At 65.2% G+C, this 57310-nt stretch carries 52 protein-coding genes and 1 pseudogene (1 of these 53 cut by a window edge); 8 read left to right on the forward strand and 45 right to left on the reverse strand.

Translation table 11 applies throughout. The features are described from left to right. Positions 1–170, reverse strand: a pseudogene (locus CFB24_RS22640) (IS256 family transposase); the annotation flags it as partial. A gap of 165 nt (positions 171–335) precedes the next feature. On the opposite strand from CFB24_RS22640, the gene CFB24_RS16090 reads away from it, so the two are divergent. The 4 genes from CFB24_RS16090 (at position 336) to CFB24_RS16105 (ending at position 3352) form a co-directional block, all read left to right on the forward strand. Beyond that, positions 336–920: an acyloxyacyl hydrolase gene (locus CFB24_RS16090; protein WP_158255231.1), complete on the forward strand. Its 585-nt coding sequence runs from the start codon at positions 336–338 to the stop codon at positions 918–920. Between the two features lie 111 nt (positions 921–1031). Then, on the forward strand, positions 1032–2051 hold the full coding sequence (gene ilvC / locus CFB24_RS16095; RefSeq protein WP_088521665.1) for a ketol-acid reductoisomerase: 1020 nt from the start codon (positions 1032–1034) through the stop codon (positions 2049–2051). 54 nt (positions 2052–2105) lie between these two features. Further along, complete coding sequence (locus CFB24_RS16100; RefSeq protein ID WP_088521666.1) at positions 2106–2540, forward strand: nuclear transport factor 2 family protein; 435 nt, start codon at positions 2106–2108, stop codon at positions 2538–2540. Positions 2541–2911: 371 nt separating this feature from the next. Further along, the gene (locus CFB24_RS16105; protein WP_158255230.1) at positions 2912–3352 is read left to right on the forward strand and encodes a nuclear transport factor 2 family protein; all 441 of its coding nucleotides are present in this window, start codon (positions 2912–2914) and stop codon (positions 3350–3352) included. Between the two features lie 18 nt (positions 3353–3370). Here CFB24_RS16105 and CFB24_RS16110 read toward each other — a convergent pair whose 3' ends face one another. The 5 genes from CFB24_RS16110 to CFB24_RS16130 all read right to left on the reverse strand — a co-directional run bounded on the left by CFB24_RS16110 (position 3371) and on the right by CFB24_RS16130 (position 9974). Next, the gene (locus CFB24_RS16110; protein WP_088521762.1) at positions 3371–5155 is read right to left on the reverse strand and encodes a tetratricopeptide repeat protein; all 1785 of its coding nucleotides are present in this window, start codon (positions 5153–5155) and stop codon (positions 3371–3373) included. 105 nt (positions 5156–5260) lie between these two features. Continuing rightward, positions 5261–6118, reverse strand: a complete 858-nt coding sequence (gene nadC, locus CFB24_RS16115; protein WP_088521668.1) for a carboxylating nicotinate-nucleotide diphosphorylase — start codon at positions 6116–6118, stop codon at positions 5261–5263. Further along, positions 6099–7661, reverse strand: coding sequence for an L-aspartate oxidase (locus CFB24_RS16120; protein ID WP_088521669.1), 1563 nt, complete (start codon positions 7659–7661; stop codon positions 6099–6101). The genes nadC and CFB24_RS16120 overlap by 20 nt, the downstream gene beginning before the upstream one ends. A gap of 25 nt (positions 7662–7686) precedes the next feature. Then, entirely contained in the window at positions 7687–8772 is a 1086-nt protein-coding gene (nadA, locus tag CFB24_RS16125; RefSeq protein ID WP_088521670.1) for a quinolinate synthase NadA, read from the reverse strand. A gap of 215 nt (positions 8773–8987) precedes the next feature. Continuing rightward, the gene (locus CFB24_RS16130) at positions 8988–9974 is read right to left on the reverse strand and encodes a lipase family alpha/beta hydrolase (RefSeq protein ID WP_158255229.1); all 987 of its coding nucleotides are present in this window, start codon (positions 9972–9974) and stop codon (positions 8988–8990) included. 119 nt (positions 9975–10093) lie between these two features. Here CFB24_RS16130 and CFB24_RS16135 point away from each other — a divergent pair, with 119 nt between their 5' ends. Continuing rightward, positions 10094–11749 carry an AMP-binding protein gene (locus CFB24_RS16135; RefSeq protein ID WP_088521672.1) on the forward strand — a complete coding sequence of 552 codons (1656 nt, stop codon included), beginning with the start codon at positions 10094–10096 and terminating at the stop codon, positions 11747–11749. Positions 11750–11757: 8 nt separating this feature from the next. Here the strand turns inward: CFB24_RS16135 and pdeM are convergent, their stop codons facing one another. Next, on the reverse strand, positions 11758–12417 hold the full coding sequence (gene pdeM, locus CFB24_RS16140) for a ligase-associated DNA damage response endonuclease PdeM (protein ID WP_088521673.1): 660 nt from the start codon (positions 12415–12417) through the stop codon (positions 11758–11760). Beyond that, positions 12414–14882, reverse strand: coding sequence for a ligase-associated DNA damage response DEXH box helicase (locus tag CFB24_RS16145; protein ID WP_088521674.1), 2469 nt, complete (start codon positions 14880–14882; stop codon positions 12414–12416). The genes pdeM and CFB24_RS16145 overlap by 4 nt, the downstream gene beginning before the upstream one ends. Before the next feature lie 54 nt (positions 14883–14936). Between CFB24_RS16145 and CFB24_RS16150 the strand changes: the two genes are divergently transcribed. Together CFB24_RS16150 and CFB24_RS16155 are read left to right on the forward strand one after the other, a co-directional pair. Next, positions 14937–15950 (forward strand): ligase-associated DNA damage response exonuclease, encoded by a 1014-nt coding sequence (locus tag CFB24_RS16150; protein ID WP_088521675.1) that lies wholly within the window; start codon positions 14937–14939, stop codon positions 15948–15950. Beyond that, positions 15947–17560, forward strand: a complete 1614-nt coding sequence (locus CFB24_RS16155) for a cisplatin damage response ATP-dependent DNA ligase (RefSeq protein ID WP_088521676.1) — start codon at positions 15947–15949, stop codon at positions 17558–17560. Before CFB24_RS16150 ends, CFB24_RS16155 begins: the two co-directional genes overlap by 4 nt. On the opposite strand, the gene CFB24_RS16160 is transcribed toward CFB24_RS16155, so the two are convergent. From CFB24_RS16160 to CFB24_RS16250, 19 genes are all read right to left on the reverse strand, one after another. Beyond that, complete coding sequence (locus CFB24_RS16160; RefSeq protein ID WP_088521677.1) at positions 17557–18945, reverse strand: UdgX family uracil-DNA binding protein; 1389 nt, start codon at positions 18943–18945, stop codon at positions 17557–17559. The genes CFB24_RS16155 and CFB24_RS16160 overlap by 4 nt on opposite strands. Then, positions 18936–20168: a putative DNA modification/repair radical SAM protein gene (locus CFB24_RS16165; RefSeq protein WP_088521678.1), complete on the reverse strand. Its 1233-nt coding sequence runs from the start codon at positions 20166–20168 to the stop codon at positions 18936–18938. The genes CFB24_RS16160 and CFB24_RS16165 overlap by 10 nt, the downstream gene beginning before the upstream one ends. A gap of 42 nt (positions 20169–20210) precedes the next feature. Beyond that, positions 20211–20831: a hypothetical protein gene (locus tag CFB24_RS16170; protein ID WP_088521679.1), complete on the reverse strand. Its 621-nt coding sequence runs from the start codon at positions 20829–20831 to the stop codon at positions 20211–20213. Between the two features lie 65 nt (positions 20832–20896). Then, complete coding sequence (locus CFB24_RS16175; RefSeq protein WP_088521680.1) at positions 20897–22213, reverse strand: NAD(P)/FAD-dependent oxidoreductase; 1317 nt, start codon at positions 22211–22213, stop codon at positions 20897–20899. Beyond that, the gene (locus tag CFB24_RS16180; protein WP_338066174.1) at positions 22210–23289 is read right to left on the reverse strand and encodes a lysylphosphatidylglycerol synthase transmembrane domain-containing protein; all 1080 of its coding nucleotides are present in this window, start codon (positions 23287–23289) and stop codon (positions 22210–22212) included. Before CFB24_RS16180 ends, CFB24_RS16175 begins: the two co-directional genes overlap by 4 nt. Then, on the reverse strand, positions 23210–24169 hold the full coding sequence (locus CFB24_RS16185; protein WP_088521681.1) for a glycosyltransferase family 2 protein: 960 nt from the start codon (positions 24167–24169) through the stop codon (positions 23210–23212). The genes CFB24_RS16180 and CFB24_RS16185 overlap by 80 nt, the downstream gene beginning before the upstream one ends. A 179-nt stretch (positions 24170–24348) precedes the next feature. After that, the gene (gene rquA / locus CFB24_RS16190; RefSeq protein WP_244593213.1) at positions 24349–25191 is read right to left on the reverse strand and encodes a rhodoquinone biosynthesis methyltransferase RquA; all 843 of its coding nucleotides are present in this window, start codon (positions 25189–25191) and stop codon (positions 24349–24351) included. Between the two features lie 107 nt (positions 25192–25298). Next, a complete protein-coding gene (pufC, locus tag CFB24_RS16195) occupies positions 25299–26321 on the reverse strand; it encodes a photosynthetic reaction center cytochrome PufC (protein ID WP_088521683.1) in 1023 nt (340 codons plus the stop codon). Continuing rightward, on the reverse strand, positions 26318–27298 hold the full coding sequence (pufM, locus tag CFB24_RS16200) for a photosynthetic reaction center subunit M (RefSeq protein WP_088521684.1): 981 nt from the start codon (positions 27296–27298) through the stop codon (positions 26318–26320). The genes pufC and pufM overlap by 4 nt, the downstream gene beginning before the upstream one ends. Before the next feature lie 16 nt (positions 27299–27314). Next, positions 27315–28139 carry a photosynthetic reaction center subunit L gene (pufL, locus tag CFB24_RS16205; protein WP_088521685.1) on the reverse strand — a complete coding sequence of 275 codons (825 nt, stop codon included), beginning with the start codon at positions 28137–28139 and terminating at the stop codon, positions 27315–27317. A 94-nt stretch (positions 28140–28233) separates the two neighbouring features. After that, positions 28234–28413, reverse strand: coding sequence for a light-harvesting antenna LH1, alpha subunit (gene pufA, locus CFB24_RS16210; RefSeq protein ID WP_088521686.1), 180 nt, complete (start codon positions 28411–28413; stop codon positions 28234–28236). 12 nt (positions 28414–28425) lie between these two features. Further along, entirely contained in the window at positions 28426–28635 is a 210-nt protein-coding gene (gene pufB / locus CFB24_RS16215; RefSeq protein WP_088521687.1) for a light-harvesting antenna LH1, beta subunit, read from the reverse strand. Positions 28636–28696: 61 nt separating this feature from the next. Next, complete coding sequence (locus CFB24_RS16220; RefSeq protein ID WP_141098472.1) at positions 28697–28981, reverse strand: hypothetical protein; 285 nt, start codon at positions 28979–28981, stop codon at positions 28697–28699. 38 nt (positions 28982–29019) lie between these two features. Next, positions 29020–30462: a chlorophyllide a reductase subunit Z gene (gene bchZ / locus CFB24_RS16225; RefSeq protein WP_088521689.1), complete on the reverse strand. Its 1443-nt coding sequence runs from the start codon at positions 30460–30462 to the stop codon at positions 29020–29022. After that, positions 30456–31976 carry a chlorophyllide a reductase subunit Y gene (bchY, locus tag CFB24_RS16230; protein ID WP_425332107.1) on the reverse strand — a complete coding sequence of 507 codons (1521 nt, stop codon included), beginning with the start codon at positions 31974–31976 and terminating at the stop codon, positions 30456–30458. The genes bchZ and bchY overlap by 7 nt, the downstream gene beginning before the upstream one ends. Further along, positions 31966–32958, reverse strand: coding sequence for a chlorophyllide a reductase iron protein subunit X (locus CFB24_RS16235; protein WP_088521691.1), 993 nt, complete (start codon positions 32956–32958; stop codon positions 31966–31968). The genes bchY and CFB24_RS16235 overlap by 11 nt, the downstream gene beginning before the upstream one ends. Next, positions 32955–33887, reverse strand: a complete 933-nt coding sequence (bchC, locus tag CFB24_RS16240) for a chlorophyll synthesis pathway protein BchC (protein WP_088521692.1) — start codon at positions 33885–33887, stop codon at positions 32955–32957. Before bchC ends, CFB24_RS16235 begins: the two co-directional genes overlap by 4 nt. 75 nt (positions 33888–33962) lie before the next feature. Further along, positions 33963–35114, reverse strand: a complete 1152-nt coding sequence (locus CFB24_RS16245; RefSeq protein ID WP_245407806.1) for an acetylserotonin O-methyltransferase — start codon at positions 35112–35114, stop codon at positions 33963–33965. A 1-nt stretch (position 35115) separates the two neighbouring features. Continuing rightward, the gene (locus CFB24_RS16250) at positions 35116–35982 is read right to left on the reverse strand and encodes a polyprenyl synthetase family protein (RefSeq protein WP_425332108.1); all 867 of its coding nucleotides are present in this window, start codon (positions 35980–35982) and stop codon (positions 35116–35118) included. Between the two features lie 128 nt (positions 35983–36110). Between CFB24_RS16250 and crtD the strand changes: the two genes are divergently transcribed. Continuing rightward, entirely contained in the window at positions 36111–37643 is a 1533-nt protein-coding gene (gene crtD, locus CFB24_RS16255; RefSeq protein ID WP_338064180.1) for a 1-hydroxycarotenoid 3,4-desaturase CrtD, read from the forward strand. A 133-nt stretch (positions 37644–37776) separates the two neighbouring features. On the opposite strand, the gene CFB24_RS16260 is transcribed toward crtD, so the two are convergent. From CFB24_RS16260 to CFB24_RS16345, 18 genes are all read right to left on the reverse strand, one after another. After that, positions 37777–37983 carry a hypothetical protein gene (locus tag CFB24_RS16260; RefSeq protein WP_088521694.1) on the reverse strand — a complete coding sequence of 69 codons (207 nt, stop codon included), beginning with the start codon at positions 37981–37983 and terminating at the stop codon, positions 37777–37779. Next, on the reverse strand, positions 37983–39029 hold the full coding sequence (locus tag CFB24_RS16265; protein WP_088521695.1) for a phytoene/squalene synthase family protein: 1047 nt from the start codon (positions 39027–39029) through the stop codon (positions 37983–37985). The genes CFB24_RS16260 and CFB24_RS16265 overlap by 1 nt, the downstream gene beginning before the upstream one ends. Next, on the reverse strand, positions 39010–40539 hold the full coding sequence (locus CFB24_RS16270; RefSeq protein ID WP_088521696.1) for a phytoene desaturase: 1530 nt from the start codon (positions 40537–40539) through the stop codon (positions 39010–39012). The genes CFB24_RS16265 and CFB24_RS16270 overlap by 20 nt, the downstream gene beginning before the upstream one ends. A 37-nt stretch (positions 40540–40576) precedes the next feature. Next, the gene (gene bchO / locus CFB24_RS16275) at positions 40577–41470 is read right to left on the reverse strand and encodes an alpha/beta fold hydrolase BchO (protein ID WP_088521697.1); all 894 of its coding nucleotides are present in this window, start codon (positions 41468–41470) and stop codon (positions 40577–40579) included. Further along, a complete protein-coding gene (locus tag CFB24_RS16280) occupies positions 41467–43245 on the reverse strand; it encodes a magnesium chelatase subunit D (protein WP_088521698.1) in 1779 nt (592 codons plus the stop codon). The genes bchO and CFB24_RS16280 overlap by 4 nt, the downstream gene beginning before the upstream one ends. Then, positions 43242–44258, reverse strand: a complete 1017-nt coding sequence (bchI, locus tag CFB24_RS16285) for a magnesium chelatase ATPase subunit I (protein WP_088521699.1) — start codon at positions 44256–44258, stop codon at positions 43242–43244. The genes CFB24_RS16280 and bchI overlap by 4 nt, the downstream gene beginning before the upstream one ends. A 122-nt stretch (positions 44259–44380) precedes the next feature. Further along, complete coding sequence (gene puhE / locus CFB24_RS16290) at positions 44381–45469, reverse strand: putative photosynthetic complex assembly protein PuhE (RefSeq protein WP_088521700.1); 1089 nt, start codon at positions 45467–45469, stop codon at positions 44381–44383. Positions 45470–45480: 11 nt separating this feature from the next. After that, positions 45481–46542: a magnesium-protoporphyrin IX monomethyl ester (oxidative) cyclase gene (acsF, locus tag CFB24_RS16295; RefSeq protein WP_088521701.1), complete on the reverse strand. Its 1062-nt coding sequence runs from the start codon at positions 46540–46542 to the stop codon at positions 45481–45483. Continuing rightward, the gene (locus CFB24_RS16300; protein ID WP_244593211.1) at positions 46539–46844 is read right to left on the reverse strand and encodes a hypothetical protein; all 306 of its coding nucleotides are present in this window, start codon (positions 46842–46844) and stop codon (positions 46539–46541) included. Before CFB24_RS16300 ends, acsF begins: the two co-directional genes overlap by 4 nt. Next, the gene (puhC, locus tag CFB24_RS16305) at positions 46841–47317 is read right to left on the reverse strand and encodes a photosynthetic complex assembly protein PuhC (RefSeq protein ID WP_088521702.1); all 477 of its coding nucleotides are present in this window, start codon (positions 47315–47317) and stop codon (positions 46841–46843) included. The genes CFB24_RS16300 and puhC overlap by 4 nt, the downstream gene beginning before the upstream one ends. 20 nt (positions 47318–47337) lie before the next feature. Beyond that, a complete protein-coding gene (gene puhB / locus CFB24_RS16310; protein ID WP_088521703.1) occupies positions 47338–47982 on the reverse strand; it encodes a photosynthetic complex putative assembly protein PuhB in 645 nt (214 codons plus the stop codon). Next, the gene (gene puhA, locus CFB24_RS16315; RefSeq protein ID WP_088521704.1) at positions 47979–48746 is read right to left on the reverse strand and encodes a photosynthetic reaction center subunit H; all 768 of its coding nucleotides are present in this window, start codon (positions 48744–48746) and stop codon (positions 47979–47981) included. The genes puhB and puhA overlap by 4 nt, the downstream gene beginning before the upstream one ends. A 15-nt stretch (positions 48747–48761) precedes the next feature. Then, complete coding sequence (locus CFB24_RS16320; RefSeq protein ID WP_088521705.1) at positions 48762–50174, reverse strand: MFS transporter; 1413 nt, start codon at positions 50172–50174, stop codon at positions 48762–48764. Beyond that, entirely contained in the window at positions 50171–50890 is a 720-nt protein-coding gene (bchM, locus tag CFB24_RS16325) for a magnesium protoporphyrin IX methyltransferase (RefSeq protein WP_088521706.1), read from the reverse strand. Before bchM ends, CFB24_RS16320 begins: the two co-directional genes overlap by 4 nt. Further along, a complete protein-coding gene (bchL, locus tag CFB24_RS16330) occupies positions 50890–51771 on the reverse strand; it encodes a ferredoxin:protochlorophyllide reductase (ATP-dependent) iron-sulfur ATP-binding protein (protein ID WP_088521707.1) in 882 nt (293 codons plus the stop codon). The genes bchM and bchL overlap by 1 nt, the downstream gene beginning before the upstream one ends. Further along, positions 51768–55496: a magnesium chelatase subunit H gene (locus CFB24_RS16335; protein WP_088521767.1), complete on the reverse strand. Its 3729-nt coding sequence runs from the start codon at positions 55494–55496 to the stop codon at positions 51768–51770. Before CFB24_RS16335 ends, bchL begins: the two co-directional genes overlap by 4 nt. Next, positions 55471–57027, reverse strand: coding sequence for a ferredoxin:protochlorophyllide reductase (ATP-dependent) subunit B (bchB, locus tag CFB24_RS16340; protein WP_088521708.1), 1557 nt, complete (start codon positions 57025–57027; stop codon positions 55471–55473). Before bchB ends, CFB24_RS16335 begins: the two co-directional genes overlap by 26 nt. A 2-nt stretch (positions 57028–57029) precedes the next feature. Beyond that, positions 57030–57310 carry the 3' end of a ferredoxin:protochlorophyllide reductase (ATP-dependent) subunit N gene (locus CFB24_RS16345; protein ID WP_088521709.1) on the reverse strand. Its footprint extends 988 nt past the window's final position, so 281 of the gene's 1269 nt are visible here — the last part of the coding sequence; its start codon lies beyond the right edge, outside the window — the gene reads right to left on this strand; the stop codon is at positions 57030–57032.

The raw sequence follows: 57310 nt of genomic DNA on the forward strand, positions 1-57310 counted from the left end.
TCGCCTTGGTCAAGGTGGTGGTCGACCTCCGCGTTCAGCGCCCGTTCGGCGAGCGCCTTCTTCAGTTCGTCGAGAAGACCATCTTTCGCAAAGGCAGTCTTGGGATCCGCGCCGCCCAGAAGCTGGTCAAGCAGTTGATCGGGAATAAGCGGGGCTTTCCGTCTTGCCATGTGATGCCTCCATTTGCTTCCAAATGGCCATCACACGGAAATTCCGACACTCTCAAACGGCGGCCCCCAAAGCTTCCGATTTGGTCCGCCTGTGGCCGCAAAACCATAGCCGTCCCCGGACGCTTCGCCTATCGTGGCGCAGCTTTGTCGAAGGTGGCCGCCTCTATGAAAAGACATGTTTGCCTGATTGTCCTTTCCAGCCTGTGCGGCGCCCCCGCGATGGCCGGCGACACGTCGCCATTCGGAGAGCTGCTGCCGCCGGAAGCCACCTATCGCCTCCATGCGCCGTTCGAGGCCCGCATCGGCGGCTTCGCCCATGAACCCGGCGGCGCCGAGTCCGGCTCCACCGACGTCAGCGCCGAAATCGTGTTCGGCGACATCATCAAGACGACCAATCCCTGGTGGAGCTTCGTCGCCATGCGCGCCGACATCGGCGGCACCTTCAACACCGCGAACAAGACCAACGGCATCTATTTCGGCCCGCTGTGGACCGTCGCGCTCACCGACCGGATCTTCATCGAAGGCTCGGTGGGCGGCGCCTGGAACGACGGCGTGACCAACGGGGTCCGGCCGCCGCAGCGCGCCGGGGTCGGCTGCCATTGGGGTTTCCACGAATCCGCCTCGCTCGGCTATAACCTGACTGAGCATTGGAGCGTGATGGCGACCGTCGAGCACTATTCCAACCTCAATCTCTGCCACGCCAACCACGGCGTCACCAATTACGGCGCGCGCATCGGCTACAGCTTCTGAGGCTTTTTCGCGCCCCGCCCTTTGACGCGCGGGCGCTCTGCGCTTATAGGCGTGCGGGACAATAACCGGCGGTTTCGGATCCGCCCGCCCCTCACGCAGAAAGCAATAACAATGCGCGTTTATTACGATAGCGATGCCGATCTCAATCTGATCAAGGGCAAGAAGGTGGCCGTGGTCGGCTATGGCTCGCAGGGCCACGCCCATGTGCTGAACCTGCGCGATTCCGGCGTCAAGGAGATCGCCGTCGCTCTGCGCGCCGGCTCCGCCACCGCCAAGAAGGCCGAAGGCGAAGGCGTGAAGGTGATGACCGTCGCCGAAGCCGCCAAATGGGCCGACGTGCTGATGATGCTCACCCCGGACGAACTGCAGGGCGACATCTACAAGAAAGACATCGCCGACAACATCCGCCCCGGCTCCGCGCTGCTGTTCGCCCACGGCCTCAACGTGCATTTCGGCCTGATCGAGGCGCGCAAGGACATCGACGTGGTGATGGTCGCCCCCAAGGGCCCCGGCCACACCGTGCGCGGCGAATATCTCAAGGGTGGCGGCGTGCCCTGCCTGATCGCCGTCGATCAGGACGCGTCCGGCAACGCCCATGACATCGGCCTGTCCTACGCCTCCGCCATCGGCGGCGGCCGCTCCGGCATCATCGAAACCACGTTCCGCGAGGAATGTGAAACCGACCTGTTCGGCGAGCAGGCCGTGCTGTGCGGCGGCCTGGTCGAGCTGATCCGCGCCGGCTTCGAGACGCTGGTGGAAGCCGGCTACGCCCCGGAAATGGCCTATTTCGAGTGCCTGCACGAAGTGAAGCTGATCGTGGACCTGATCTACGAGGGCGGCATCGCCAACATGAACTACTCGATCTCGAACACCGCCGAATGGGGCGAGTATGTCACGGGGCCGCGCGTCATCACCGCCGAGACCAAGGCGGAGATGAAGCGCGTCCTCAACGACATCCAGACCGGCAAGTTCACCTCGGAATGGATGCAGGAATACAAGGCCGGCGCCGCCCGCTTCAAGGGCATCCGCCGCGTCAACGATTCGCACCAGATCGAGGAAGTCGGCGCCAAGCTCCGCGGCATGATGCCCTGGATCGGCAAGAACAAGCTGGTCGACAAGACCAAGAACTGATGTTTCAGGCGCGCCCGGTCTCTTCGGGCGCGCCGCCCTGCCTTTACGCATATCATGAATGACAGCGACAGCGGCGCGCCCCTCGTCGGGCCGGCCAGGACGAAGCAGATCGTCTCGCGCCTGATGGCGCTGCGGCCCAGGCCGAAACAGGCGATCGAGCTGTTCGCCGCCGACGCGCAATGGAGCCTGAACGGCGATCCCGCCAAATGGGCTTTCGCCGGCCATCGCGCCAACCGCGATTCGATCCTGGCCTTCCTCCAGGCTTTCACCGTCGAATTTGAACAGCTCGACCTGCGCGTGCTCTCCCTCGTGATCGACGACGATCAGGCCTGCGTCCAATATGAGCTGCGCGTGCGTCATCGCGGCACACGCCGCGAGGATGTGATCCCCGGCCTGTGTTTCGTTCGCCTGCAGGGCGAACGGATCGCCGAAGTCAACGAGTTGATCGACAGCGAGCGACTGTTCAGCCTGCGCGAAAGCCGCTGCTGAACGATCGGATGTCCTGAAAGCGGACTTGACGAGCGTTTTCAGGGACCGAATCTCTCCCGACGCGCGTCGCGCAACCCCCATATTTTTCAACATGCTGGCCAAGACGCAGCGCATTGAGCGCCGCGTTACGGTCAAGTTTGCGGTTAATCCGTTGTACTATTTTCCCAATTTGGCAGGTAATTGGCGCTAGAGCGTTTTCACGCCAAGCGGACGCCGCTTGGCGTGAATACAATGCGCCCCAACAATCACTTGGAGCCTGTCGGGCGGTCGAACGCCGCCCAACAGGGGCTGGACGCCGCCGTGATTTTGGCGATCGACCGCCAGCGCCACACCAAGGATTCCGCTGAGCGACGGCGCGCGAAGGAATGGAAATGGACTATTTTTGGATGGGCCGCGACGATTACATGGCGATATGCCGCGATATCTACGCTCAACGCGCGCGCGGCGATCTCGAGACCGGACTCGCCCTGTTTCACGAAAACGCCACTTACCGGCTGCTGGGCTCGCGCGCGATCATTCCCGCCGCCGGCCTGCGCGTCGGCAAGCAGGAAATCCGCGAAGCCTGGAAGGCGTTCGACGTGGATTTCGAGATCGTCGCGTTCGAAGTGGACGATTTCGCCGCCGACGTCCCGCGCATCTCCTACATGTCCTGGCACATGACGCTTCGCAATCGCGGCACCGGCGCGCTGGCGGACATCGAAGGCGTCGACAGCATCAAATGGGAAGATCGCAAGATCGTCGAATGGACGCGCTACTTCGACACGGCGCTGGTCGCCGCGCTCGGCCAATCGGACGGCCATAGCGAGCCGTAACGGCTCGCCCCGGGGCCGCTACCCGCCGTTTTTCGACTGGGCGGGCGCCTCGGGCCGCTGCTCGGCCGTCGGTTGCTTCGGCTCGGTCAGGCCATTGGCGATCTTGCCTAGAATCTTCGGCAGATCATCCGGTTCGGGATTGAGATCGCGCGCGTGATTCCACTGGAAATGCGCGTCGAGCTGGCGCCCGACCTGCCAATAGGCGTCGCCCAGATGGTCGTTGATGGTCGGGTCGCCCGGCTTGAGTTCGATCGCCCGTTCCAGGAACTTGACGGCCTCGTCGTAATGGCCGAGCCGGTAGTGCGCCCAGCCCAGCGAATCCACGATATAGCCGTCTTCCGGCTGCAACTCGACCGCGCGGCGCAGCATCTTGAACGCCTCGTCGAGATGGACGCCCTGGTCCACCCAGGAATAGCCGAGATAATTGAGAACCAGCGGCTGCTCGGGATAAAGGTCGAGCGCTTTCTTGAAATCGGGCTCGGCCTTGTTCCAGACCTTGGCGCGCTCATAGGAGATGCCGCGGAAATAATACAGCACCCACTGGCCCTTTTCGCCGGCCGGGCTGGCGGCCAGCACGCGGCCATAGGCGTCGGCGGCTTCCAGATATCTCTTCTTGCTGCGCAGAAGATCGGCCAGCGCCGACAGAGCATCGGGATTGTCGGGATGGGCGTCGCTGAGCTTGCGCAGCCGGTCGAGCGCCTCGTCCGTCTTGCCGACGGCGTCGAGCAGCATGGCGATGCGAATGTCGGCGCTGGTCCGCATCGGGCTGGCGTCAGGCGTCTCGTTATAGACGTCGATGGCGATCCCATATTGCTTCATGCGGCTATAGGCTTCGCCCAGCGTGTCGAGCGCCAGCTCGTGGTCCGGTTCAAGCGCCAGCGCCAGCCGCAGGAAAACCGTGGCGGCGATTTCGTCGCCCTGCCGGCCGCCGGACGAACCGAGACCATAGGCGCCGAGGCCATACAGAACTTCGGCGGCGCCGCCGCCGACGCTCTTGACCAGCGGTTCAAGCTTGCGGCCGGCGTCGAGGTCGCGCAGCGCCGCCTGCGCCAGCGGCTGGCGCGGCTGCAGCTTGGCATAGGCCTGATAGGCCGCCTTGGCCTCGTCGTTACGGCCCTGGCGGGAAAGATTGCGGGCGTAGGCGTCGACCAGCCGCAGCGTGTTCTGATCGGTGGCGTAGGCCGCGGCGAGCCGCTTGCCGGCCTCCTCGGTGCGTCCGGCGGCCTCCAGCATCAGTCCGGCGTGGAAGTCGCGGAACACCGCCAGATTGGACTCGGTCAGGCTGTCGACCAGCGCCAAAGCGCGCTTGACGTCGCCGGCGCCGACATAGGTCCAGGCGGTGAGCAGCACGGCGGTGAGGTCGCGCTGCCGCAGATTGCCGCTGCCGTCGAGGTTTTTCCGCGCGCCGGCGAAATTGCGGGCCTTGATGTCGCGCACGGCCAGGGCCAGCCGCGCCGTGCCGTTCCGGGCGTCGCGCGCCACCAGCTTCTGCGCCAGCGCGAAACATTCGCTCGTGTCGCCATTCAGCAAGGTGGCGACGAAGGCGCGCTCGATCAGTTCGATATTGCCGGGATCGGCGCGCAGGATTTCACGCGCGAAGGTCGAGGCCGCCAGCGAATCGTGCTCGGCCTCGGCGACGCGCGCGGCGAGATAATTGCCGGCCGGACTGTCGCTGACCTCGAACGGGTCCGACAGGGCGACGGCTTCGCGCGCTTGCGTCAGGGCGGGCAGGAAAACGAGTGTGGCGGCCAGCAGGGCGAGCCTGCGGCCACGCGAGGGCGCGAAAAGGTTTGTCTTGGGCACGAAAGAACTTTCTGGCGGCTTGGCGCACGCGACGGCGCGCCATCGCGGGTGGGAACAATCGCACTGCAAGATGGCGTTTTTGCGCCGCCAACACAAGGGTTGAGGCTAGCTCATTTCAATGTCGAGCCCGAGATCGAGCACCGGGGCCGAATGGGTGAGCGCGCCGACCGAGATCAAATCGACGCCGCTTTCGGCGATCGCTTTGACGCTGTCGAGCGCGACGCCGCCCGAGGCCTCGGCCAGCATGCGCCCGCCGATCATCGCCACGGCCGCGCGCAATTGCTCGGGCGACATATTGTCGAGCAGCACCACATCGGCGCCCTCGGCCAACACCTCGCGCAACTGGTCGAGCGTATCGACTTCGATCTCGATCTTGACCAGATGCCCGGCGAAGCCTTTCGCCGCACGCAAGGCGGGGATCACGCCGCCGGCCACCGCGATATGATTGTCCTTGATCAGCACGGCGTCGTCGAGACCGAAGCGATGATTCATGCCGCCGCCGCAGCGCACGGCGTATTTCTCGAAGGCGCGCAGGCCCGGCGTCGTCTTGCGGGTGCAGCAGATCTTCGCCTTGGTGTGGGCGACGGCCTGAGCGTAATGCGAGGTCAGCGTGGCGACGCCGCACATCCGCCCCAGAAAATTCAGCGCGACGCGCTCGGCCGACAAAATGCCGCGCGCGGACCCTTCGATGCGCGCGACGATGGCGCCGGGAGAAAAACGGTCGCCATCGGCGGCCAGCGCTTCGAAACAAAGCGAGGGATCGACCAGTTCAAACGCCTTTTTCGCCAGCTCCAGCCCGGCCAGCGCGCCGGGCTTCTTGCGCGCCGCGATCACGGCTTTCGCCCGCGCCTCGGCGGGAATGGTGGCCTGCGAGGTGATGTCGCCGGCGCGGCCGAAATCCTCGTCGAGCGCGGCGCGAACCGCCTGTTCGACCAGCAGGGAATTAAGCACGGGCAAAGGCATTGGACTTCTCGTCGGCGAGGTCGCGCGAAAGAGACAGCGCCTCCTCCAGCGAAATGAAAGAGCGTTGCGCCTGGGCCGGATCGGCCTGGGGGAAATCGGTGCGGAAATGGCCGCCCCGGCTTTCGCGACGGTTGTAGGCGGCGGCGGCGATCAGCAGCGCCGCCTCGGCGCGGTTGCGCAGGTCGAGATTATCGGCGGCCACAGCCTTGTCGCGCAGGGCGAGCAGGCGAATCAGCGCGGCGCGCAGCCCCGAGGCTTCGCGTAAAACACCGACATGGCGCTGCATGATCTGGCGGATTTCGCGCGCCCCGGCGGCGTCGGGCGCAAACGCGGGCGGCGCGGCCGGCGCGGCGCCCGGGTCGGGAATCGACGGCAGGGCGGCGCTCACGTCGGCGGCGGCGCGGGCGGCGTAAACCACCGCTTCCAGCAGGCTGTTGGACGCGAGACGATTGGCGCCGTGCAGACCGGTGGAGCCGCTTTCGCCCGCCGCCCACAGGCCGGGCAGCGAGGTGCGGCCATGCGAATCGGTCCACAGCCCGCCCATGTGATAATGCTCCGCCGGCGCCACCGGGATCGGCTGTTTGGCCGGATCGACGCCCGCTTCCAGACAGGCGGCGGCGACATTGGGGAATTTTTCGGCGAAAGCCGCGCCCACCGCCTGGGTGGCGTCGAGAAAGGCGCCGCGTCCGCCAGCGACTTCGGCGAAAACGCCGCGCGCGACAATGTCGCGCGGCGCCAGCTCCGCATCCTTGTGCAGCGGCGGCATGAAACGCTTTCCGGCGCGATTGACCAGAATGGCGCCCTCCCCGCGCAAAGCCTCGGTGGCGAGCGGCGCGGGATCGCGGCCGATGTCGATGGCGGTCGGATGAAACTGCACGAATTCGGCGTCGGCGATGCGCGCGCCGGCGCGGGCGCCCATGGCGAGCGCAGATCCCGCCGCCTGCGGCGGATTGGTGGTCAAAGCGTAGAGCGCGCCGACGCCGCCGGTGGCGAGAATGGCAGCGCGGGCCATGAAGGCGTGCAGGCGATTGTGCGGGTCGCGCGCGAACACGCCGGCGACGCGGCCCTCGCGCACGATCAGGTCGTCGGCGACATAACCTTCGACGATCTCGATGCTCGGCGCGGCGCGCACGCGGGCGATCAGCGCGGCCATGATCGCCGCGCCGGCGCCGTCGCCCTTCACGCGCACGATGCGCCGCGCGGAATGGGCGGCCTCCTGCGAGGGAACCAGCGCGCCCGCCGCGTCGCGGTCGAACGGCGCCCCGAACGCCAGCAGATCGTCGATGCGGGACCGGGCCTCGCGCGCGACCGACAGCGCCACGTCCTTGTCGACAATGCCGGCGCCGGCGATGGCGGTGTCCCTGGCGTGCAGGTCCGGGCTGTCCGTCGGCAAGACGGCGGCGGCGACGCCGCCTTGCGCCCAGGCGGAGGAGGCGCCCTCCCCCAGCGGCGCGGCGACCAGCAGGGTCACCGGCCGCGGCGCGAGTTTCAGCGCGCAGAACAGGCCCGCAAGCCCGCCGCCAACAATGAGAATGTCAGGCATAACGCCCCCTTCGCCCCACCGGGGCCTATTTCACCGCGATCATGCGCTCGACGGAACGGCGGGCGCGGGCGGCGAGGGTCGGATCAATCACGACTTCGTCGCGCATATGGACAAGGCTGTCGAGAATTTTCGGCAGGGTGATTCGCTTCATGTGCGGGCAAAGATTGCACGGGCGGATGAAATTCACCCCCGGCGTCTCGGCCGCGACATTGTCGGCCATCGAACATTCGGTGACCAGCAGCACTTTTTGCGGCCGGCGCGTCTTCACATAGTCGATCATGGCCGCCGTCGAGCCGGAGAAGTCGCAGACATCGACCACTTCCGGCGGACATTCGGGATGCGCGATCAGTTCGAGGCCCGGCTCGGCCTCGCGATAGGCCAGCAGCTCTTCCGGCGTGAACCGCTCATGCACCTCGCAGGCGCCATGCCAGGCGATAATCTTCACCTTGGTCTGGCGCGCGACATTGGCAGCCAGAAAACGATCGGGAACCATGATGACCGTATCGACCCCGAGGCTCTCGACAATCTTCACGGCGTTGGACGAGGTGCAGCAAATATCCACCTCCGCCTTCACTTCGGCCGAAGTATTGACATAGGCGACCACGGGCACGCCGGGATATTTACGCTTGAGCGCGCGCACGTCTTCCCCGGTGATCGAGGCGGCGAGCGAGCAGCCGGCCTCGCGGTCGGGGATCAGCACGGTCTTGTCCGGGCTGAGAATCTTCGACGTTTCGGCCATGAAATGCACGCCGCCCTGCACGATCACGTCGGCTTCGGACTGCTCGGCGACGCGGGCGAGTTGCAGCGAATCGCCGACCACGTCGGCGACGCAATTGTAGATTTCCGGCGTCTGATAGTTGTGCGCCAGGATCACCGCATTGCGCTGTTTCTTCAGCTCGTTGATCGCCTTCACATAAGGCGCGTGAAACGGCCATTCGATCGGCGGAATGATCGCCTTGACCTTTTCATAGAGGTGGGCGGTCTCGCGGGCGACCTCCGGCGTCCACGCGAGATCGGGCAGCGCGACAGGCGGGAATCGCGTGCGCTCCTGATGTTCGCGGCGATGAGCGGGCGAACCCGAGGTTGCGGCTTTGGCGGAAGTGGCCTGCATCACGCTTACCCCCCTTATGCTCATTTTGAGCATAATACGAACCCAAAAAAGCGCCGTCTCACCGGCGGTCATACAAACTACATATACTCAGTCTGAGCATAATGCAAGCGCGGCGGCGCCTTCCCCTGGGGCGGCCAAGCGGCGCGCACGGCGCGCCCTTCGCAACGCCCCGCCTCGGGCGAAAAACGCCCGAGGCGATTGACGCCCGCACAGCGTCAGGCGGGCTGCGTCTCCTGAGCCGGCGGCTCTTGAACCGGGGTATCCTGCGAGGGGGCCTCCTGAATTTGAGCGTCCTGAACCGGCGCCGCCAGAACCGGCGCGGGCGCGGCGGAGGCGCTCAACAGTTTTTGCAGCACGTCGGGATGCCGCAGCAGGCTGTAATGGCCGTAAAGCGGCGCGCAGGTTTCGGCCGCGCCCGACAGGCGGGCCGATTCGGGCGGGGAGATGAATTCGTCGCGGCCGGACCAGAAGGCGTGCGCCGGAACGGGCGGCTCCTGCGCGTTCAGCGCCGCCAGCCACGGCGACGCCGGCTCCATCTGGCGGCCGTTGGGGCCGGGCGCGAATTTGGCCAGTCGCGCGCCATGATGCGGCGTGGCCAGCGTGATCAGGCCGGCGACGCCGGCGCCGCCATGGCGCGCCAGCCAGGCGCGCGCCACCAGGCCGCCCATGCTGTGCCCAACCAGCAGGATTTCCGCCGCCCCCGTCTGCTCCCGCACGCGAGCGATGTGCTGGTCCAACTGCCGCGCCAGCAGGTCGATGTCGGCGAACGGCCAGGCGAAGGTCACGGCGGCGACCTGACGGCCCGCCTCCTCCAGATCGCGCTTCAGATCGAACCACAGCGCGCGATTGCAGGCGTAGCCGGGCACGAGCACGATCGGAAGGTCGCCCTTGCCCGGCGCCAGCGGCTTGTCCTCGCTCATCCAGAACGATTCGAACGGCATCAGCACGACGAAGGCGCGCCAGAACTCGAACACTTCGCGCGCGCTGGCCAGCCAGCGGCGCTCGAACGGCGCGACATTGAGAAAGCCGCGCGCGCTCAGGCCAAGCGCGCCAAGGGGAACGGCGGTCTGCAGGCCCAGCAGGACGCCGATCAGGACGAGAAGCCCGGCGTCGAAGCCGAACAAAAGCTTGGCCAAATGACCGAGGATCGCCGCAACGATCAGGGTCGCGACAAGAGCGACCCGCAAAAGAATGGTCAGCATCAGATATCTCCACGCCGCCCGCATTTTGATCGGCGTCATTGTTTTTCCCTGCGGCGACCGAATTATGAACGCGAGGAAAGCGCAATGACAAAGATCAACAATAATCCGGAGGGCGCATAGTGGAGCCTATCTGGCAGGACCGCTACCCCCCCGGGGTGGATTCCGAAATCGACGTTCGCGCCTTTCCCTCACTGCGACATATGTTCGAGGACAGCGTCGCCCGCTTTCCCGACCAGACCGCCTTCATCAGCATGGGCGCGTCGCTGACTTACGCCCAATTGCGCGATCTCGCGTGGAATTTCGGCTCCTACCTGCAGAATGTCGTCAAACTGCCGCGCGGCGCTCGGGTGGCGCTGATGGCGCCCAATCTGCTGTCCTATCCGGTGGCGCTGCTGGGCGCGCTGTCGGCCGGCTATGTGGTGGTCAACTGCAACCCGCTGTACACGCCGTGCGAGCTGGAGCGCCAATTGAACGATGCGGGCGCCGAGGCGCTGGTCGTATTGGAAAATTTCGCCGCGACGGCGGCGGCGGTCGCGCCCCGCACGTCCTTGCGCGTCATTGTGGTGGCGCGGATGGGCGACCTGCTGGGCTTCGCCCGGGGCGCCCTGACCAATTTCGTCGTGCGGCGCGTCAAGCGGCTGGTTCCCGCCTGGAACATTCCCGGCGCGGTCCCGTTCGCGCAGGCCCTGAAGCTGGGAGCGCGCGAAAACTTGCGCCCGCCGGCGCTCGGTCCCGACGATCTCGCCTTCCTGCAATATACCGGCGGCACCACCGGCACGCCCAAGGGCGCCGAACTGACGCACGGAAGCGTAGTCGCCAATGTGCAGCAGGGCTTCGCTTGGTGCCGGCCGTTTGTCGAGGATGGGCGCGAAACCATCGTCACCCCCCTGCCCCTCTACCATATCTTCGCCCTGACAGTGAGCTGCCTGCTGTTCATGCGGTTCGGCGCGGCCAATCTGCTGATCGTCAACCCGCGCGACATCAAAGGGCTGGTGCGCGAGCTGGCGCGCCATAAGTTCACGGCCATTTCCGGCGTCAACACGCTGTTCAACGCGCTGCTCGCCAATGAGGCGTTCCGCCGGCTCGACTTCAGCCGGATGAAGCTCTCGGTCTCCGGCGGCATGTCGCTGCACCAGTCGGTGGCGGAGCGATGGCGGGCGCTGACCGGTCGCACGCTGATCGAGGGCTACGGGCTGACCGAATGTTCGCCCGCCGCGCTGATCAATCCGCTCGACCTTGAAGGCTTCAACGGCGCCGCCGGCCTGCCCATGCCGCGAACCGAGATTACCATTCGCGACGAATCCGGCGCCGAGGTCGCGCTCGGCCAACAGGGCGAATTGTGCATCCGCGGCCCGCAATTGATGCGCGGCTATTTTAGGCGCCCCGAGGAGACCGCGGAAGCTTTCACCCCCGACGGGTTTCTGCGCACCGGCGACATCGTGACCTGCGACGCGCAAGGATTTGTGCGCGTGGTCGACCGCAAGAAGGACATGATCCTGGTGTCCGGCTTCAACGTCTATCCCGGCGAGGTCGAGGACATTGTCGCGCTGCATCACGGCGTGCAGGAAGTCGGCGCGGTCGGCGTGTTCGACGACCGCACGGGCGAGGCGGTCAAGATCGTCGTGGTGCGGCGCGACGAGAGGCTGGTCGCCGACGAACTGGTGGCGCATTGCCGCAAATATTTGGTCGGCTACAAGATTCCGCGCCATATCGAATTCCGCCGCGACCTGCCAAAAACCAATGTCGGCAAGATCCTGCGCCGCGCCTTGCGATAAAAGCGGCTTCAGATCAGATAAAGATCGGCGCCGCGCGCGAAAGGCGCCAGCGCCGCGCTGGTGACGCAGAGGCCGCCGGTCAAGGCGCCGAAGGCCGGCAGGACCAGATGATCCGGCCCGACCACGAAACAGGATCGGCGCTGCTTTCCGGCGCGTGTCGCCACGCGCGCGCAGGGGTGGAGATGCCCGAAGATCTGGGCGCCCGCCTCGCCATCCGGTTCGTGGCGCAGGCGAATGTTTTCGACGCGCCATTCTTCATGCGCGTGTCCGTTGAGCGCGAGCGCCAGCGGACGGTCGTGGTTGCCGAGCACGAAAACGGGTTCGGCGCGGCGCGACAGGATTTCGATCATGCGCGGCAGGAAATCCGGCGCGGCGGCGAGGCGCGCCGAATGGAAGGCGTCGCCAAGCAGCACGATTTTTTTCGCGCCCGTCGCCTGCGTTTCCGCGTCGAGCTTTTCCAGCGTGGCCTCGGCCTCGTAGGGCGGCAGAAACTGGCCGGCGGCGGAAAAATGCAGCGCCTTGCCGAGATGGAGGTCGGCGACGACCAGCACCGCGCGTTCCCGGAAGAACAGGGCGCCGCTCGGGCGCAATTCCACGATCTGGCCGTGAAAGGCGACGCCTTGCGGCGTCAGCAGCGGCTTGATCCTGTGCGCGATGGGTTTGTTCACCGGGCGTCGCCCGCCAGCAGGTCGTCGCCGAGTTCCTCTAGCGCGAGATCGCGGGCGTCGCCGGGGGCCTTTTCGCGGCCGATCTCCAGCAGCAGCGGCACGGCGAGCGGCGTCGGGCGTTCCCGGCGCACCGAATCGATCTTGCCGGCGAAGCAGACGAGTTTTCCCGCGAGGCGGTCGAGATCGAGCATTTCGCGGGACGCCTCCAGCCGCGCCGCCTGCAACAGGATGTGATCGGGTTCGTAGCGGCGCAGCACGTCGTAGATGAGGTCGGAGGAAATGGTCAACGCCCGCCCCGATTTGGCCTGCCCGAAGGCGCGGCGCTCGACGAGGCCGGCGACCTGGGCGCAATTGCGAAAGGCGCGCTTCATGATGCTGCTCTCGTCGAGCCATTCCTCCAGATCATCGCCGAGCATGTCGGGCGCCAGCAGATCTTCAAGGAAACCGCCGGTTTCGGGAAAAGGCCGGAGCTGCCACGCCAGAACCGCGTAATCGTTGGCGGCGAAGCCGATGGGCGCGAGGCCGGCGCGGGCGAGCCGGCGGGTGAGCAGCACGCCGAGCGTCTGATGCGCCAACCGGCCCGCGAAGGGATAAAGCGCGAGATAATGCCGCTTGGCGTGCGGAAAGATTTCGGCCAGCAGGCGGCCGGGGCGCGGAATCCTGCTGATTTCGGCCTGGGCGGCGAGCCATTCGGCCACCTGCGGCGGAAACGGCAAGGCGCGCGCGCCGGAGATCAGTTCGGCGACGCGGGCGGCCAGCGATTCCGACACCGGCAGACGCCCGCCCATGTAAGACGGAATGATCGTGGAGGCGTTGGCGCGCGCCCGAGAGACAAAAAGCTTTTCCTCGCGCAATTCGCGCACCGCCCAGGCCTCGCCGCCGAAATAGAATGTGTCGCCCGGCGCCATGCCCGCCGCAACCAGCGAATCGATGGTTCCCAGCTCTCTGCCGGCTTTCAGCGCGCGGCCCGCGCCGACCGCCGTCACCACGCGGGCCATCGGATTGTCGGTGATCGTCCCGATGTTCATCCGATGCGCCGCCAGCATTTTGGCGTTGGCGACGCGCAAGACCCCTTTGGCGCCGGCGCGGATTTTCTCGAAACGCTCGTAAGCCTTGAGGGCGTAGCCGCCGTTGCGGGCGAAGGCGAGCACGCGCTCGAAAGTTTCGCGCGACACCCCATGATAGGGCGCGGCGCTGGCGATCTCGGCGAACAGGGCGTCGGCGGTCATGGGCTCGGCCCCGAGGCGGCTGACCACATGTTGCGCCAGCACGTCGAGCGCGCCCGCCCGTTCCGGCGCATCGCCTTCGGCATTGTCCTGAACGCCGGCCGCGACCGCCTCCACCGCCGCGACGCATTCCAGCCATTCGAAGCGGTTGGCCGGCGCCAGCAGCGCCTGCGACGGCTCGTCGAGACGGTGATTGGAGCGGCCAACCCGTTGCGTGAGGCGGCTGGCGCTTTTCGGCGCGCCGACCTGAATGACCAGATCGACATCGCCCCAGTCGAGCCCAAGGTCGAGCGTGGAGGTGGCGACCACCGCGTCCACGGCGCCCTCAGCCATGGCGGCCTCGACGCGCCGCCGATGCGCGCGGTCAAGCGAGCCGTGATGCAGGGCGATACGCAGATTGTCCTCGTTGATGTCCCACAACAGCTGGAACATCATTTCAGCCTGCAGGCGCGTGTTGACGAAGACGATGCTGAGTTTCGCCCCGCGCAGGCGCGCGTAAATGTCGGCCACCGCATAGCGGGCGGAATGGCCCGCCCAGGGCGTGCGGCTCTGGCTTTCCAGAATCTCGAAGCGAGGCGGCGGCGCGCCCTCGGCCCGCACGATTCGCGGCGGGCGCGCGGCGCCGGAGGCGAGCCAGCGCGCCAAGGCGGCGGGTTCCCTAACGGTGGCCGACAGGCCGAAACGCTGGGCGGCCGGCGCGATTTTCGCCAGTTGCGCCAGCCCGAGCGCCAGCAGGTCGCCGCGCTTGGACGGCGCCAGCGCGTGGATTTCGTCGAGGATCAGATAGCGCAAGCCGGCGAACATTTTGGCGCTGTCCGGGCGCGAAAACATCAGCGCGACCTGTTCCGGCGTCGTCAGCAGAATATGCGGCGGTTTTTTCTGCTGGCGGGCGCGGCGGCTCGCCGGCGTGTCGCCGGTTCGCGCCTCGATGCGGAGCTTCAAACCAATCTCGGCGACGGGAAGTTCGAGATTGCGCCGCACATCGACGGCCAGCGCCTTGAGCGGCGAGATGTACAGCGCGAACAGCCCGTCCTCCCCGGCGGCGCCGCGCGAAACATCGCACAGGGCGGGCAGGAAACCGGCGAGGGTTTTGCCGGCGCCGGTCGGCGCGATCACCAGCGCGGACTCGTTTCGCGCCGCCAGATCCAGAACTTCCCGCTGATAGGCGCGCAGCGACCAGCCGCGCCGGTCGAACCAGCGAGACAGGACATCGGGCAATTCGGCGTGCGGCTTGTTCATCACTTGGCGTTCACGGCTTGGCTGAGCATATAAGGCAACGAACCCGGATTCGCGATGCGCCCGCAGGACCTGCTTGTCTTGCGCCCGGATGGGCTGTGCTGCCCGCCGGGCGATTTCCTGATCGACCCGCTGCGGCCCGCCGCGCGGGCCGTGATCACGCACGGCCATTCCGACCACGCCCGCGCCGGCCATGACGAAGTGCTCTGCACCGCGGCCACCGCCGCCATCATGCGCGCGCGGCTGGGCGAAGGCGCCGCCGGGCGGTTTCACACGCTGGACTACGGCGAGACCGTGCGGATCGGCGAGGTCGATGTGACGCTGGCGCCCGCCGGCCATGTGCTCGGTTCGGCGCAAGTGCTGCTGGAATGGCGCGGCCTGCGCATGGTGTTCTCCGGCGATTACAAGCGCGATCCCGATCCGACCTGCGCGCCGTTCGAGCCGATCCGTTGCCATGTCTTCATCACCGAGGCCACTTTCGGCCTGCCGGTGTTCCGCCGCCCCGCCCCCGGCGATGAAATCGACCGGCTGCGCGCCTCGATGGCGCGGGCGCCGCAACGCTGGCATGTGGTCGGCGCCTATGCGTTGGGGAAGGCGCAACGGCTGATCGCCGAATTGCGCGCGGCGGGCGAGGACCGCGCCATTCTGATGCATGGCGCGGCGATGAAGATTTGCGCGCTCTACGAGGAATTCGGCGTGCGGCTTGGCGCGCTCGAACCGGCGCGCGCCGACAGCGCGAAATCCTCGGCGCCGGGACTGGCGCTCTGCCCGCCCTCGGCCTTGCAGGACCGCTGGTCGCAAAAATTTGGCGATCCCGTGCGCGGCATGGCCTCGGGCTGGATGCAGATCAAGGGCCGCGCCCGCCAGCGCGGCGTCGAGCTGCCGTTGATCCTGTCGGACCATGCCGACTGGACCCAACTGCAACAGACCATTCTCGACACCGGCGCGGAGGAAATCTGGATCACCCACGGCCAGGAGGACGCGCTGATGCGCTGGTGCGACTTGCGGGGGCTGGCCGCCCGCCCGCTCAATCTCGCCGGCTATGAGGGCGAGGAGGAGGCGGCGGAATGAAGGCGTTTGCGCGCCTGCTGGAAGACCTGCTGTACCAGCCCGCCCGCAACGGCAAGCTGGCGCTGCTGGTCGATTATCTCGCGGCGACGCCCGATCCTGACCGGGGTTATGCGCTGGCCGCCCTGTGCAGCGATCTCGTGCTGGACGAGGTCAAGCCGGCCCTGCTGCGCGGCTTGATCGAGCAGCGGGCCGATCCGATCCTGTTCCGGCTGTCCTATGATTTCGTCGGCGATCTCTCGGAAACCATCGCGCTGATGTGGGAGGCGGGCGAGGCGGCGGAGGCGCCCGGGCTGGCGCAGGTGGTCGAGACCCTGCGCGCCCTGTCGAAGGCGGAGGCGCGGCGCCTGATCCCGCTGTGGCTCGACGCGCTCGACGGAACCGGACGCTGGGCGCTGTTGAAACTGGTGACGGGCGCCCTGCGCGTCGGCGTCTCCACCGGCCTCGCCAAACAGGCGCTGGCGCAATGGAGCGGGGTGGCGCAGACGGAGATCGAGGAAGTCTGGCACGGCTTTGCGCCGCCCTACCTGCCGCTGTTCGCCTGGCTGTCGGGCGCGGCGGCCCGCCCCTCCGCCAACGACGCCCTGTGCTTTCATTCGCCCATGCTGGCGCAGCCGATCGACGACACGGATTTCGCCAAACTCGCTCCGACCGACTTTTGCGCTGAATGGAAATGGGACGGCGTCCGCGTGCAACTCAAGGGCCGCGCGGACGTGGGTGCGCGGTTGTTTTCGCGTTCGGGCGACGATATTTCCGCCGCTTTCCCGGATCTCGTGGACCCGCTGCTGTTTCACGGCGGTCTCGATGGCGAACTGGTCGCGCTGGAGCCGGGCGAGAGCGGGCTTGAGGCGGTGGCGAGCTTTTCCACCCTGCAACAGCGGCTCAATCGCAAGACGGTTTCGGCGGCCATGATGGCGCGCATCCCCGTCGCCATCGTCGCCTACGACCTGCTGTTCGCCGCCGATTCCAGCGGCGAACACTGGACCGACATCCGCCCCCTGCCCTTTCAGGAGCGCCGCGCCCTACTGGAACAGGCGGTGGCGCGGGCCAACGATCCGCGCCTGCTGCTGTCGCCGCTGCTGGATTATCGGGACTGGGAGTCGCTCGCCGCGCAACGCGCCGTCTCGGCGCAACACCCGAGCGTCGAGGGCGTGATGCTCAAGCGCAAGGCCAGCCCCTATCTCGCCGGGCGGCCCAAGGGCGAGTGGTTCAAGTGGAAGCGCGACGCCCACCTGCTCGATTGCGTGATGATGTACGCCCAGCGCGGACACGGCAAGCGCGCCTCGCTCTATTCCGACTACACGTTCGGCCTGTGGAGCGGCGATATGCTGCTGCCGGTGGGAAAATCCTATTTCGGCTTCACCGACGCCGAACTCGCCCAGCTCGACCGCTTCGTGCGGCAGAACACGACGCAGCGGTTCGGTCCGGTGCGCGAGGTGGTCCACAGCCGCGACGACGGGCTGGTGCTGGAGATCGCATTCGAGGGCGTGCAGGTTTCGGCGCGCCACAAATCCGGCTACGCGATGCGCTTTCCCCGCATCAACCGCATCCGCCGCGACAAGAAGCCGGGCGAGGCGGATCTGCTGGAATCGCTGGCGAAACTGGCGCGTTAGGCCGCGAGTTGCGCGGCTTGCGCGAGATCGTCGAGGAAGGCGCGCCACGCCAGGCGCTTTTCCTGCTCGTCCTGCAGGCGCAACAGATAGGCCGGATGGGTGGTGGTCAGGAGACGGCGGCCCTCGGCCAGTTCGATGAGCTTTCCCCGGCTTTCGCGCACCGGCAGGGTCTCGCCGGTCAGACCGCGCAGCGCCGACGCCCCCATGGCCACGATGATCTTTGGCCGCACCAGTTCGACCTCGCGCCGCAGCCACCAGGAGCAAATGTCGATCTCGCCCGCGCTCGGCTTGGCGTGGATGCGGCGCTTGCCCTTCAGGGTGAATTTGAAATGCTTGACGGCGTTGGTGACATAAATGTCGTCGCGGGCGCAGCCGACGCGACGCAGGGCCTCATCGAAAACCCTGCCGGCCGGGCCGACCAGCGGCGCGCCAGCCAAATCCTCCTGATCGCCCGGCTGCTCCGCCACGATCATCAGCCGCGCGTTCGTGGGGCCGGCGCCGCAAACCGTTTGCGTCGCGTCGCGGTGTAGCGGGCAATTCTCGCAAGCGGCGAGCTGTGCGCGCAAATCGGCGAGATTTTGCGCCTCGGCGGCGTCTGGGGTCGGCGCGGGCGCGCGTTCGACGCGCGGCGCCGTCGGCGGCGCGGCGATCATGGCTTCGGCGCGATTTTGCGCGGCGCGGACCAGACCCGCAATGGCTTGCGCTTCCGGCAGATTGCGCCAGAATTTTTTCGGCAGGTGCGATTGCATCGCCGCGAGATTGAGCCGCGCCGGATTGAAGGTCGCGGCGTAATAGGCGCGCCAGTCCTCATCGCGGGCGTCCTCGGCCGGAACGTCGCCGCGCGTACCGCCCGGCGCGAAGCGAACCTCGCCCTGCTCGTAATGGGCGGCGAGATCCGGCGTGACGATCGACCAGCGCATATTGGCGAAACGGCGCGCAAAGAAATCGACATTGGCGCGCAAGGTGTAATGGCTCGGCTCGCACCAGGCGACAAAACGCGCCTCCTCGCCGTCGCGGATTTCGCGAAAACGCACGAAGGCGCGCATCTTGTGACTGTCGCGCCGCACCTCGCCCTCCAGCCGGCGCAGGACGCAAACATCGGGGTCGGCAGGGTTTTCAAGGAACCGCGCATCGCCGCTGGCGCGCCAGAGGGCGCGATAGACCAGCGCGAAACGCGTGTCCGTCCGATGCAGCAGCGCGGCGGAAAACAGCTTTTCGCCGGGCCATTTTTGGCGCGTGGCTGGCGTGGCGGCGCCGAACAGGTCCGCGCTCGCTCCGACGCTCCAGCTGAGCGTTTCCGGCGCGGCGCCCTCGGCGATCAGGGCGGCGGCGTGTTCGTAAAAAGTCGCGGGGTCGTCGGGGCGCTCCAGCGCAATCATGCGCATGAGAACAGGTCCAGCTGGCGCGGTTCGGGCCGCAATTTCTGCATCAGGCGATCCGAATCGAGCGTCGCGCCCGGCGTCCAGTCGAGCGCGGTGATGAAGGGCAGAATCTTTTTTACGCTGCTGGCGAGGCGGGAAATGTCGTCGAGCCGCAGCGCGCCGTGACGCCGGGCGGCGATCATCCGATCCGCCGCGCGCACGCCGAGTCCGGGCACGCGCAGCAGCATTTCGCGGGGCGCGCGGTTGACGTCAACCGGAAACAAGGCGCGGTTTTTCAACGCCCAGCTCGTCTTGGGATCGAGGTTCAGATCCAGCATGCCGCCGTCGGTGGCCTGCGTCAGCTCCTCGACGTCGAAACCATAGAAGCGCAGCAACCAATCCGCCTGATAGAGCCGATGCTCCCGTTGCAGCGGCGGCGCGCGCAAGGGCAAGGCGGCGGAAGCGTCGGGAATGGGCGAAAACGCCGAATAATAGACGCGGCGCAGCCGGTAGCCGCCATAGAGCACGGCGCTGGTCCGCAGGATTGCGGAATCATCGGCTGAATCGGCGCCGACGATCATTTGCGTGGATTGCCCGGTGGCGAAGCGGCGTTTGCGCGCGCTCTTGTCGGCCGCATGACCGTCGATCTGGCTGCGGATCGACGCCATGCTCCTGCGAATGGTCGAAATCCGCTTTTCCGGCGCCAGCGCCTTCAAACTTTGCTCCTGCGGCAGTTCGATATTGCAGGAGAGCCGGTCCGCCAGTTCGCCGGCGCGGGCGATCAGCGCCGGGTCGGCGTCGGGAATGGTTTTCAGGTGAATATAGCCGCGAAACTGATGGTCTTCGCGCAGCAGCCGCGCCGTCTCGACCAATTGCTCCATGGTGTAGTCGGGCGAGCGGATGATGCCCGACGACAGGAACAAGCCCTCGATGAAATTGCGGCGATAAAAGTCGAGCGTGAGCTGCGCCGCCTCTGCCGGGGTGAACCGCGCCCGCCACACATTGGAGGAGACGCGATTCACGCAGAAGGCGCAATCGTACATGCAATAATTGGTCAGCAGGATCTTCAGCAGCGAAACGCAGCGGCCATCCGGCGTGTAGGAATGGCAAATCCCGGAGCCATTGACCGACCCCACCCCCTTCGCGCCGCGCGAGTCCCGCTTCTGGCCGCCGCTGGAAGCGCAGGACGCGTCATATTTGGCGGCGTCGGCGAGGACCGCCAGCTTTTGCCTGATGTCGAAACCCATTGGGCGATGTTCGCCAAATGTTCATGCCATGTCAAGCAGGCGTCAGTTGGAAGCGGCGACGGTCGCCAACTCCGGATTGATATAGCGCGGGTTCAGGTGAAACAGCGAAACGATCGACGACGAGAACCGGATGAAGGCGCGGCCCGTGGGGGTGATTCGGTAGCCGTCGCCTTCGGGCGTGATATTGCCGCTGCGCACCTGCTCCCGAATGCGCCGCTCCATCGCGCCATATTTGCGCACATAGACGTCGTCGAACACGGTTTCGAGCCGGTCGGCGGTAAACGTCTCCGTCGGACGCTCGTTCATCACGCCGAGCAGGAACACGCTGACGGAACGGTCAAGCGTCACCGGCACCACGATCAGAAACGTCATGTTCAGGCCGATGGCGAGGCTGACGGCGGCGATCTGGTGATGGATCGAAATCCCGCCGCGCCAGCGGTTGAGCCAATGACGTAGCAGAAAGGTCAGAGCGAACTGCACGGCGGCCGCCAGCGCGATCAGTTTCAGGCCGCGAAAGAACAGCACCTCGTCGGAGGAAAACAGGTCGGCCGCGAAAGCCGCGACGAACAGCGCCGGCCCGATCGAGGCCGAGAGCAGGTAGAAGGCCATCGAAGGCAGCAGAGTCCGGTGCGGCGCGCGTGCATGTTCGATGGCGATGGTCATGGCTCAACCTTTTGCGGAGCCTCAAGGATAAACGCCAAGCGTTGAGGATTGTTTACGCGCGGCCTTCAGGCGCCGGCCAACCGGCGGCCGATGGCCCGCCCTTCGCGGATGGCGTAATTGGTGCCGCGATCCTCGGGATAGATTTGCGCCATCGAGCACAGGTGGAATCCGGGGCGCGGTCCGTCCTGCGCGGGGATCAGCCGGCTGTAATGACGCCCGACCACGGGCTGCGACCAGCGCGCGCGCCAGACATGCCGCGCCAGCACCCAAGACCGGTCCAGGTGCGGGAACATGGCCTTAAGATAGGGCATGGCATAGTCGAAGAATTCGTCGTCGCTCATCGTATAAAGACGATCGTCATGCGGCACATATTTCGAGAGATAGACGATATGCCGGCCGTTGTAATTTTCAGGCCCCTCGAAATTGGTGTGCTCGATCACGCCGACAAAGGGAAACGACGCGTCATTGACATTCAGCCAATAGGTCGAAGACAGGGAGCGGTCGAGTTCGAGCACGAGGCACACATTGCCCAGCCAGGCGATGCCGTTCAGTTGCGCGAGATAGTCGGGCTCGGCCCAATCCCGAATCATGCCGGCGACAATCGGCAGCGCCGTGGTGGCGACGACGCGCGCGCCGGTGAACACGCCGTTGGCCGTGATCGCCTCCCAGCCGCCGTCCGGCCCCGGCCGCAGCGCGGAGACGGCGGCGCCGGTCTTGATCTCTCCGCCAAAACTCCTGATTTTGGCGGAGAGCGCGTCAGCCAGAGCGACAAAGCCGCCCTTGAAATAAGCGAGCCGCTCCTCGCCGGCCTTGCCGCGGCTGCCGCCGCGCAGCTTGATCTTGTTCCAGAACCAGACGGCCGACACATCCTCGGCATAGGGGCCAAACTTGCCTTTCAGCAGCGGTTGCCACACCACCTCGAACACTTTGGTGCCGCCGAGTTCGCGCAGCCAATCCGCCGCGCTCCTGTCCTCCAGCGCCTGCCAATTGGCGACCCGCCGCGCCCGCAGCGCGAGCAGGCCCAGCCGGATGCGGTCGATCAGGCCGAGCGGGGTGAACTTCAGCAGGTCGAGCGGCGTCGAAAGTTTGAAGACAGTGTTGGCGTAATAGACCCCGGTATTGGTGGGATTGACCCGCACCTGATCGGACAGCCCGAGTTCGTCGATCAGGCCCATCACCTCGCGGTCATTGGTGAACCAATGATGATAGAATCGGTCGAGACGGGTTCCCCCGACCTTGAAGGCGGCCGCGAGGCCGCCGATCTCCTCGCCCTGTTCGAGAATCGCCACCTTGCGGCCGGCGCGGGCGAGTTCATAGGCCGCGCTCAGCCCCGTAAAACCCGCGCCAATGACCAGCACATCGAAATTACGCGCTTCGCTCATGCGTTTTCCGTTTTGAACAGGTTCCTGACGGGATGCGACAGCAGATGCAGCCCGCCCAGCAATGTCGGCGGCGCCCATAGCAGGATATGGGTGAGAACGGCGAAAGCCGCGCCGGCCGCCATCGTGTTGCCGAGGCGCGCCATGGCTTGCGCGACGAAAAAGTCGAACGTGCCGATGAATCCCGGCGAACTCGGAATGACCGTCGCGAGCGTGCCGACCGGAAGCGCCAGCCAGGCGGCCTGGGGCGCTGCGACCGTGGGAAGCGCAAGCGCGCAGAACCAGAACACCAGCCCCTCAAAGCTCCAGGCGAGAACCGACCAGATCAGCAGGCGGATCATGGTGGCGGGCGCGCTGACATGGACGATTGTTTCGACGCCACGGTGGATCTCGGAGCTGAGGCGTTCGGCCAACCCAGGCAGCACACGCCGCAACACGGCCGTCACAATAAGCGCAATCCGCTCGAACACGGCGGGAAACAACAGAAGACCGGCCAAAGCCGCGGCGCTGAATACCGGAATCATGCTGGTCAGTCGGACCAAACCGCCCCCGCCGAGGAAAGCTAATGCGCCGGCGAGAAACGCCAGAACCACCAGCAAGTCGAACAGGCGCTCGACAAAAAGGGTGGTGACCGCGACGCCCTGCGAAATGCCGAGCTGCTTGCAAAAGCCGAACGAACGCACGAGATCGCCCAACCGAAAAGGCAGAACATTATTGGCGGCGACGCTGGCGAACAGCGGGCCGGCGCAATCGCGCCATCTCAGCGCGGGGTTATGGGCGGTGAGCATGGCGCGCCACCGCGCGACGCGGCAGGCGTAGCCAAGCAGAAAGGCGACCAGCGCCGCAAGCACCGCAGGCGCCCGCGCCTGGCCAAGCGCCGCCGCCACCTCGTCCAGGCGACTCTGGCTGAACGCCAACCAAAGGAAAAGGCCGGTCAGAGCAACGCCGAGCGCGGCTTGCGCCAGCCTCTTCCGGCCGCGCCCCGGCTGGGGGCGTCCTTCAGGGCGGGGGGAAGCCGTAATATTCATCGACGACATAGAGGGGACGACCCTTCGACTCGCTGTAAATGCGGCCGACATATTCGCCGAGAATTCCTACCGAAATGAGTTGCACGCCGCCGAGGAACAGCACGGCGATCATCAGGGCGGTCCAACCCTCCACCCAAATATCGGTGAAAATTCGCAGATAGAGCGCGTAAGCAATGCCTAACACCGCCATGACGGCGCAGGTCATTCCGAGCGACACCGAAAGCTGCAACGGCTTGATCGAAAAAGACAGGATGCCGTCGACCGCAAAGCGCACCATTTTGGCGAGCGGATATTTGGTTTCGCCCGCGAAACGCGGCGCACGTTTGTAAGGCAGCGGCGTCTGCCTGAAGCCGACCCAGCTGACCATGCCGCGAAGAAACCGATCCCGCTCCGGCATGGCGCGCAGCACATCGGCCACCGACTTGCTCATCAGCCGGAAATCGCCGGTGTCGAAGGGGATCGGCACATCCGAAAATTCGTTCAGCAGCCGATAGAAGCCGCGCGCGGTCGCTAGCTTGAACATGGATTCGCCGGGGCGCTCCGTGCGCACGCCGTAGACCACCTCGTAGCCGTCGCGCCATTTGCGAATCATCTCCGGGATGATTTCGGGCGGATCCTGTAAATCGGCGTCGATCAGCACGAGGGCGTCGCCCTTGGCGGCGTTGATGCCGGCGGACACCGCGATCTGGTGCCCGAAATTCCGGGAAAACCCGACAAGGCGAACAGGGATGCCGTCGGAATCGTAGGACTTGACGATTTCGCGCGTGGAATCCGAACTGCCGTCGTCAACAAAGATCAACTCGACGTCGTCCTGAAGCCCCTTGGCGAGCGCGACCAAGCGTCTCAACGTCTCTGCTATGACCTTTGCTTCATTATAGCAGGGAACGACGATCGAAATCGTGGCTTGTGCCGGAGGCGTGCCTTGGTCCATCTGCGCGGGACCTCCAGCCCGCTGTGCCCCGCGCCGCGTTTGAACGGCGCACCGCGCCGAGAGCGGCGCGGCTGGACGCAACGTAACAGAGAAGCCGAAACCGTTACAAGCGTCCACCCGCAGGCGTCATAACAGGTATAGCCGCGGCGTCCGACGCCGCAGGCCAAACCGCAAAGGCTTCAGTCGCGCCGTTCGAAGCTGACGAGCTGGTACAGCCCACCAAAATATCGCCGTGTCGCGAAACCCTCGATCTTTGCGTCGGACGGCAAGAACTCGCGAATGTCATGCCGCCAGAGATCGAGCGCGAACGGTTCGAGCTTAGCGAGAATCGGAGCGAACAGATAGCGCATCGGATTCCAACGCCGGGGCTGAGCATATTCGATAATCACGACGCGACCGCCCGGCCGAACCACGCGGAGCGCTTCCGCCAGCGTCCGCCGGCGCCAATCCTCGGGCATTTCATGAAGCAGGAAGAACAGAACGACCCGATCAAAGCTCGCATCATTAAATTGCAGCGCCGCCGAATCCATTGTCGCCATCCGCACGGGCGCGTCGGCGGTCAACTTGCGTTGAAGATTTTCCAATTGGATCGGTAGCACGTCGATAACGTCGATTTCACCTCCGCCGGCCGTGGCGCGCTCGGCCAACGAGGGCGTGAAATCGCCGTAGGCGCTGGCGATCTGCAAGGTGCGTCCCGGCAGCGTCGCGCCAAGCGCGTTCAGCGCGGCGTCGCGCAGGCGATGATAATTGCCCCATAAAATAGCGTCGATCAGCCACTGCCGTTCGAACACCCAAACGGCGTTCGGGTGGACATAGGCCCACCAATAGTGATCGGTCAGATAGCTTGGAATTTGCTTGTCATCGCTAACAGCGCTCGACGCGGAGTCTGAATTCGTAGGCCCTACGGGCGCCGGCGTCTTGGAGAGATTGGCGCGTTCAGCCTGAGGATCGACCAAACGATCAGCCTCAGTGGAGCTATTGGCGTTTAAAAGCACGTGGACATCCCTGGCGCTTGCGGTCACGAAGAGCCGCAGACTAACCCATAACGGAGCCGTCCTCATAGCGCGAATGACGTGTCGGCTTCATGAAATCGAACGCGGCGGCCCAAAGACCGCCGCGTAAGGTCTTGTTACTTAACGGAAACCCCGCCGAGTTCCGCCCAATCCTGCGCCATCTTGGCGCCAAGCAGCGGCTTCGGCGCGCCCTGATGGCAGGTCAAGCAATAGAGCTTCGGCCCGTCGCCGGTCGGTCCCAGCCGGTTAGCCGGCCAATCGGCCTGCAACGGCGCCAGGAAGTTGGCGTTCAGATCGCGCACCATGTTGATGCCGTGCCAAGCGTTGACGCGCAACGGCGAACCCTCGGTCCAGTTCGTGAAGGCTCGCGAACCGTGACAATAGGTGCAGTTGACGCCGAGGCCGCCAGAAAACGCCATCATCAACGAATACGTTTTCTCCGTCTTCTGGAGCGGCGCCCCGAAACCGGTCGGCAGCGCCTGCGAGGCCTGGACGCGAATTGCATCCTTGCCATCCAGAATGCCGCTGAACGGATCGGTGTTCATGGCGGTCGTGCCATTCACGGAGCTCGGATGCCCCATGCCGTAGTTCGTTGCCGCGGCGCCCTTCGACTTCGGATCGGCGCCCTTGTACCAGACGCCCTTAGGCACGGGCTGGCCACGGTGGCAGGTGTAGCAGGTCACGCCGGTGGTCTGAACGTGGGCCTGCCAATCCTTGTTGATGTGGCGCGTCATCTGGATCATCGAACGGGCGACCTTCTTTGTATAAAGATTGTCGTCCGCGAGGTTCTCGGGGTTGTGGCAATAGTTGCAGCCCTGCTCGCCGCCAACCCAGGCGGCGAAGCCCAGCATGACGCGGTCGAACTGCGCAGCGCTGAGGTCCGTCAGAACTTTTACGTTCTTGTAAACCTCGGTCGCCTTCTTGCCGCCGGCCTCGGCCGGATCAATCGCGTCCGGCAGAGCATTGGCCGCCTTCAGCAATTGTTCCGACTTCGTGGTGTACATTTCACCGACAGACAGGCCGCGATAGCCAGTCTGAACCGTGTGCACCTTCGAGAGATTCCATCCCGGGGTGAAGATCAGCGCTGTGCCGATCAGCGCGGTGGCGACGCCACCGAGGAGAAGAGCGGTGGTTTTCATTGCGGGACTCCCGTCGCTGCCGGATCAACTGTCACGGGGAAGACATGCGGATAGGACGGAGCGATGTTGTGCTGGACGGCCCAGAGGTACCAGTTATCCACCACAGTGCCAGAGAGCAGGATGCCGATGCCGCCCGTCAGCGGACACAAAACCGCACACCACCAACCCCAGCGATGGATCGACTCCATCGTAGCGTTGTAGCCCATGGTCCAGCGCCAGAACAAAGCCGCGCGCTCAGCAGCCGTGCCGCGATACACCATCTGTTCGACTTCGCGCTCGCCGCCGTACCGCCCGACCGACAGGATCGTCGCGCCATGCATGGCGAACAGCAGAGCCGAGCCATACAAGAACGCAATCGAGAGCATGTGGAACGGGTTGTAGTACAGGTTGCCGTAGCGGAGGGAGAACGCCGCGGTCCAGTCCAGATGGGGGAAAATGCCGAACGGCACGCCCTCACTGAAATGACCCATCAGCAGCGGCTGAATGAAGCCCATGCACAGCATCAGCCAGATCGCCGAGGCAAAGGCCCAGGCCATATGCGTGCTGAGCCCGAGCGCGACGGCGCGACGATACACGCGCGCCCACCAGAGCAGCACTGACATGGTCATGCAGAAGCCGGCCATCAGCCACCAGCCGCCTTCCGCCAACGGCGGGAACAGCTTGATGCCGTACTCGGGCTTCGGCGGTTCGAGAGCCAGCCAAGGCAACTGCCTCACGAACTGGATTGGATCCCAGTGCACCGAGGCGAGCATGTTAAGGCCGATGATCTCAAACGCGACAAACCCAAAGAGCAGAGAAAACACTCCGAGGGTGCCGAGATAGAGCGGCCCGATCTGCGCGTTGCCGATAAATCCGAGCCAATAGGAAATGATTGGCTTTCCTATACGCTCGCGATCGACGATTGGACCGCCCAGACCTTCTTCAGGCGTCTTTGGGTGGACCTGGACTTGAGTGAAGACATTCTCGTAAATGGACACGCTCGCCTCCTAGACGTTAGCGCCAGATCGGCAGGTTGAGCCACCAATTCCACCATTCAGGCCAACCCTTGGTCCAGAACGGACCGCTGATCAGGATGCAGACCGCGCTCCAGAACACAGCGGACAGCGCAAGGAACAGGCCGAGACGATGAATGCCGAGCGTGCCGATCGAATAGCCGACCACGTCACGGAAGAACCAGTCTTCGTATTCGGTCGGACGGACGGTCTCACCCTGCCGCGGATTAGCGGCCGACACGATCACAGCGCCGTGCATCGCGAGCGCAAGACAGGTCGTGAAGAAGAAGGTGATCGCCAGCATGTGCGCCGGGTTATAGTGGAAATGCAGGTACTGATAGCCCGTGTTGGAAACCCAATCGAGGTGACTGAGAATCCCATAGGGGAATCCGTAACCCCAGGCGCCCATCAGAACCGGCCGGAACACGACAAGCGTCGTGTAGGCGAGGATCGCGAAGCCGAAAGCGATCGGAACGTGATAGCCGATTCCGAGCTTCCGGCAGATTTCTACTTCACGCAGCGCCCAGGAGCCAAAGGCGCCAAGCGCGCAGACAGTGACGATCTGCCAGATGCCACCCTCTTTCAAGGGAGCGAGGCCAAGGCCATATTTCAGGTCAGGCGGCGCAATGTTGATCTGCCAGATGTTCCATACGTGATCGAGGGCGGTCCCGTAGGCGATCATCGCGACGCCGACGAGAGAGAAGATGAACGTAGTGACACCAAAGAATCCGACGTAGAACGGTCCGACCCAAAAGTCGAACAGATCTCCGCCTAGGAGCGTGCCGCCCCGCACGCGGTATTTTTTTTCAAAGTTGAGCATCGCCATGGCCGGCGCTCCCCAAACGACGTGAAGGTTTCAGAGTGCGGACGGACGCTTATGCGCCCGTCCGCGCCGCGGGCGATTCCCGCTGGACGGAAGTTCAGCCGACCGAAGAGGTCAGCTCGATCGCGGCGGCCTTGACGGCCGGCTTGCCTTCCAGCCAGTTGAACCGGTCGGTGCTGAGGCAGATGAAGTGGATGATCAGCGCCAACACGAACAGGAAGGCGGAGAGCGCAACGAGAGCCCGACGCGGATCGAAGAGCAGCCAAAGTTTGTACATGAGCCTCTCCCCTTAGCCAATCAACGAGGTAGCAACAGCGGAAACGCTGTCGAGCAGCGCCCAACCCTTCGGGCCGGGGATCCACGGACGCCACGCCCAAGCGAGGACGTGAGCGAGAACCGCAACCACCATGAAGCCCATGAAGCTGGAGACGAACAAGGCGTGGAATTCCTTGGCCTCCGCATCCGACACTCCGGACAGAGAAGATCTGTCTTCGGCCATTTTTGACCTCCTTACAGGTTGCCGCGTACGCCTTTACGCGGCCCAAATTCGTCTCGATCTCTTACGATCTCGACTGGCGTTCCTGACGGTAGTCCCGTCTGGATGACTGCAACATCGTCTTCGCCATCACGGCATACGAAGTTGCGATTGAGGCTTGCGAGCGCGCCTCCGCGAGCCAGGAACGGCTCCGAGACGATGGGGCGTGCTCATAATCCGTAAACAATTTCGCGAAGAGCGCTTTCAGTCCGCCGGCGACGACCAGCAGAATGAGCAGGAAACCGCCGAACACGCGCCAGGCGAGAGCGGCCTCGCTTCTTGCCGGGATAGTGTGAACAGCCGATTTCATGACCCTCTCCATTCAAAACGAGCGAACGCGCAGCCGCGTTAGCCGGCAAGCACTCTTGCGCGCTCCAGGCGCGAAAGATCGACTTGCGATTCCCCTGCCCGACGGGCTTCCTGTTCAGCCGCGTCGCGCAGGCGCTTCGCGGCTGAAATGCGCGCCACCAACGGCGCGGCTTCAACGAGCTCGTCGAGGCGCGCTTTGGCCTCTGCACTCCATTCGAGCTCGCGATGCAAGCGCGACGGCGTCGGATCGACGCGATCGATTTCGCTTGCGAGAGGCAAGATGTGGAACAAGGCGTCGAACAACGCATTGCACACTTCCTGAACCAGATAGGTCGCACCGGAATAGCCCATGAAGGGCGTCCCGGTATGACGGCGGATGACGGTGCCCGGGAAGGACGCCGGAATGTAAGTCGCGCGCGAACCCGACTCCGCGAGATACATCCGCTCGTTATAGCTGCCGAACACCACCAGCGGCGGCCGGGCGCGCAGACTGTCGCGCACAGCGGCGTTGTCGGTCTTTTCGCCAGGCTTGCGCGCCACGGCGAAGGCGCAGGGCATGCCGAGTTCGTCGGCCAGGAAGCGCCGGACGCCCCGAACATAGGTTTCGGTGGCGACAATGCCGAACGACGCGGTGCCGAAGAAATCCTGCGTCACCGAGCGCCAGAGGTCCCAGATCGGCTTGATCGTGGTATGGCGCTCGCGCGCGATGAACGGTTCGGGGTCAAGCCCAGTCAGTTCGCCCAGCGCCCGCAAGAACTTTGTCGTCGCGTGCATGCCGATCGGCGCCTGCAGATAGGGCTTCTCCAGCGCCTCGCACAGCGAGCGGCCGAATTCACGGTACATGCAGATGTTTACGTCGGCGTCCGAGAGACGCGGCGTGTCGGACAGATGCGAGCCGAGCGGGAAGACCAAGTTGATCTCCGCGCCAATCCCCTCGCACAGCCGGGTGATCTCGGCGAGGTCGGACGGCATGTTGAACACGCCATAGCTCGGGCCGATAATGTTGACCTTCGGCTTGGAACTGGCCTCTGTCTTGGCGGGCTTGCGCGCCTTCGCCTTCTTGGCGCCATATTCGTTCCAGAGCCAGAGCAGGGCGCGATTGGCGCATTGCCACTGGTCCTCATCAATGGTGCGCGGCAGGAAGCGTTGCAAGCCCGAGCCTTCGGGCGTCACGCCGCCGCCAATCATTTCGGCGATCGACCCGGTCACCACTACGCTCGGCAACTTCGGGTCGAGCGTCTTATGGGCGCGTGTCATCGCCGCTTCGGTGCCAAAGCGGCCAAGCTCGGCTTCCGACAGACCGGTCACAACAATCGGCAGTTCTTCCGGCGGCAGCGCGTCAGTATAATGCAGCACCGACGTAATCGGCAGGTTCTGGCAACCGACAGGTCCGTCGATCACGACCTGAAGGCCTTTGACCGCGGTAAAGACGTAAACGGCGCCCCAATAGCCGCCGGCGCGGTCGTGGTCGAGAACTAGCATGCGCCGTCCTCCCGTTTCGCGGTCTCGGATTGCGGGATCTTGGCGGCCTCAGGCCAGATGCCCGAGGTCGCGCCACGACCGACGCCTTCGAAGAATTCGGACATTTGCTCGAAGCGCGCCTTGTTGCCGATCGCGGCGTTCAAGGTCGCAGCGACGGAACCCGCGCCCGCCGCGCCCATCAGCGGACGCGCGGAAATCAGGTTTGTGAAGTACAAGCCGGGGATCGAGCGGCTCTTGGCGGCTTGCACCACGGGCGTGGTGCCAATGGCCAAATCCGGCTGATATTCGTCGATCGCCGCCACATCGTCTTCGAGTGTGGCGCGGAAATGAACGCGGACGCCCTTGGCCTCCAGCCACTCGCGGTCTCTCTCGGACCAGGGCGTACGCGGACAGGCAGTGCCGACATAGCGCAGGTCGGCGCCGCTTTCGACCAGCAGCCGCGCCGCGATCAGTTCCGAGCCTTCATAACCCGACAGCGTGATGCGACCACGGATCGGCGCGCCGTCAAGGGCTCCGCGAATCGCAGGAAGCAACGCCGCCTTAGTGGCGTCGACCTTGGCCGTCTCGATGTTGCAGACCTTGCCGACATCATCGAGCCAAGCGGCCGTCCCATCGACGCCGACCGGGGCGGAGCCAATCACCGGACGTCCGGCGGCCTGGAACTCGCGAATCGATGCGGTGTAGTGCGGATGGATCGCGGCGACGGCGCAGCAGTCGAGCGCGCTATAAAGTTCGCGCCATTCGCGGGTCGGAACGACCGGGCCGACGGCAAGGCCGAGAGGCTTAAGCATTCCGCCGATCTGGATCGGATCGACCGGGAACATTTCGCCGAGCAAAGTGATCGTCGGCTCGGTCGCCCGCGGCGTGCGCGGCGCCTGAACCGGACCCTGTTCTGCTTCTTTGCGCGCATAATTCAGCATGGCGCCAGCGAGCACATCCTTGGCCTCGGCGTGCGTCGGCACACCAAAGCCGGGGACGTCGATGCCGATCACGCGCACGCCGTTGATCTCTTTCGGCAGCAGGCGAAGCGGAACGCCGGAGGCGGTGGGAACGCAGAGGTTGATGACCACCACCACGTCATATTTCTCAGGGTCTGCGAGTTGAAACACGGACTCGCGGATGTCTTCGAACAGCTTGCCGGTGACCAGCGTTTCCGAACTGAAGGGCACATAACCGACCGAACGGCGTGCGCCATAAAAGTGCGAAATGAAGGTCAGGCCATAGACGCAACAGGCCGAACCCGAAAGCACGGTAGCGGTGCGGCGCATGCGCAAGCCGACGCGCAACGAGCCGAAGGCCGGGCACATGCTCTGCGGCTGATCGTGCGGACCAGCCGGATAATCCTTTGCGTAGCGCGCCAGCGTCTCGCCGGCGCCCGCCTCACGCGCGGCGGCAAGCATCGTCTCGCGTCCGGCATGGCACCCGAGGCCGTCCACGCCCGGCGCGGACGCGCGGGTCGTGTCGTTCGGTGAAGGGTTGGGGGCGTCGAGGGTCATGACCATCTTACTCGTCATAGACGACTTCGAGCGAAGGCTTCTCGACGAGCGAAGTCCCGAACAGGTCTTCCTTCGTCGCGGGTTCAAGCACGTAATCACGACCGACCGCATCGCTTTTAAACAGCGACAGCAGACCGTCCTGGGTCAGCGGCGTCGGCCGGTGCGGAACGGCGTCCGCGACGGCGTTAGCCAGCTGTTCGAACAGCGGACCCCAACGGCCATCGGGCCGGCCAACGATCTGATAAGCCGCGCTCTTGCGGCGAATGTCTTCGTCCGCAGGGATTTCGCCAAGGATCGGAATGCCCGCCGCCTTGGCGAAGGCCTGGGCCTCGCCAGTACCGTCGTCCTTGTTAATAACCAGACCGCCGACGCCGACATTGCCGCCGAGCTTGCGGAAATATTCAACAGCCGAGCAGACATTGTTAACGACATAGAGCGACTGCAGGTCGTTCGAGCCAACCAGGATCACTTTCTGGCACATGTCGCGGGCGATCGGCAGACCGAAGCCGCCGCAAACCACATCGCCGAGAAAGTCGAGAAGGACGTAATCAAAACCCCAGTCGTGGAAACCAAGCTTTTCCAGCGTCTCGAAGCCGTGAATAATGCCACGTCCGCCGCAGCCGCGCCCGACTTCCGGACCGCCCAACTCCATGGCGTAAACGCCGTCGCGCTTGAAGCAGACGTCGCCGATCTCCACGATTTCTCCAGCCGCCTTCTTGCGGGTGGAAGTTTCGATGATGGTCGGGCAAGCCTTGCCGCCGAACAGCAGCGAAGTGGTGTCGGACTTCGGGTCGCAGCCGATGAGCAAAACCTTTTTGCCCTTCTGCGCCATCATGTAGGACAGATTGGCGAGCGTGAAGCTCTTGCCGATGCCGCCCTTGCCGTAGATCGCGATGATCTGCGTGGCCTTTTTCGCATGCGAGGGCGTGTCAGTTTCCGCCGAGGCCTGCGCCCCGACTCCGCCGCCAGCGATTTCCGCTTCCGACAGAAAACTGATCATAACGCACTCCAGTCGAGGACCATCTTTACGCAGGTCGGGTCTTCAAAAGCGACGGGATAGGCCTCGGGAGCCTCGCGCGCGTCGCGGCGGTGGGTGATGAGTCCGTCAAGCGAGAGCGCGCCGCTCTCGACAAGTTTGATCGCTGCGCCAAGGTCGCCGGGCGCCCATTGCGCGGAAATGCGAAACTCGACTTCGCGCATGAACGCCGGAGCAAAGGCGAAACCGACCGTTTCGTAGAAACCCGCCAGAGTCACACGGCCATGCGGGGCGAGACGCTGGATCAGCGCGTCCAGCGCCTTGGAATCGCCGCTGACGTCGATGATGTGGCGATAGTCGCGACGCGGATCGGCGTCCGGCGCAACAACAGAATAACCCAGAGCGCCGGTCGCGCGAACCGGATTGGTTTCCCACGCTGTCAGCTTGACGCCGCGGGCGACCAGAATGCGCGCGATCAGACGACCAAGCGCGCCATGACCAACAACCAGCGCCTCTCCAGAGGCGTCGGCTATATTCACCGCATGCAGCGCCGTCGCAGCCAAGGCGAACAACACGCCGCGCTCGCCGAGCGCAGGGTCGAGTTGAGCGACGCGGGCGCCAGGCACCACCAGATGCGAGGCTGAGCCGCCATGCACGACGCTGACCGAACCAAAGCAATGCGCGCCGGGAACGAACACATTGGCGCCGACCGGCACACCGGCGTCCGGGCCCGCGTCGATCACGCGACCCACCGTTTCATAGCCAGGAACGAGCGGATAGCCCATACCCGGGAAAGTCGGCATTCGACCAGTGTAGAGCAGCTTTTCGGTGCCGGCGCTGACGCCCGACCAAAGGGTTTCAACGACGATATCGGCCGGCCCGGGCTCGTCAAGGACGAGCGACGCCAGCTTCAGGCGCCTTGGCTCTTCCATGACAACGGCGACGGATTGCATCAATGAGACCCTTCGTTTCGCCTCTGGTTATAACAGCGTCAGATTATTCCGACACTGACTTCCGTCAAGTAAAATTTACACGCGCTGCGCGACCAGGACATTGGCCAGCATCGGGCGGCGCGAAGGCACAACACGCACGTCGGAGAAGCCGCCAGCCTCGAGCAAGGCGGTGAGTTCGGCGACGGAACGGGTGCGGCCGCGCCCCATGGCGAGCAGGTAGAAATTGAAATAGGCGTCGCTGACGCGGTCGGAACCCGCGCCGCCGCCCATAGGCTCGGCGATCAAAAGGGTTCCACCGGGGTCGAGAGCCTCATGGATACGGGCCAGCAGACCGCGCACCGTCTCGTCGTCATGGTCGTGCAGAACACGGATCAGCGACATGACGTCGGCGCCCTTGGGCAGAGATCCCGAAACAAAATCGCCTTCATGGACCGTGACGCGCGACAACATGCCGCGCCGTTGCAGCGCAGAGCGCGCCCGAGCGGCGACAGGCGGGAGGTCGAACAGTTGCGCCTCGACTTCCGGAGCGACAATAGCCAGCGCCGACGCGAACACGCCCTCACCGCCGCCAATGTCGACCCAACGCCGACGACCGGTCGGCGGGAAAGCATCGAGAATATCTTCGGCGATGTCAGCCTGCGACTGCGCCATCAGATCGCTGTAGGTTTCATAGGCCTCGCCGCCGGCCGGGGCGGGATCGCCCGCCTTGCGGTTCGCGTAGGGCCAGAAGCCGGAAAGCTTGGTCGCCGTCTCGCCGCGCAGCAGGGCCACGGGGTCCGCGAGATCAGCATAGAGCAGCGCGTGATGCTCGACGAAGGAACTGATCGACGGATTGGCCAGCAGAGCGGCGCCAAGCTCGCCAAGCCCATAACGCTCGCCCTCGAGCGCATCGACCAGTTTCAGCGCCGTCGCGGCGCGCAGCAGACGCTGGGTCGCGTCAAACGGCAAATCGAGATCTTCGGCCACAGCCGCACAGGGGCGAGGCCCGCCCGCGAGCTTGCTGAAAAGATCCAGACGCACGCAGGCGAGAAGGATCTGGGAATAGACGAACCCCGAGCATATATCGAAAAGAGCGTTCGACTGCCGCTCCGCAATAAGCCGGGTCAGCGGGAAGCTGGCCGCCCACTTTTGAAATGCCGGATTGGCGATGAGAAGATTACGTCCGTGTCGCAACATTTCGGAGACGGACGCCGGGCCGATGGTTGCGGGGAGATTGGTTCCGGTCATGTCAGGCCGCGTACTGCTCGAGTTGCGAGGGGAACAATTGACGGGTTTGCGCACGAATAACGACACGCAACTGCTCAGCGCCGGGGCAATCGGGGATGGAAGCGGCGGCGGCGTCGGCCAATTCGGTCAGACGCGCCTTGGCTCCACCAATGCCCAGTTGAGCCGCGGCGTTTGGCCGCGCCCGACGCTCATCCTGGTGCGCCGGCTTGCCGAGCTCCTCGGCGTCGCACAGCAAGTCGCGCAAATCGTCGGCGACCTGATAGGCTTCTCCGATATAATCGCCCAGCGCGCGCCAGGCCTCGGGGTCACGCCCGGCCGCCGCAGCGCCGGCGAGGGTCGCGCCGGCGAACAGGGCACCGGTCTTGGCGCGCTGATAATCGACCAGCGAGATCGTCGACTCGGATTCCCAAGCCTGCCCGGCGATGATGCCGCCGGGCGCGCCCACGGAGCGAGACACGATCGAAATCATCCGCGCGAGCTGGCGCGGGTCGTCGGAGAAGGCGCGCCCGAGCGCTTCGTAGGCGAGAACAATGAGCGCGTCGCCGGTGAGAATGGCGAGGGGTTCGTTATATTCGACATGGATCGTCGGCTTGCCGCGCCGAATCGGCGCATCGTCGAAAGCCGGCAGATCGTCATGGACAAGCGAGGCGCAATGCATCAACTCGATTGCGACGGCCGCAGCGTCGGTATGATGGGGATTCGGATCGCCGCAGGCGGTCGCGACCGCGAGAACGATCTGAGGCCGAATCCGATGACCTCCCGGAAACACCGCGTAGCGCAACGCGGAAGCGAGAAGCGGCGGGCACTTGGCTCCCCCGGCCTCCGACAGGGCCGCTTCCAGAGCCATTTCGACGCGCTCCATGTGCATCACCGCCTCCGTGACCTTTTTAATAGACACTCAAAGTGTAATCTAATATTGACAGCTTTTGCCGGCGCGTCAATCTTTTTCCCTCTCGCTCGCGGACGCACATGAGGTCCCGGGCGGCGGTCGTTGTCGTGGGCGCTGGCGTTGGCGGGCTGGTCGCCGCGCTGTTGTCAGCTGCGCGGGGGTTTGACACGATTGTGCTGGAAGCCGCAAGCGCGGCGGGCGGCAAGCTGCGCGCGGCAGAGGTCTCCGGGCGCCGCATCGACGCCGGCCCCACCGTGTTCACGCTTCGCGACGTCTTCGAAGACCTCTTCGCCGAATGCGGCGGGACGCTCAGCGATTATCTTACCCTCAAACGCGCGGAACGCTTGGCGCGCCACTACTGGCCCGACGGCTCGCGAGTGGATCTTTTCCCGGACATCGAGGCCAATTTCGCGGCCATCCGGGAGTTCGCCGGCCTCCGCGAGGCGGAGGGTTATCGCGCCTTCGCGGCGCGCGCGGCGCACATGCATGCGACACTTGACCGCGCCTTCATGCGCGCGCCGCGCCCCGCCCATCCGTTTTCGCTGGCGTCGCGAATCGGATGGACGCGCTGGCGCGACATCGCCGCGATCACCCCCACCCGAACCCTGTGGGGCGCGCTGGGCGCCCATTTCCACGACCCCAGGCTGCGGCAATTATTCGCACGCTATGCGACCTATTGCGGCTCCTCGCCTTTCCTCGCGCCCGCGACGCTGATGCTGGTCGCCGACGTCGAGCGCCGGGGCGTCTGGTTCGTCGAAGGCGGCATGATCAAGCTCGCCGAAGCCCTTGAGAGATTCGCCGTCAGTCTCGGCGCGCGTTTTCACTATGGCGCGCGCGTCGAGCGAATCGTCGTGGAGGGCGGCCGCGCGTGCGGCGTCGTGACCGAGGCCGGGCAGCGATTCGACGCCGAAGCGATTCTGTTCAACGGCGACGTGTCCGCCTTGTCGATGCTTGGGACCCAGGCCGGCGCCGCCGCCGCGCCAACGCCGCCCCGCGCGCGCTCGCTGTCGGCCGTGACCCTCGCGGGCGTCGGAACCAGCGACGCGCCTCTCCTTCATCACAACGTGTTTTTCGGCGCGAATTACGCCGAAGAGTTTGAGGCGATTTTCGCGCGCGGGCGACTGCCGGCGCAGCCGACGGTTTATGTCTGCGCCTCCGACCGGGGCGACGACGACAAGGCGAGGGGCGACGGCGAGCGCCTGTTCTGCCTGGCCAATGCGCCGGCCGGACCAGGGGGCGCGCTCGACGAGAAGCAGATTGAAGCCTACGAGGCGGCTGCGATGGACGTGATGCGCGCCTGCGGGGCGCGGCTCGATTGGCGGGAACGGGTGGTGACGACGCCAGCGGATTTCGCTGCGCTGTTTCCAGCGACGGAGGGATCGCTCTATGGCGTGGCGACCCATGGCTGGCAGGCGTCATTCCTGCGCCCGACGGCCCGCACCAGGCTCCCAGGCCTCTATCTGGCGGGGGGCGGCGTGCATCCTGGCCCAGGGGTGCCGATGGCCGCCCTTTCCGGGCGTCAGGCGGCGCTTGCGATCACCTCGGACCTGCGTTCGACGCGCCGGTCGCGCCTCGCGGCCCTCTCCCGCAGCCTGTCGCCTCCGCTCGCGACGACCGAAAACCCGGAGCGACCGGGGTAGCGGGCGTTTGTTGCGTCTAATCGTCCCACCGCCGCAAAAGCATCGCGGCGGCCGCCCGACCGAAAGGGCGCCGCCGCTGAGTCGCGATCACGAAACGCCCGCCCGGAGCGTGAAACCCGGCCGATCGAAAGCGTCAAGCCTCGCCGGTGGCGGCGGGACGCGGCTCGGCTTTATCGCGTTCGGCCTGAGCGCGCGCCTCAGCCTCAGCCAGCTCACGCGCGGCCCGCGTCTGGTCGTCGCGAATGCTGCGCTTCGTCACCCGCAGTTGCCACGCCAGAAAGGCGATGACGAGCGCGAAGGGGAAAAGCACTTCCAGCAGCGCGAACGCGTCAATGGACATTAGCGCACCACTTGTTGCGCCCGGTCCCGCCGCTCCAGGCGCTCATACATTTCGAGCACTTTGATCGCACGCGACCGGAGCGTGATCGGATCGAAATCCGGGGCGGGTTCGCGCGCGATGGCGTCGACCAGATAAGCGGTCTCGGGCAGCGGCGGCCACGGCGCCTTAGTCTGCGGCGCAATGGCGCGGACGCTGGCTTCCGCCAGCAGCGCCAGCTTGCGCCGGTTGCCGACATAGGCGCGGCTCGTCACGGAATCATGGCCGCGCCGCTCGACCTCGCGGCCGATCTCGCAATAGATCAGAGCGGCGGCCAGAATGGCGGGACGGCACGACACCGGCAGCCGCGCCACGCCGTCGCGCGCACGCTCGTAAAGCACGTCCGCCTCGGCCAGCACGCGCGCGATCACGCTCCTGACCGCATCGGTGGGCGTGGGATTGGCGAGGAAGCCCTCGACGTCCACGCCCTCCTCGACCAACCAGTCGAGCGGCAGATACAAACGTCCGGCGCGGGCGTCCTCGCCGACGTCGCGGGCGATATTGGTGAGCTGCATGGCCACGCCGAGATCGCAAGCGCGCGCCAGGGCTGCGGAGTCACGCACGCCCATCAGCAGGGTCATCATCACGCCGACCGTTGAGGCGACGCGCGCCGAATAAGCGCGCAGCTCCGAGAGATTGGCGGGCATCCGCCCCTCGCTGTCCCAGACGAAGCCGTCGATCAGCGCGAAGGGAATCTCGCGGGGGATGCAATAGGACCGCACAATGTCGGAGAAGGCGCGGTCGGCCGGATGGTCGAACGGCGTTCCCTCGTAGACGCGGTCGAGGCGTTCGCGCAGCCGCTCCACCGCCGCCGCCTTGGCCTCGTTCTCATCCACCGCGTCATCGGCGAGGCGGCAGAAGGCGTAAAGGCCAAAGGCCGGGCGGCGCACCGATTCCGGCAGCAGCCAGGAGGCGGCGAAGAAGCTTTTGGACCCGCCGCGAATGGATTCGCGGCAGGCGGCGTGGTCGGCCTCGCTGGCGAGCGGCCCCTTAAGTAAAAGCGGAGGCATCGGGCGCGACCTTGTCGAGAATCCGGGCCGACGACAATACGCCCGGCAAACCTGCGCCGGGATGCACGCCCGCGCCGACGAGGAACAGGTTTTCGATGTCCTCGCTGCGGTTGTGCGGCCGGAAATAGGCGCTCTGAGACAGCAGCGGCTCCAACCCGAACCCCTCGCCGTGGATGGCGTTGAGCCGGTCGCGGAAGTCAAGCGGCGTCGTCACGCGCGACACGACGACGTGCTTGCTGAGGTCGGGCAAGATATTGGCCTCGAGCCAGGTCTCGATGCGCTTGCGATAGCCCTCGGCCTCCAGCCGCCATTCCTGGCCGCCCTGGAGATTGGGGACCGGCGACAGCACATAGAAGGCGTCGCAGCCGCGCGGCGCCACCGACGGATCGGTCGCGGTGGGGCGATGCAGGTAAAGGCTGAAATCCTCCGCCAGCACTTTGCGACGGAAAATATCCTTGAGCAATTCGCCGTAGCGCGGCCCCATCAGGATGGTGTGATGGCCGATGTCGTCATAGCGGCGGTTGGTGCCGAAATACCAGACGAACAGACCCATGGAATATTTCGACCGTTGCAGCCGCGAATCGGTCCAGGTGTGGCGCACATGCGGCGGCAGCAGACTGCGATACGTATAGGCGGAATCAGCGTTGGACACGACGATGTCGGCCCGCAGCCTTTCACCGCCCTGCAATTCGACGCCGACGGCGCGGCCGCTCTCGACCAGGATCTGGCGCACGTCGGCGCGATAGCGGATTTCGCCGCCCTGCCCTTCGATCAGCTTGACCAGCCCGCGCGCCAGGGCGCCGGTGCCGCCAATGGCCGAATGAACGCCAAAGCTTTTTTCGAGATAGGCGATCAGGCAATAGATCGAGGAAATGCGGAAAGGGTCGCCGCCGATCAACAGCGGGTGATAGCTGAAGATGGTGCGCAGGCGCTCATGCTTGAAGAATTTCGACACCAGCCCGCGCACGGTGCGATAGCCCTGCAATTTCAGCAGCTCGGGCGCGATGCGGACCATATCCATCAGCGAGTCGAACGGCGCGTCGCCGAGCTTCTCGAAGCCGATGCGATAGATGCGCTCGCTCATCTCTATGAAGGCGTCGAAATTCGGGCCTTCGCCGGGCGAGATGCGCTCGACTTCCGCCTTCATCGCCTCGCGGTCGCCGGAGTAGGTGAAGGTCTCGCCGTCGCTGAAACGGATCTTGTAGAACGGCTTCATTTCGCGCAATTCGACGTCGTCCGACAGCTTGCGGCCGCACAACGCCCAGAGTTCCTCGAACAGGAACGGCGCGGTGACGATGGTCGGGCCAGCGTCGAATTTGAAGCCGTCGATCTGATGCTGGTAGCCGCGCCCGCCGGGCGCATCCAGGCGTTCCAGCACCTTGACCGAATAGCCGCGGGCGCCGAGTCGCACCGCCGCGGCGAGACCGCCGAAGCCGGAGCCGATCACGATGGCGACGGGTTTGCGTTGACTTGCCACGCTGCCCATGTCTTCTTCCTGAACCGTCAACATAAGCTGACACTATCTCCGTCAAGTTAATCGGACAAGCCTATTCTTGGCCGTCGGCCGAGGGGTGGCTTGCGGTGGCGGCCCATGCGGCCAGAATCGCTTCAGCGACGCCGTTCGGATCTTCCTCATGAACGATATGGCCGCCGGGGAAGCGTTTGATCTGCGCATGCGGCAGCAGTTTGGCGACCTTGTCGGCCATATGGGGGCGGATCGCCTTGTCGTGGTCGCCGACGATCAGCAGGGTCGGAACCTTGATCCGACGGAGGTCGTCGGGGATGCGCGACAGATCCCAGTTCGCCACCATGTCGAGCGCGCCGGAGCAATGCGACGGCGTCGTCATCAGCCGGGTGTAGAGGTCGAGCCCGTAATCGTCGATCTGCGATCCCATGCCGTCGATCAGCAGCTTGACCTGGCGCCGGTCCGCCGTCCATGCGAACAGGCGGCCCGCCAGCGGATTGAGGTGCATGAGTCGCGCCATGACCGGAAGGATATGGCCGGCCGGGCCTTCGAACGGGAAGAAGGCGCCGTTGATGCAGACGAACACATCCGGCTTCAGCCGCCCTTCCGCGATGAGGCGGCCGAGAATCACCGCGCCGGCGGAATGGCCGATCACCAGCTTCGGCGCGTAGTTGAGCGTGGCGAGCAGGCTTTCGAGCGCCTGGGCGTGACCTTTTAGAGAGGCGTCCAGGCGTCCCTCGGCCTTGGTGAAGGCGTGTCCCGGAAGGTCGGGCGCCACCAGATGAAAATGCGGCGCGAGCAGCGGCGCGAGTCCGCGCCACGAATGCGTCGCCCCGGCGGCGCCATGGACGAGCAGCGCCGGCGGACCGGCGCCAAGCTCCTGAACATGCCAGCGATAGCCCCCGGCCCGAACGAAACGACTCGACTCGCGCAGCGGCCAATCCGCCCCGTCCTTGTCGAAGTCGAGCCCGCTCATTGCGGCAACGCGTTGCGGACGACGGCGTTGATCACCGCCGCATCCGCCCTTGGCAGTTTGACATAGCGCCCGAACATGGCGCCCGCCAGCGCGCGGGTCGGCGCATCCGGCCCGCCGCCGCCAACTTGCGCCGTGTCAATGGCCAGCGCCGCCACCTGCGCCGCGGCGATGCGCTTGGCGGCGTCGAGCGCGTCTTCCAGCGCGCGCGGGCGCCCGGAGCCGCCGTCGCGGCAAATATTGGCGCGGCCATCGGTCATCAGCACGATCATCGGCGTCTGCCCCTTGCGCCGGCACTGGTCGGCCACCGCGAGGGCGACGTCGAGTCCCGCGGCGATCGGGGTGCCGCCGCCGCCGGGCAGACCGCTGAGCGCGCGACGCGCCCGCGCGGTGGAGCGCGTCGGCGGCAGCACGATCTCGCCCGTCCGGCCGCGGAAGGCGACCAGCGCGACTTCATCGCGGCGCGCGTAGCAATCGGCCAGCAGCATTTCAATGGCGCCCTTGACTTCGGCGAGTCTGGTCATAGCCAGAGATCCTGACGCATCCACGACAAATATGGTGGTCGCGCCCTTTTTCTGGCGGTGCCGCCGGATACGAAAATCTTCCGGCTTGACAATGACCCGTCGGGAATCAGCTTCCTCCGGCTTCAGGCGCAGTTTGCGCCAGGGTGCGGCGGCGCGCAGGGTGGCGACCAGCGCGAGACGCCCCTTGGACAGCGAACCCGGGCGCGCGTCGAGCGGCCGGCCGCGCTGCATGGAATAGATTTCCTCGCCGGACTTGCCGTCCTTGGCGCTGGAGCGGCGGTTACGCGGCGCGCCGCCGGCCAGCGCGGCCAGCAGCCCCGGCGGCAGCGCGGCGCGCACGGCTTCGAGGATCTGGTCCTCCAACTCGCGCGGCGTATTGTCCTCGCCCTTCTGCTCCGGCGGTTCGTCCGGCGGCGGCTCGTCTTCCGGCGGCGGAGGCGGCGGCTCGTCCTCGGACTCCTGCTCCTCGGGCGGCGCGGGCAGACGGGTCGCGCGCGGGCCGAGCGTCAAGGCGGCGGCGAGTTCGATGTCCTCGGGCTCGACCTTGGTCTCGCCGCGCAGCGCGGCGAGCGCGCGGGCGGCGCGCAGGGCGAACAGCACCGCACGGGGCGAATCCACGCCAAATTGCGCGGCGATCGCCACCAGGGTCTCGATCGCCTTGTCGTCGGTCTGCACCTGCGGCAGCAGTTTGCGCGCGGCGGCGAAATCCTCCGGCGTCAGCGCCGGCGGCTCGACATCGCGCCAACCCACCTGTTCGAGATTGACCCAGAAACCCAGGCGTTCCGACAAAGCGGCGGGCGGCGCCTCGTCGTCCTGCCCCTCGTCCATCGCGATCACGCCGACGTGGGCCGGGAGGATAGCCGAAAGGCCGTCGCGTTGCAGCGCGACTTCGCCGGTGTCGAGCGCCGCCGCTAAACGCGCCGCAACGCCGGTGGAAATGCGCTCAGCCATGGCCATGGCGATGACGCCGCCATGAGCGGCGGCGAGCACGCCGGTTTCCGCAATGGGTTTTCCCGCGCGCAGGGTGGCCGCCACATCCAGGCCGCCGATCAGACGGTCGTCGGCAATGTCGGCAGGCGCGCGCGACAGGCGCATCGGCGCGAGTTCCTCGGCGATGCGCGCCATCAGGGCGTCGCGCGCGGGGCCGGCGCCCGAGCGGATCAGCAAGCCGGAGCCGAGCGGATCGACGGCGAAAACGGCGGCCGCGAGACTCGCCCGCCGCCAGGGCGTCGAAACCGCGTCCGACACGCTCATTTTGCGAACACTTCCTGGACGGCGCGTTCGACGCGGGTCGCGGAACCGGAATCGTCGAGCGGATTGCGGCGCAGGCGGTGACTGAGCACCATGGGCGCGACGCGTTTCAACTCATCGTCGCCAACCACCTTGACGTCCTCCAGCGCGGCATAGGCGCGGGCGGCGCGGATCAGCGTGAGTTCGCCGCGCAGACCGTCGGAGCCGAGCGTCAGGCACAGCCGCGTGGCGCGCTCCAGCGCGGCCTCGGGCACTTCGACGTCGATGACGCGCTCGCGCGCATGGGTGATTTTTGTCCGCAGCTTCTTTTCCGCGCCAGCCCAGTGCTTGTGGAACGCTTCGGGGTCGCGATCATAGGCGTCGCGGCGACGAATGACTTCCATGCGGGTGGGGATATCCTGCGGCGTGCGGACTTCGAGCGCCAGACCGAAGCGGTCGAGCATCTGCGGCCGCAATTCGCCTTCTTCCGGATTGCCGGAGCCGATCAGCACGAAGCGGGCCGGATGGCTCAGGGACAGACCTTCGCGCTCGACCAGGTTGACGCCCGAGGCGGCCACGTCCAGCAGCAGGTCGACCAGATGGTCTTCGAGCAGATTGACTTCGTCTATGTAAAGGAAGCCGCGATTGGCGCGGGCGAGCAGGCCCGGCTCGAAGTGCTTTTCGCCCGCGGCCAGCGCGCGTTCAAGATTGAGCGCGCCGACGACGCGGTCTTCGGTGGCGCCGAGCGGCAGATCGACCACCGGCGCGCTGCGCATCTCGGTCTTCGGCTTCGCGCCGCCATTGCAGGAGCCGCACAGCTTGGCATGCTTTTCCGGCGCGCAATTGTAGGGACAGCCGGAGACCACCTTGATTTTCGGCAGCAGCGCCGCCAGCGCGCGCACGGCGGTGGACTTGCCGGTGCCGCGGTCGCCGAAGGCGAGCACGCCGCCCACGGAGGCGTCGGTCGCAGCAATCATGAAAGCGAGACGCATATCGTCCTGACCGACGATAGCGGAAAAAGGAAACGGATTTGCCATAGGTAGTAGTGCCCTGTTCGGCGTCTTTATGTCACTTCAGAGTGACAGTTGGCAATTGATTTCCATCAAGACAAGTTGACACAGGCCGCCGCGCGGGTGCGTCATTTTTGCTCTGGGAACGCTCAAGCCGCGCAATTCTCGATCGCGGCCATCAGGCGATCGCGGTCGAGATGACGGCCGACCGCAACAATGCGAGGCTCCTGCGGGTTGCGCGGCGTGAACGGCGTCATGCGGGCGCGGCTGCCGCTGATCTCGAAGGCGATCCAGTGCGCGCGCGTGCGCAACGCGCCCTTGACCTCCTCGACCTCGCCAAAGGCGCCGGCGGCGACCAGCTCCAGAACCTGCGCGACATGCCGCGCCTCGCAGATATGCGGCAGCGGCGCCGTCCAGCTTTCGTCGCGGTCGGCGAAATTCTCCAGCGCGATCAACTCGCCTTCGATCAGGCCGGAATATTCCTCCTGGCGCTTCGACATCGGCGCCCATAGCGCATTGGCGTTGAGCGGCGCGACCAGAAACCAGTGTTCGGCCACCGCCAGCGCCATCAGCGTGCCGAGCATGGTGTAGCCGGTCGCCTCGAACGGCGTGGTCGCCGCCGTGGCGGCCCAGGCCAGCCAGACCGTGATAACCGTCGAGATCGTCACCGAGAACGGGAAAAACATGTTCATCGGCCGGCGCGACATGTAGGTGGCGAGATAGCGCAGATGATCAGGGATCATCTCCTCGCCGAGATTGGGCACGCCGAAGAACACGTTCAGCTTCGCGCTCTCGTGCATCCACCACAGCGTCGCATAGGTCCAGAAGCCGAGCTGGTTGGGCTGGTTGTGGCTCAGGGCGAGCAGAGCGACGGCGCCGATCAGCGCGGACAATTCATGATACAGGCCCGTGCGCACGCCTTCGATGAACCGGCCGAGGCCACGCAGTTCGGGCGGACAGGGCTGCCTCTGCGGGCCGGTGACATAGCCCATGTAGAAGCCAAGAATCTGCCAGCCCCAGCAGATCAGGCCATAGGAAAACGCGCCATAGGCCGAACCGGCGGTCTGATGGTTGGAGGTGGCCACCAGCCCCCACAGCGCGGCAGCAACCAGCACGGTCGCCGCGCCCATCGTGTAGGGGAACGTCTTGCGCGGCAAGCTGTCGAGATAAAAGATGATGCCGGTGGAGCCCCACCACAGCGCCAGGGTCGCCAGGATCGGCAGGCCGAAGTCATGCACGGTCGCGTCTCCTACCAGACCGGTTCGAGGCGGATGGGTTCAGGCAACGGATTGCGCTTGGCCGGAATTAGATAGAGACCCGCGAAGGCGGCCGCCGCCCCGGCCATCAGCAAGCCCTTCTTGAGCTTGCCCGTCACGCCGCCCCGCGCCTCGGCGCGCTCCATGGCGCGGGCGAGCCGCACCATGCGGTCGAGGCCCGGCTTGAAGGCGGCGTGGTCGATATCGAGCGTGAGCGGAAACGCCTGTTTTGTAATCTCGGAGCAGAGGCGGAAGACCTTGAAGTCATAATCCTCCGGCGTGACGCCGACGGCCTTGTGGAAGGCGGGACGGTAATGATCGCGGACATACATGGTTGCGTAGACCGACAGCACGAAAAACTTGATCCACCAGACGTTGACGCCCCGGGTCAGCTTGGGATCGGCGCGCAGCAGCAGCGCGAAAGCCTCGCCATGCCGAAACTCGTCGTTGCACCATTGTTGGAATTTCTTGAAGATCGGATGAAACCGAAGTTCTGGGTGGCGCTCAAGCTGCCGGAAGATGGTGATGTAGCGGGCGTAGCCGATCTTCTCCGACAGATAGGTGGCGTAGAAGATGAATTTCGGCTGAAAATAGGTGTACTTCTTGGCGTGTGTCAGAAAACCGAGATCGACGCCGATGCCGAAATCCTTCAAGGTGTCGTTGATGAAGCCGGCATGGCGGGCTTCATCGCGACTCATATATGTGAAGAGGTCGCGCATATCCGGGTTTTTGGTGCGTTTCTTCATTTCCGCGTAGAGCACGCATCCGGAAAATTCCGCCGTGCAGGAGGAAATGAGGAAGTCGCGAAATTCCTTGTCGAGTTCCGGTTCCAGGACGAAGGTCTGGTCGAACTCCTCGTCGCGCTGGAAATGCCGCTTATTGGGATCGGCGCGCATTTCCGCGATCAGCGCGTCCCAGTCCGCGCGCACCGGCGTCACGTCAATCCGGTCCAGGACCTCGAAATCCGTCGTGTAAAAGCGTGGGCTCAGCACAGTGTTCTTCTGAGCGATGGCCGTGGCTTCGGCGGTTTCGACCTTCCGGATCGGTGCGTTCACAGAGACCTCTTTTCTGAAAAGCTGACGTCGTGGAGTTCAGTCAATCCGAGACCGCCGACCAATCGCCTCCACAGGCTTTCGATCGCACTCGCCCGCGTGACCAGCGCACGGCGCCGCACAACGACCTTTTCGCCATAGGGCGGCCGTTCCGGCGCGTCGATCACGCAGACCTCATCCCCGGGCGCCAATTCGACATCATCGTCGAGTTCGACATGGGCATGAAGCGACTCCGCCGTATGCTCGACTTCCACGGTGCATGGAACCTCGAGACGGCGCTTCCAGAACAGCGAACGCTCACTCAACGCGTCGGCGCCTTCGCTGCCGGAAACAGCTTGGCGAAGCTAGCCGACTGATTCGGGCCAAACGCATCCAGATCGACGCGGCGTCCTGTCGTGTCGTCGATCAAGGACAGCGTGCCATCATTCCAGCGCGTCAATGCGAAAGGCGCTTGTGGGCCAATGCCGCCGAGCATGCGCGCGTGAGCGAACCCCCGCATCGTGCTGCGCAAGAAGCCGTTTGTACCAGGCGCCACCATGGAAAGAACCGCGCCGCTGTCGGCGTCGGTAACAGCGATGCCGCCGTCAGCCTGGTCCGTGAAGAAAAGGCGCAGCGTCTGATAGGGCTGCGCCTGAGGCATATGGACGGCGCCGGAGTCCGAGGACCGCCCGTAGAACGCCATCGAGAAGGCAAAGATCAAAAGCGCGCCAGCGCCGAATAGGACGCCTCGCGGAATGGAGTCCGCGTGATGGCCGCTCTTCCGAACGGTCTCGCTCATTCTTCGCCCCTTTCGAGCCGTCACGCCGAAGCGGGAAGCTCTCCCTCGCCAACATTGGCTGGTTGCGCGTCAGCCTGATCCTTCGCGGATGACAGGTCAGACGCCGCTTTGAGCGCGCCACTCAAGATCTCCGCCACAGACCTCGCCTGCGACACACAACGCAGGGTCGGCTCGGGATCGACGAACTTGAACGGCCGCGCGCTCGGCCAGAGCGCAAAATACGAGACGTTTTGCCCTTCCGCAAGCGTGACCGAAACATCCCCGGTCTCATCGCCGAAAACACGAACATTTGCGGCGACGATCCGCGTGAACGGAAGGTTGACGAAGATCGGCAGGGCGACGCCGCTTCGGATCACGACGCGGCGCTCAGTGATGACATAGAGCGTCGCGCGCGCCGACAGCCATGCGAGCAGACCGAGGATCGCAAGACCGGCAGCGCCAATGACGAGCGTTGTCCCCGCTGTGAGGAGGGCCTTTTGGGCCCCCTCGTCAGCATAGGTCGACACGAAAGTCCATGCCGTGGCGAGGCCGAACCAGATCATCACCCAGTCGGCGCGATAAGCGCGCCGCCAGAGACTTTTCGATTCGGCGGCGCCGCACCAGAGAACGCGCTCCCCGGGCGGAATGTCCGAGGGCAGTAGCTTTTCCAGGTTTAAAACCTTCACAGCAAAGGCTCCGCCCGCTCGGGCGTCGCATAAAGAGTCCCAGCGCCATAATAGGCGGAAACCTGGTCTTCTTCCTGCATCGTGATGGAGTTAGCGGATTTCAGCTTGGGCACGCGTGTCAGCTGATCAGCGGTGACCGCATTGATCTTGATCGCGCGCACGCTATTCTTGACATCGACGAAGCAAACCGGCGCAAGCACCGAACCGCCGGACGCAAGTGCGATTTCGTAGTAACGCACGCACGATTCGCCACGGTCGATCCAGAGATCCTTGACCGTGCCGCCGGTCTTGCCGTCAGCGCAAATCACGGAATAGCCAATCGGGCTCTTGCCTTCGGCCGGGACCGCGAAATGCGTCGCCACACGCAGCGGCGAGATCAAATCCTGGCCGTCCACGGTCTTGTAAGGAAACTCGGGGCGCACGTTGTACGAACCCGGACCGACGCCGGCGGACAGGGGGTCGCCGGTCGGCTCGATCGGAGCGCCGGGCCAGCTCTCCACCTTCGCGCCGTTCACCGGACGGGTGTCGCCTTTGCAGGTCGGCGCCTCGACCACAGTGCCGTCGGCCAGGCGGAAGGCCTTGGGATCGGGAATATACAAGAAGCCGCGCGGCTTCAGACCGCCGTCCTGCTCGGATTCGAGCGGATAGCCCTCGCGACGGTCTTCCTGACGCAGGTACCAGCACAGACCTGCAAAGAAGAACCAGAACGCCCATATTGTGAGCTGGGCCACATCCAAATGCCCTAATGCGCTCGCGTGAACCATGGCATGCCTCCGGGTTTAAAAGCCAAGTGAAGGGGAGCCGCGCAGACAATCCTCCTGCGTGGCGGTGACTGTTCTGCGAGACAGCGGCCCGATCGCGACGATCGAGGCGAGCAGCAGAAAGATCTCGATTCCGTAGACCGCGACATAACCGGTCACGGGATCGGCGAGGGCTTCGCCAAGCGCGCCGCTACTCGCGAGCGCGCCCACCGTGTCATTGATGAAACCGCTGGCGGCGATGGCCAGACCCGCCGCAGTCGCTTGCGCGGCGCCCCAGGCGCCGAGCGCGAGGCCGCGCGCCTCGGGGCGCGCAAAGGCCATGCTCGCGGTCAAGCCGCCATGAGCGAACAGACCGCCGCCAAACCCGATCAAGGCGACGCCGACGCCGAACGCCCCGCCCGATTCCATCGGCGCGGCGAACATGACGAAGGCGAAAGCGATCACCCCAACCAAGGCGCCCAGGCCAGCAATGCGATGCGGGTCCGCGCCACGGTTAAGCCGTCGCGCGGCCAGGATCAGGCCGACGCCGCCGCCAACCGCCAGCATGGCGGTCAAGGCCGTGGTCGCGCCAACAGGCAAATGAAGAATCTTGCCGCCATACGGCTCCAACAGGATATCCTGCATGGAGAAGCCGGCCGTGCCAAGCGCGATGGCGACGAGGCGGCGACGCGCCCGCGCCTCATTGGCGAACAGGGTCCACGCCTCGAAAAAGCCAACGCGCGCGGCCGCCGTCTGCGGCAAAGCGTAGCGCGGTTCCTGTTTCCACAGCGCAATCACGTTGAGCGCCAGCGTCACCATCGCCGCGCCCTGGATGACCTGGATCAGCCTGATCTCGCTGAAATTGCGCAACGCGAGGCCAAACACGAAGGCGCTCACCGCCATGCCCAGCAGCATGGCCGCGCACAGCAGGGCGACCACCTTGGGGCGGGCATGTTCCGGAGCCAGATCGGTCGCAAGTGCAAGACCTACAGTTTGCACAGTGTGAAGACCGCCGCCAACGAGCAGGAAGGCCAACGCCGCAGCCGCCTGCCCGACCCACATGGGCGCGGTCGTGTCGCCGGAGAGCAGCACCAAAGCGAAGGGCATGATGGCGAAGCCGCCAAACTGCGACAAGGTGCCGAACCAGATGAAAGGCGCGCGTCGCCAGCCCAGCACGGAGCGGTGGCTGTCCGACCGGAATCCGATCACCGTGCGCAGCGGCGCCGACAATAGCGGAATCGCCAGCATCAGAGCGACGATCCACGAGGGCACGCCGAGTTCGACGATCATGACGCGATTAAGCGTGCCGATCATCAAGGTCGCCGCCATGCCAACCGTGACCTGGAACAGCGACAGCCGCAGCAGCCGTCCCATCGGAAGCTCAGCCGTCCCCGCATCCGCGAAAGGCAGGCGGCTAAGCTGTCCCATGATGGCGGCTGTCACGCTATTCATGCGGAGCACGCCTCCAAATCCTTATGGAATTCCAAGGCTTCGGAAATATAAAAACCGCGAGCGACGCGATAGGAGCGCGTCAGCCGCCAATTGGCGAGGCCGGGGAACTGCTGCATTTCGCGTTCGAGCGCGGCCTGCGAAATCGGCGCAATGGCCGGCGACCGGTCGCCGCGCGGAAACAATTTGCCGACCGCGTGCATGATCGTGAGGGGCAGAGTGCGCGGGGCTATGGTGACAATCATCGCCTGCGAGGTGCGCGCCGCCAGTGTGTCCAGCGTTTTGGCGATGTCCGATCCTTCGTAGTGGATCAGGCTGTCCATCGCCACGACATAGTCGAAATCGCCGAGATCGGGCGACAGATAGTCGCCGACGCGCCAGTCGATGCGCTCCGCGAAAGCCTCGGACGCGGACCGCTCCTTGGCCAGATTGACCAAGGTCGGCGAAATGTCGACAGCGACCACATCGGCGCCGCGTCGCGCCGCCTCGACGGCGAGCGCGCCGGACCCGCAGCCGGCGTCAAGGATGCGCATCCCCTTGGGATCTTCCGGCAGCCAGGACAGCAGGTTGGCGCGCATCTCGGCGCGTCCCGCCCGAACGGTGGCCCGCACGGAGCCGACCGGCTCGTCGGAGGTCAGGCGACGCCATGCCTCGACCGCGGTGCGGTCGAAATAGGTGCGCAATTCCTCGCGTTTGGCGTCGTAGCTCACTTCGGCCATCAGTCGAACCCTAGGAATTCAAACAGTTCGCGATCCTTCATCGGCGTCGCCTCGATCGGCTCCACGCCGGCCCAAAGCTTTTCGGCGAGTTGCATATATTCCTCGCGCACCTCAAGGACTTCAGGAGTCTCCTCCATCTCGAACAAGGTGCACTTCTTCAGGCGGCTGCGCCGGACGGCGTCGACGTCGCGAATATGCGCCACGCGCTTCAGGCCGGTCCGCTCGCAGAAACCGTCGATCTGATCGGTGGCCTTGCTGCGATTGGCGATCACGCCGCCGAGGCGTACATCGTAATTCTTCGCCTTGGCGTTGATAGCGGCGGCGATGCGGTTGGCGGCGAAGATCGAATCGAAATCGTTGGCGGTGACGATCAGCGCGCGGTCGGCGTGCTGCAAGGGCGACGCGAAGCCGCCGCACACCACGTCTCCGAGCACGTCGAACACGACGACATCGGTGTCGTCAAGAAGGCGATGCTCCTTCAGCAGCTTGACCGTTTGGCCGACCACGAAACCGCCGCAGCCGGTGCCAGCGGGCGGGCCGCCGGCCTCGACACACAGGACGCCGTTATAGCCTTCCATCATGTAATCTTCGACGCGCAGCTCCTCGATATGGAACCGCACCGACTCCAGAGCGTCGATCACCGTGGGCGCGAGACACTTGGTCAGCGTGAACGTCGAATCGTGCTTAGGATCGCAGCCGATCTGCAGCACGCGCTTTCCCAACTTGGAGAAGGCGACCGACAAGTTCGACGACGTCGTGCTCTTCCCGATCCCGCCCTTGCCGTAGATCGCGAACACCTTGGCGGTATCGATCCTGATGTCCGGGTCGAGTTCGACCTGAACCGATCCTGGTGGCTGGGCATTCCGGATCACGGTGTTCATGCAACCTCCGCAACAACGCCTTCGAGGCGATCTTCCAACTCATCACCGGCGTTCTGCAAGGCCGCCAACATCTCCGGGTCGGGCTTCCAGTAACCACGCTCATGCGCTTCAAGCAACCGCGTCGCGATCTTGGCGGTCGCGGCCGGGTTCAGCGCGGCGAGACGTTCGCGCATTTCGGGGTCGGTGACATAGGTCTGGGTCAAACGTTGGTAAACCCACGGCTCGACCTGCCCGGTCGTCGCCGACCAGCCCATGGTGTTGGTGACATGGGTCTCGATCTGGCGCACCCCCTCGAAACCGTGCTTGAGCAGGCCTTCATACCATTTCGGATTGAGCATGCGGGTGCGGGTCTCCAGCGCCACCTGCTCGTTGAGCGTGCGCACCACGCCCTCGCCCTTGGTCTGGTCGCCGATATAGACCGGGGCGACCTCGCCCTTGGCGCGCTTGACCGCGCGGCTGACGCCGCCCAGCGTGTCGAAATAATTGTCGACCGTGGTGACGCCCAACTCGACCGAATCGAGGTTCTGATAGGCCAGATCGACGCTCTGCAGCACGCTCTTGAGCAGTTCCGGCTTTTGCGCCGGCGCGCCCTGCCGCCCGTAGGCGAAACCTTTGCGGCGGGTGTAGGTCTCGGCCAGTTCGTCCTCGTTTTCCCAATTGCCGGATTCGACGAGGTTGTTGACGTTCGAGCCATAGGCGCCGTCGGCGTTGCCGAACACGCGCAGCGAAGCCTCCTCGATGTCGCAGTTCTGCGCCGCCATGAAGGCGAGCGCGTGCTTGCGCACAAAGTTCCGCTCCGCCGGCTCGTCAGCCGAGGCGGCGAGATAGGCGGCTTCGGCCAGCATCTTGATCTGCAGCGGCAACAGGTCGCGGAAAATGCCCGACAGCGAGATCACCACATCGACGCGCGGGCGTCCCAACTGCTCCAGCGGGATCAGCGCGGCGCCGGTGAGGCGGCCGTAGCTGTCGAAGCGCGGCGCCGCGCCCATGAGCGCGAGGGCCTGGGCGATCGGCGCGCCTTCGGTTTTCAGATTGTCCGTGCCCCAGAGAACCATGGCGATGGTTTCAGGGAAGGCGTTGCCGTCGGCGACATAGCGGTCGAGTAGCCGCGCCGCCTGCTTGGCGCCGTCCTGGATGGCGTAGGCGCTGGGAATGCGGAACGGGTCAAAGCCATGCAGGTTGCGGCCCGTCGGCAGGATTTCCGGCATGCGCAGCAGATCGCCGCCCGGCGCGGGCCGCACGAACCTGCCGTCGAGGGCGCGCAAAATGCCAGCGACTTCATAATCCTCGCTGAGATAGTCCGCCGAGGGTTTGAGCGCCTTCAGCACGTCGCGGGTGGCCGCGTCGCGGGTGATCGAATCGACGGCCTTGCCGTCGACCAACGCCGACACCTCGTCACGCTTCAACTGCACGCCCTGGGTCGCCTCGGCCATGGACATCAGCATGTCCACCCGCTCCTCGGGCGACATCGGCGCGCCGACCACGTGCAAGCCGTGCGGGATCAAAGTGTATTCGAGTTCGAGCACGGCGTCGCCGAGCGCGAGAATCTTGGACTCCGCCTCTTCGCCCCAGGCGGGTTCGGCCTTGGCGAGATCGAGTTCCGCCGCCTGCGCCTGGATGATTTCGGCGAGGTCCGCGCGCTCCTTGTCGGCGTCGGGGCCGCAATTGCGATAGCGGTCGAGCGTGGCGCGCAGATCGAGCAGGCCGCGATACAGCCCCGCGTTGGCGACCGGCGGCGTCAGATAGCTGATCAGCGTGGCGCCGGCGCGGCGCTTGGCGATCGCGCCTTCGGACGGATTGTTCGAAGCATAGAGATAGAAGTTCGGCAGGTCGCCGATCAGGCGATCCGGCCAGCACTGCCCCGACAGTCCCGTCTGCTTGCCCGGCATGAACTCCAGCGCGCCATGGGTGCCGAAATGCAGCACGGCGTCGGCGCCGAAATCCTCCTTCAACCAGCGGCAGAAGGCCGAGAAGGCGTGGGTCGGCGCGAAGCCATGCTCGAACAGCAGGCGCATCGGGTCGCCTTCATAGCCCATCGAGGGCTGGATGCCGACGAAGACATTGCCGAACCGCTCGCCGAGAACATGGATGGTCGCACCATCGGTGTTCTGGCGGCCCGGAGCCGGGCCCCATGCCGCCTCGATCTGCTTCAGCCAGCGTTCGCGGCGCACATGATCGTCGGTCGGAATGCGCGTATGCACATTGGCGACCGCGCCATAATTGGCGGCGTTGCCATTGACGATAGATTCGCGCAGGGCGTCGACGCTGACCGGCGGCGTGACCGAATAGCCCGCCTCCTTCATCGCCACGAGCACGCGGTGCAGCGATTCAAACACCGACAGATAGGCGGCGGTGCCGGTGTTGCCGGCGTTGGGCGGAAAGTTGAAGATGACGATGGCGATCTTGCGCTTGGCGCGCTCGGAGCGCCGCAGCACCGCCAGTTTCTCGATGCGAGCCGCAAGAGCGTTGGCGCGCTCTTTGCAAACGTGCATATCGCGCAAGCTTTCCGACTCCGGGAAGCAGCAACCGTCTTCGCAGCCGCCGCAAACCGAACCGCCGCGCGCGCGCCCGCCAAACACCGCCGGCCCCGTGGAGCCGTCGAGTTCGGGAATCGCCACCATGATGGTCGATTCCACCGGCAGCAGGCCGCGCTCCGAATCCTTCCACTGCTCCAGCGTTTGGAATTCGACCGGATGAGCCGCGATATAGGGGGCGTCCAGCCTGGTTAGGATTTCCTCGGCCGCCTTGGCGTCATTATACGCCGGGCCGCCGACCAGACTGAACCCCATCAGCGACGCCATGGCGTCGATGACCGGGCGCCCATCCTTGAAAAAGAACTTTTCGATGGCGGGGCGGGCGTCGAGACCGGCGGCGAAGGCCGGGATGACCCTCAATCCACGCTCTTCCAGCGCCGCGATCATGCCGTCGTAATGGCCGGTGTTCCCCGCCAGCACATAGGAACGCATGATCAGCAGGCCCACCGTCGCCTTGGCGCCCGGGGTGGACGGCAACTGGTCGACGGTTTCCGCGACCCGGCCCGGCATGTTCGGATGATAGACGCCGTTTTCAGGATATTCCTTCGGCGGCGCCGCCTTGAGCGCCCCGCGCAACCGGCGGCGCGGACCGTCGGCGTAACGGTCGACCAGCGACCGCACCAGGTTCTCCATGTTCTCTTCGGAACCGGCGAGCCAATATTGCAGCGTCAGGAAATAGGAGCGCACGTCCTGGGCCGTGCCGGGAATGAAGCGCAGCAGCTTCGGGATCCTGCGCAGCATGGTCATCTGACTGGCGCCGGCCGCCTCATTGTTCGGCTTGGAGCCGCGCAGCTTCTTCAGCAAGGCCATCGGCCCGCTGGCGGGCGCGCTCATATCGAACTTGCCCATCTTGGTGAGCTTGGTCACCTCGCCGGCCGACATGGCGCAGACCATGGCGTCGCAATGCTCGCGGCGCGCCATGAGCGCGGGCAACAACGGTTTGAAATGCTCTTCCAGGAACAACATGATCGACACGACAATGTCGGCGTCGGCGATGTCATCCAGGCAGCGTTTCAGCCGCTCGGGCTCGGACGCGAATTCGGAAGCCGCGTGGACCACCAGGACCAGACCCGGAATTTCCTTCGCAAGAGCGATGCGCGCGCGATCAGTCGCGCTCGCGACATGCGAATCCATCGTGACGATCACGAATTTCACGGATGAGTCCTCAGCGGCCGAAATGGGCTTTTGCATCATACAAAGTTCCCACGCTAATCATCGTCAAACCGCGCTCGCGCGCGTATTTCTCAGTATTGCCACGGGCCTTGCCACGAACGAAGAACGGGATTTTCTTCAGTTCCTTTTGCGCTTCCTCGCTCCAGACGGGATCGCCGGAAGCGGGCGCGACCGCCGCCGCGGCCGGGAGATCCGGCTGCGGCGCCGCAGGTTGCAAGGCCGCAGACGGAGGGGCGCTGGAAGCGCCCAAATGCGACGCATGCTCGTGAAATTCCGCGTCCTCGCGAAACATGCCAAGCAGATGCTCTTCAAGACCCATCATCAGCGGATGGACCCACGAATCAAAAATGACGTTAGCGCCTTCGAATCCCATCTGAGGCGCATAGCGCGCCGGGAAATCCTGCACATGCGCCGGCGCGGATATCACCGCGCATGGCAGGCGCAGACGCTTGGCGATGTGACGCTCCATCTGCGTGCCCAACACCAGTTCGGGATGGGCGGCGGAGATCGCGGCCTCGACTTCGAGATAGTCGTCCGTGATCAGCGCTTCGCGATTGTGCGCGGCGGCGCGCGCCCGCACGTCACGCGCGAATTCCCGCGAGAAAGTGCCGAGGCCGACGACCTCGAAACCGATCTCCTCGCGCGCAATGCGCTCGGCGGCGAGAACATGGGTGCCGTCGCCAAAGATGAACACGCGCTTTCCGGTCAGATAAGTCGAGTCCACCGAACGCGACCACCACGGCAGATTGGACTCTGGCAGCGCCTGACCGTCAGAAAGATTACCGAGCTTGCGCACTTCCGCGATGAACTCGTGGGTGGCGCCGACGCCGATCGGCACGGTTTTGGTGTAAGGCTGTCCGTGGGCCTTTTCGAGATATTGCGCCGCGGGCAGCGCGATCTCGGGATAGAGCACGACATTGAAATCGGCATCGCCCAGCCGGGTCAGATCGTCGGGGGTGGCGCCCATCGGAGCGGCGACGTTGACATCGACGCCTAGCGCGTTGAGCAATTTTGTAATCTCAATCACGTCGTCGCGGTGGCGGAAACCAAGCGCCGTCGGACCCAGCAGATTGACGAGCGGACGGGCGCGCTGCGGGCGCTCGCGCTTGGCTCCGGAAAGCCCGCGCACCAGACGATAAAATGTCTCCGACGCGCCCCAGTTTTCCTTCTTGGAATAGGCCGAGAGTTCGACGGGGATCACGGGAACGGGCAGAGCCAGAGCGCGGGCGAGTCCGCCGGGATCGTCCTGCAACAGCTCGGCGGTGCAGGAGGAGCCGACGATCATGGCGCGCGGCTGATGACGCTCGTACGCGTCGCGGGCCGCCGTCTTGAAAATCTCGGCGGTGTCCGTGCCGAGATCGCGGGCCTGAAAGGTCGTATAGGTGACCGGCGGCCGCTTGTTACGGCGTTCGATCATCGTGAACAAGAGATCCGCATAGGTATCGCCCTGCGGCGCGTGCAGGACGAAGTGCAGACCGTTCATGCCGGTGGCGACGCGCATGGCGCCGATGTGGGACGGCCCTTCATAGGTCCAGAGCGTGAGCTGCATCGTCAGACCTCCAGCCGCGACCGGCGCGTCAGCGGCCGGGTGAAGAGTTCGGCGAGATCGCCGGCCTGATCGTAGCCCTGGATCGGCGTGAACAGCAATTCAATGGCCCATTTGGTCGGCAAACCCTCTGCCTCCAGCGGATTGGCGAGGCCAAGACCGCAGACGGTGAGGTCGGGGCGCGCTTCGCGGCACCGATCAAGCTGATCGTCAACGGCCGAGCCTTCATTCAGGCGCGTTTCCGATGACAGAAGCGCCAACTCCTCCGCTAGCAATTGCTGATGCA

The organism is Rhodoblastus acidophilus, from assembly GCF_900187365.1.
Taxonomy (GTDB): domain Bacteria; phylum Pseudomonadota; class Alphaproteobacteria; order Rhizobiales; family Beijerinckiaceae; genus Rhodoblastus; species Rhodoblastus acidophilus.

Excerpts from the sequence above, each read along its gene's own strand:
- CFB24_RS16090 (WP_158255231.1), top strand. The coding sequence starts at position 336 with ATGAAAAGACATGTTTGCCTGATTGTCCTTTCCAGCCTGTGCGGCGCC.
- ilvC (WP_088521665.1), top strand. The coding sequence starts at position 1,032 with ATGCGCGTTTATTACGATAGCGATGCCGATCTCAATCTGATCAAGGGC.
- CFB24_RS16100 (WP_088521666.1), top strand. The coding sequence starts at position 2,106 with ATGAATGACAGCGACAGCGGCGCGCCCCTCGTCGGGCCGGCCAGGACG.
- CFB24_RS16105 (WP_158255230.1), top strand. The coding sequence starts at position 2,912 with ATGGACTATTTTTGGATGGGCCGCGACGATTACATGGCGATATGCCGC.
- nadC (WP_088521668.1), bottom strand. The coding sequence starts at position 6,118 with ATGCCTTTGCCCGTGCTTAATTCCCTGCTGGTCGAACAGGCGGTTCGC.
- CFB24_RS16120 (WP_088521669.1), bottom strand. The coding sequence starts at position 7,661 with ATGCCTGACATTCTCATTGTTGGCGGCGGGCTTGCGGGCCTGTTCTGC.
- nadA (WP_088521670.1), bottom strand. The coding sequence starts at position 8,772 with ATGCAGGCCACTTCCGCCAAAGCCGCAACCTCGGGTTCGCCCGCTCAT.
- CFB24_RS16130 (WP_158255229.1), bottom strand. The coding sequence starts at position 9,974 with ATGCTGACCATTCTTTTGCGGGTCGCTCTTGTCGCGACCCTGATCGTT.
- CFB24_RS16145 (WP_088521674.1), bottom strand. The coding sequence starts at position 14,882 with ATGAACAAGCCGCACGCCGAATTGCCCGATGTCCTGTCTCGCTGGTTC.
- CFB24_RS16150 (WP_088521675.1), top strand. The coding sequence starts at position 14,937 with ATGCGCCCGCAGGACCTGCTTGTCTTGCGCCCGGATGGGCTGTGCTGC.
- CFB24_RS16155 (WP_088521676.1), top strand. The coding sequence starts at position 15,947 with ATGAAGGCGTTTGCGCGCCTGCTGGAAGACCTGCTGTACCAGCCCGCC.
- CFB24_RS16160 (WP_088521677.1), bottom strand. The coding sequence starts at position 18,945 with ATGCGCATGATTGCGCTGGAGCGCCCCGACGACCCCGCGACTTTTTAC.
- CFB24_RS16165 (WP_088521678.1), bottom strand. The coding sequence starts at position 20,168 with ATGGGTTTCGACATCAGGCAAAAGCTGGCGGTCCTCGCCGACGCCGCC.
- CFB24_RS16170 (WP_088521679.1), bottom strand. The coding sequence starts at position 20,831 with ATGACCATCGCCATCGAACATGCACGCGCGCCGCACCGGACTCTGCTG.
- CFB24_RS16175 (WP_088521680.1), bottom strand. The coding sequence starts at position 22,213 with ATGAGCGAAGCGCGTAATTTCGATGTGCTGGTCATTGGCGCGGGTTTT.
- CFB24_RS16180 (WP_338066174.1), bottom strand. The coding sequence starts at position 23,289 with ATGTCGGCCGCATTTACAGCGAGTCGAAGGGTCGTCCCCTCTATGTCG.
- CFB24_RS16185 (WP_088521681.1), bottom strand. The coding sequence starts at position 24,169 with ATGGACCAAGGCACGCCTCCGGCACAAGCCACGATTTCGATCGTCGTT.
- pufC (WP_088521683.1), bottom strand. The coding sequence starts at position 26,321 with ATGAAAACCACCGCTCTTCTCCTCGGTGGCGTCGCCACCGCGCTGATC.
- pufL (WP_088521685.1), bottom strand. The coding sequence starts at position 28,139 with ATGGCGATGCTCAACTTTGAAAAAAAATACCGCGTGCGGGGCGGCACG.
- pufA (WP_088521686.1), bottom strand. The coding sequence starts at position 28,413 with ATGTACAAACTTTGGCTGCTCTTCGATCCGCGTCGGGCTCTCGTTGCG.
- pufB (WP_088521687.1), bottom strand. The coding sequence starts at position 28,635 with ATGGCCGAAGACAGATCTTCTCTGTCCGGAGTGTCGGATGCGGAGGCC.
- CFB24_RS16220 (WP_141098472.1), bottom strand. The coding sequence starts at position 28,981 with ATGAAATCGGCTGTTCACACTATCCCGGCAAGAAGCGAGGCCGCTCTC.
- bchZ (WP_088521689.1), bottom strand. The coding sequence starts at position 30,462 with ATGCTAGTTCTCGACCACGACCGCGCCGGCGGCTATTGGGGCGCCGTT.
- bchY (WP_425332107.1), bottom strand. The coding sequence starts at position 31,976 with ATGACGAGTAAGATGGTCATGACCCTCGACGCCCCCAACCCTTCACCG.
- CFB24_RS16235 (WP_088521691.1), bottom strand. The coding sequence starts at position 32,958 with ATGATCAGTTTTCTGTCGGAAGCGGAAATCGCTGGCGGCGGAGTCGGG.
- bchC (WP_088521692.1), bottom strand. The coding sequence starts at position 33,887 with ATGCAATCCGTCGCCGTTGTCATGGAAGAGCCAAGGCGCCTGAAGCTG.
- CFB24_RS16245 (WP_245407806.1), bottom strand. The coding sequence starts at position 35,114 with ATGACCGGAACCAATCTCCCCGCAACCATCGGCCCGGCGTCCGTCTCC.
- CFB24_RS16250 (WP_425332108.1), bottom strand. The coding sequence starts at position 35,982 with ATGCACATGGAGCGCGTCGAAATGGCTCTGGAAGCGGCCCTGTCGGAG.
- CFB24_RS16260 (WP_088521694.1), bottom strand. The coding sequence starts at position 37,983 with ATGTCCATTGACGCGTTCGCGCTGCTGGAAGTGCTTTTCCCCTTCGCG.
- CFB24_RS16265 (WP_088521695.1), bottom strand. The coding sequence starts at position 39,029 with ATGCCTCCGCTTTTACTTAAGGGGCCGCTCGCCAGCGAGGCCGACCAC.
- CFB24_RS16270 (WP_088521696.1), bottom strand. The coding sequence starts at position 40,539 with ATGTTGACGGTTCAGGAAGAAGACATGGGCAGCGTGGCAAGTCAACGC.
- bchO (WP_088521697.1), bottom strand. The coding sequence starts at position 41,470 with ATGAGCGGGCTCGACTTCGACAAGGACGGGGCGGATTGGCCGCTGCGC.
- CFB24_RS16280 (WP_088521698.1), bottom strand. The coding sequence starts at position 43,245 with ATGAGCGTGTCGGACGCGGTTTCGACGCCCTGGCGGCGGGCGAGTCTC.
- bchI (WP_088521699.1), bottom strand. The coding sequence starts at position 44,258 with ATGGCAAATCCGTTTCCTTTTTCCGCTATCGTCGGTCAGGACGATATG.
- puhC (WP_088521702.1), bottom strand. The coding sequence starts at position 47,317 with ATGAGCGAGACCGTTCGGAAGAGCGGCCATCACGCGGACTCCATTCCG.
- puhA (WP_088521704.1), bottom strand. The coding sequence starts at position 48,746 with ATGGTTCACGCGAGCGCATTAGGGCATTTGGATGTGGCCCAGCTCACA.
- CFB24_RS16320 (WP_088521705.1), bottom strand. The coding sequence starts at position 50,174 with ATGAATAGCGTGACAGCCGCCATCATGGGACAGCTTAGCCGCCTGCCT.
- bchM (WP_088521706.1), bottom strand. The coding sequence starts at position 50,890 with ATGGCCGAAGTGAGCTACGACGCCAAACGCGAGGAATTGCGCACCTAT.
- bchL (WP_088521707.1), bottom strand. The coding sequence starts at position 51,771 with ATGAACACCGTGATCCGGAATGCCCAGCCACCAGGATCGGTTCAGGTC.
- CFB24_RS16335 (WP_088521767.1), bottom strand. The coding sequence starts at position 55,496 with ATGCAAAAGCCCATTTCGGCCGCTGAGGACTCATCCGTGAAATTCGTG.
- bchB (WP_088521708.1), bottom strand. The coding sequence starts at position 57,027 with ATGCAGCTCACGCTCTGGACCTATGAAGGGCCGTCCCACATCGGCGCC.